Source organism: Streptomyces sp. GC420 (assembly GCF_009916105.1).
In the GTDB taxonomy this organism is placed as follows: domain Bacteria; phylum Actinomycetota; class Actinomycetes; order Streptomycetales; family Streptomycetaceae; genus Streptomyces.
This window is the reverse complement of the sequence record NZ_JAAAXQ010000002.1, coordinates 1-56,314: the sequence shown is the minus strand read 5'-3', so window position 1 is coordinate 56,314 and position 56,314 is coordinate 1. Positions and strand designations below refer to the sequence as shown.

At 68.4% G+C, this 56,314-nt stretch carries 55 protein-coding genes and 3 pseudogenes (1 of these 58 cut by a window edge); 25 read left to right on the top strand and 33 right to left on the bottom strand.

Annotation, left to right across the window (positions count from 1 at the left end; all coding sequences use genetic code 11):
* The 10 genes from GUY61_RS00665 to GUY61_RS00620 form a co-directional block, all read right to left on the bottom strand.
* A protein-coding gene (locus GUY61_RS00665; RefSeq protein WP_166628038.1) for an AAA family ATPase crosses the window boundary here: on the bottom strand, positions 1–1,033 show its beginning. Its footprint begins 3,707 nt before the window's first position; 1,033 of the gene's 4,740 nt are visible here — the first part of the coding sequence; its start codon is at positions 1,031–1,033; its stop codon lies beyond the left edge, outside the window.
* A 166-nt stretch (positions 1,034–1,199) separates the two neighbouring features.
* Positions 1,200–1,547 (bottom strand): transposase, encoded by a 348-nt coding sequence (locus GUY61_RS00660; protein WP_166628037.1) that lies wholly within the window; start codon positions 1,545–1,547, stop codon positions 1,200–1,202.
* Positions 1,548–1,603: 56 nt separating this feature from the next.
* Entirely contained in the window at positions 1,604–2,479 is an 876-nt protein-coding gene (bphC, locus tag GUY61_RS00655) for a biphenyl-2,3-diol 1,2-dioxygenase (RefSeq protein ID WP_166628036.1), read from the bottom strand.
* Entirely contained in the window at positions 2,476–3,318 is an 843-nt protein-coding gene (bphB, locus tag GUY61_RS00650) for a cis-2,3-dihydrobiphenyl-2,3-diol dehydrogenase (protein WP_166628035.1), read from the bottom strand. Before bphB ends, bphC begins: the two co-directional genes overlap by 4 nt.
* Entirely contained in the window at positions 3,315–4,577 is a 1,263-nt protein-coding gene (locus GUY61_RS00645) for an NAD(P)/FAD-dependent oxidoreductase (protein ID WP_166628034.1), read from the bottom strand. The genes bphB and GUY61_RS00645 overlap by 4 nt, the downstream gene beginning before the upstream one ends.
* Positions 4,574–4,900, bottom strand: coding sequence for a bifunctional 3-phenylpropionate/cinnamic acid dioxygenase ferredoxin subunit (locus tag GUY61_RS00640; protein WP_166628033.1), 327 nt, complete (start codon positions 4,898–4,900; stop codon positions 4,574–4,576). The genes GUY61_RS00645 and GUY61_RS00640 overlap by 4 nt, the downstream gene beginning before the upstream one ends.
* 12 nt (positions 4,901–4,912) lie before the next feature.
* Positions 4,913–5,482 (bottom strand): aromatic-ring-hydroxylating dioxygenase subunit beta, encoded by a 570-nt coding sequence (locus tag GUY61_RS00635; RefSeq protein WP_279576737.1) that lies wholly within the window; start codon positions 5,480–5,482, stop codon positions 4,913–4,915.
* A gap of 37 nt (positions 5,483–5,519) precedes the next feature.
* On the bottom strand, positions 5,520–6,905 hold the full coding sequence (locus GUY61_RS00630) for an aromatic ring-hydroxylating dioxygenase subunit alpha (RefSeq protein ID WP_166628032.1): 1,386 nt from the start codon (positions 6,903–6,905) through the stop codon (positions 5,520–5,522).
* A 330-nt stretch (positions 6,906–7,235) separates the two neighbouring features.
* A complete protein-coding gene (locus GUY61_RS00625) occupies positions 7,236–8,060 on the bottom strand; it encodes an alpha/beta fold hydrolase (RefSeq protein ID WP_166628031.1) in 825 nt (274 codons plus the stop codon).
* Positions 8,057–8,524 carry an enoyl-CoA hydratase/isomerase family protein gene (locus GUY61_RS00620; RefSeq protein ID WP_166628030.1) on the bottom strand — a complete coding sequence of 156 codons (468 nt, stop codon included), beginning with the start codon at positions 8,522–8,524 and terminating at the stop codon, positions 8,057–8,059. The genes GUY61_RS00625 and GUY61_RS00620 overlap by 4 nt, the downstream gene beginning before the upstream one ends.
* 330 nt (positions 8,525–8,854) lie before the next feature.
* Between GUY61_RS00620 and GUY61_RS00615 the strand changes: the two genes are divergently transcribed.
* Together GUY61_RS00615 and GUY61_RS00610 are read left to right on the top strand one after the other, a co-directional pair.
* Entirely contained in the window at positions 8,855–10,393 is a 1,539-nt protein-coding gene (locus GUY61_RS00615) for an AMP-binding protein (protein ID WP_166628029.1), read from the top strand.
* A gap of 51 nt (positions 10,394–10,444) precedes the next feature.
* Entirely contained in the window at positions 10,445–10,675 is a 231-nt protein-coding gene (locus GUY61_RS00610; protein WP_166628028.1) for an enoyl-CoA hydratase/isomerase family protein, read from the top strand.
* Positions 10,676–10,803: 128 nt separating this feature from the next.
* On the opposite strand, the gene GUY61_RS00605 is transcribed toward GUY61_RS00610, so the two are convergent.
* The 4 genes from GUY61_RS00605 to GUY61_RS00590 all read right to left on the bottom strand — a co-directional run bounded on the left by GUY61_RS00605 (position 10,804) and on the right by GUY61_RS00590 (position 14,006).
* Positions 10,804–12,003, bottom strand: coding sequence for a transposase (locus tag GUY61_RS00605; protein ID WP_166628027.1), 1,200 nt, complete (start codon positions 12,001–12,003; stop codon positions 10,804–10,806).
* Positions 12,004–12,086: 83 nt separating this feature from the next.
* On the bottom strand, positions 12,087–12,296 hold the full coding sequence (locus GUY61_RS00600; RefSeq protein ID WP_208105384.1) for a helix-turn-helix domain-containing protein: 210 nt from the start codon (positions 12,294–12,296) through the stop codon (positions 12,087–12,089).
* Positions 12,297–12,463: 167 nt separating this feature from the next.
* Entirely contained in the window at positions 12,464–12,982 is a 519-nt protein-coding gene (locus tag GUY61_RS41415; RefSeq protein WP_166628025.1) for a lysophospholipid acyltransferase family protein, read from the bottom strand.
* A gap of 184 nt (positions 12,983–13,166) precedes the next feature.
* On the bottom strand, positions 13,167–14,006 hold the full coding sequence (locus tag GUY61_RS00590) for a patatin-like phospholipase family protein (RefSeq protein WP_279576741.1): 840 nt from the start codon (positions 14,004–14,006) through the stop codon (positions 13,167–13,169).
* 249 nt (positions 14,007–14,255) lie between these two features.
* Between GUY61_RS00590 and GUY61_RS00585 the strand changes: the two genes are divergently transcribed.
* On the top strand, positions 14,256–14,936 hold the full coding sequence (locus GUY61_RS00585) for a hypothetical protein (protein WP_166628023.1): 681 nt from the start codon (positions 14,256–14,258) through the stop codon (positions 14,934–14,936).
* A gap of 36 nt (positions 14,937–14,972) precedes the next feature.
* On the opposite strand, the gene GUY61_RS00580 is transcribed toward GUY61_RS00585, so the two are convergent.
* Positions 14,973–15,572: a hypothetical protein gene (locus GUY61_RS00580; RefSeq protein WP_166628022.1), complete on the bottom strand. Its 600-nt coding sequence runs from the start codon at positions 15,570–15,572 to the stop codon at positions 14,973–14,975.
* On the opposite strand from GUY61_RS00580, the gene GUY61_RS00575 reads away from it, so the two are divergent.
* From GUY61_RS00575 to GUY61_RS00565, 3 genes are all read left to right on the top strand, one after another.
* On the top strand, positions 15,541–15,801 hold the full coding sequence (locus GUY61_RS00575; protein ID WP_166628021.1) for a hypothetical protein: 261 nt from the start codon (positions 15,541–15,543) through the stop codon (positions 15,799–15,801). The genes GUY61_RS00580 and GUY61_RS00575 overlap by 32 nt on opposite strands.
* Entirely contained in the window at positions 15,780–15,998 is a 219-nt protein-coding gene (locus tag GUY61_RS00570) for a hypothetical protein (RefSeq protein ID WP_166628020.1), read from the top strand. Before GUY61_RS00575 ends, GUY61_RS00570 begins: the two co-directional genes overlap by 22 nt.
* A gap of 321 nt (positions 15,999–16,319) precedes the next feature.
* Positions 16,320–18,689, top strand: a complete 2,370-nt coding sequence (locus GUY61_RS00565; RefSeq protein WP_166628019.1) for a SpoIIE family protein phosphatase — start codon at positions 16,320–16,322, stop codon at positions 18,687–18,689.
* A 162-nt stretch (positions 18,690–18,851) separates the two neighbouring features.
* On the opposite strand, the pseudogene GUY61_RS00560 reads toward GUY61_RS00565, so the two are convergent.
* Together GUY61_RS00560 and GUY61_RS00555 are read right to left on the bottom strand one after the other, a co-directional pair.
* Positions 18,852–19,154: pseudogene (locus tag GUY61_RS00560) on the bottom strand (transposase); the annotation flags it as partial.
* Positions 19,144–20,127 carry a LysR substrate-binding domain-containing protein gene (locus tag GUY61_RS00555; protein ID WP_166628018.1) on the bottom strand — a complete coding sequence of 328 codons (984 nt, stop codon included), beginning with the start codon at positions 20,125–20,127 and terminating at the stop codon, positions 19,144–19,146. The pseudogene GUY61_RS00560 and the gene GUY61_RS00555, both read right to left, overlap by 11 nt.
* 630 nt (positions 20,128–20,757) lie before the next feature.
* On the opposite strand from GUY61_RS00555, the gene GUY61_RS00550 reads away from it, so the two are divergent.
* From GUY61_RS00550 to GUY61_RS00540, 3 genes are all read left to right on the top strand, one after another.
* Positions 20,758–21,924, top strand: a complete 1,167-nt coding sequence (locus GUY61_RS00550; protein ID WP_166628017.1) for an acyl-CoA dehydrogenase family protein — start codon at positions 20,758–20,760, stop codon at positions 21,922–21,924.
* The gene (locus GUY61_RS00545; protein ID WP_166628016.1) at positions 21,921–22,703 is read left to right on the top strand and encodes an electron transfer flavoprotein subunit beta/FixA family protein; all 783 of its coding nucleotides are present in this window, start codon (positions 21,921–21,923) and stop codon (positions 22,701–22,703) included. Before GUY61_RS00550 ends, GUY61_RS00545 begins: the two co-directional genes overlap by 4 nt.
* Before the next feature lie 62 nt (positions 22,704–22,765).
* Positions 22,766–23,746, top strand: a complete 981-nt coding sequence (locus GUY61_RS00540) for an electron transfer flavoprotein subunit alpha/FixB family protein (protein ID WP_166628015.1) — start codon at positions 22,766–22,768, stop codon at positions 23,744–23,746.
* A 138-nt stretch (positions 23,747–23,884) separates the two neighbouring features.
* On the opposite strand, the gene GUY61_RS00535 is transcribed toward GUY61_RS00540, so the two are convergent.
* The 4 genes from GUY61_RS00535 to GUY61_RS00520 form a co-directional block, all read right to left on the bottom strand.
* Positions 23,885–24,637 (bottom strand): glucose 1-dehydrogenase, encoded by a 753-nt coding sequence (locus GUY61_RS00535; protein WP_166628014.1) that lies wholly within the window; start codon positions 24,635–24,637, stop codon positions 23,885–23,887.
* Between the two features lie 102 nt (positions 24,638–24,739).
* Positions 24,740–26,215: an aldehyde dehydrogenase family protein gene (locus GUY61_RS00530; RefSeq protein WP_166628013.1), complete on the bottom strand. Its 1,476-nt coding sequence runs from the start codon at positions 26,213–26,215 to the stop codon at positions 24,740–24,742.
* Between the two features lie 84 nt (positions 26,216–26,299).
* On the bottom strand, positions 26,300–27,889 hold the full coding sequence (locus GUY61_RS00525) for an NAD(P)/FAD-dependent oxidoreductase (protein ID WP_166628012.1): 1,590 nt from the start codon (positions 27,887–27,889) through the stop codon (positions 26,300–26,302).
* Positions 27,890–27,939: 50 nt separating this feature from the next.
* Entirely contained in the window at positions 27,940–28,839 is a 900-nt protein-coding gene (locus GUY61_RS00520; RefSeq protein WP_166628011.1) for an alpha/beta hydrolase, read from the bottom strand.
* Positions 28,840–29,149: 310 nt separating this feature from the next.
* On the opposite strand from GUY61_RS00520, the gene GUY61_RS00515 reads away from it, so the two are divergent.
* Positions 29,150–30,226 carry an alcohol dehydrogenase gene (locus tag GUY61_RS00515; protein WP_166628010.1) on the top strand — a complete coding sequence of 359 codons (1,077 nt, stop codon included), beginning with the start codon at positions 29,150–29,152 and terminating at the stop codon, positions 30,224–30,226.
* A gap of 21 nt (positions 30,227–30,247) precedes the next feature.
* On the top strand, positions 30,248–32,062 hold the full coding sequence (locus GUY61_RS00510) for a sigma-54-dependent Fis family transcriptional regulator (RefSeq protein ID WP_166628009.1): 1,815 nt from the start codon (positions 30,248–30,250) through the stop codon (positions 32,060–32,062).
* A 452-nt stretch (positions 32,063–32,514) separates the two neighbouring features.
* On the opposite strand, the gene GUY61_RS41055 is transcribed toward GUY61_RS00510, so the two are convergent.
* A complete protein-coding gene (locus GUY61_RS41055; RefSeq protein ID WP_166628008.1) occupies positions 32,515–33,663 on the bottom strand; it encodes an acyl-CoA dehydrogenase family protein in 1,149 nt (382 codons plus the stop codon).
* Between the two features lie 25 nt (positions 33,664–33,688).
* Complete coding sequence (locus tag GUY61_RS00500; RefSeq protein ID WP_166628007.1) at positions 33,689–34,909, bottom strand: CaiB/BaiF CoA-transferase family protein; 1,221 nt, start codon at positions 34,907–34,909, stop codon at positions 33,689–33,691.
* Positions 34,910–34,995: 86 nt separating this feature from the next.
* On the opposite strand from GUY61_RS00500, the gene GUY61_RS00495 reads away from it, so the two are divergent.
* The 6 genes from GUY61_RS00495 (at position 34,996) to GUY61_RS00470 (ending at position 41,504) form a co-directional block, all read left to right on the top strand.
* Positions 34,996–35,910, top strand: coding sequence for a LysR family transcriptional regulator (locus GUY61_RS00495; RefSeq protein WP_166628006.1), 915 nt, complete (start codon positions 34,996–34,998; stop codon positions 35,908–35,910).
* Positions 35,911–36,585: 675 nt separating this feature from the next.
* A complete protein-coding gene (locus tag GUY61_RS00490; protein ID WP_166628005.1) occupies positions 36,586–37,908 on the top strand; it encodes a CoA transferase in 1,323 nt (440 codons plus the stop codon).
* Between the two features lie 279 nt (positions 37,909–38,187).
* Positions 38,188–38,910: a 3-oxoacyl-ACP reductase FabG gene (gene fabG / locus GUY61_RS00485; protein WP_243766056.1), complete on the top strand. Its 723-nt coding sequence runs from the start codon at positions 38,188–38,190 to the stop codon at positions 38,908–38,910.
* 59 nt (positions 38,911–38,969) lie between these two features.
* A complete protein-coding gene (locus tag GUY61_RS00480) occupies positions 38,970–39,842 on the top strand; it encodes a hypothetical protein (RefSeq protein ID WP_166628004.1) in 873 nt (290 codons plus the stop codon).
* Positions 39,835–41,046: an acetyl-CoA C-acetyltransferase gene (locus GUY61_RS00475; RefSeq protein ID WP_166628003.1), complete on the top strand. Its 1,212-nt coding sequence runs from the start codon at positions 39,835–39,837 to the stop codon at positions 41,044–41,046. The genes GUY61_RS00480 and GUY61_RS00475 overlap by 8 nt, the downstream gene beginning before the upstream one ends.
* Positions 41,043–41,504, top strand: a complete 462-nt coding sequence (locus tag GUY61_RS00470; RefSeq protein ID WP_166628065.1) for a MaoC family dehydratase — start codon at positions 41,043–41,045, stop codon at positions 41,502–41,504. The genes GUY61_RS00475 and GUY61_RS00470 overlap by 4 nt, the downstream gene beginning before the upstream one ends.
* A 105-nt stretch (positions 41,505–41,609) precedes the next feature.
* Here GUY61_RS00470 and GUY61_RS00465 read toward each other — a convergent pair whose 3' ends face one another.
* The 6 genes and pseudogenes from GUY61_RS00465 to GUY61_RS00440 all read right to left on the bottom strand — a co-directional run bounded on the left by GUY61_RS00465 (position 41,610) and on the right by GUY61_RS00440 (position 44,398).
* Entirely contained in the window at positions 41,610–41,882 is a 273-nt protein-coding gene (locus tag GUY61_RS00465) for a DUF4242 domain-containing protein (RefSeq protein ID WP_166628002.1), read from the bottom strand.
* A gap of 169 nt (positions 41,883–42,051) precedes the next feature.
* Positions 42,052–42,705 (bottom strand): FAD-binding oxidoreductase, encoded by a 654-nt coding sequence (locus GUY61_RS00455; protein WP_208105380.1) that lies wholly within the window; start codon positions 42,703–42,705, stop codon positions 42,052–42,054.
* Positions 42,705–42,941: pseudogene (locus tag GUY61_RS41730) on the bottom strand (2Fe-2S iron-sulfur cluster-binding protein); the annotation flags it as partial. The pseudogene GUY61_RS41730 and the gene GUY61_RS00455, both read right to left, overlap by 1 nt.
* 154 nt (positions 42,942–43,095) lie before the next feature.
* Positions 43,096–43,317, bottom strand: coding sequence for a hypothetical protein (locus tag GUY61_RS39510; RefSeq protein WP_166627989.1), 222 nt, complete (start codon positions 43,315–43,317; stop codon positions 43,096–43,098).
* A 75-nt stretch (positions 43,318–43,392) separates the two neighbouring features.
* Positions 43,393–43,686: pseudogene (locus tag GUY61_RS41725) on the bottom strand (MmoB/DmpM family protein); the annotation flags it as partial.
* A 76-nt stretch (positions 43,687–43,762) separates the two neighbouring features.
* Positions 43,763–44,398: a TetR/AcrR family transcriptional regulator gene (locus tag GUY61_RS00440; RefSeq protein ID WP_166628000.1), complete on the bottom strand. Its 636-nt coding sequence runs from the start codon at positions 44,396–44,398 to the stop codon at positions 43,763–43,765.
* A gap of 154 nt (positions 44,399–44,552) precedes the next feature.
* On the opposite strand from GUY61_RS00440, the gene GUY61_RS00435 reads away from it, so the two are divergent.
* Genes GUY61_RS00435 through GUY61_RS00410 form a run of 6 tightly spaced genes read left to right on the top strand, consistent with a single transcriptional unit; the run spans position 44,553 to position 50,752 of the window.
* Complete coding sequence (locus GUY61_RS00435; protein WP_166627999.1) at positions 44,553–45,689, top strand: alkane 1-monooxygenase; 1,137 nt, start codon at positions 44,553–44,555, stop codon at positions 45,687–45,689.
* Positions 45,686–45,853, top strand: a complete 168-nt coding sequence (locus tag GUY61_RS00430) for a rubredoxin (protein WP_166627998.1) — start codon at positions 45,686–45,688, stop codon at positions 45,851–45,853. The genes GUY61_RS00435 and GUY61_RS00430 overlap by 4 nt, the downstream gene beginning before the upstream one ends.
* On the top strand, positions 45,850–46,023 hold the full coding sequence (locus GUY61_RS00425; RefSeq protein ID WP_166627997.1) for a rubredoxin: 174 nt from the start codon (positions 45,850–45,852) through the stop codon (positions 46,021–46,023). The genes GUY61_RS00430 and GUY61_RS00425 overlap by 4 nt, the downstream gene beginning before the upstream one ends.
* Complete coding sequence (locus GUY61_RS00420) at positions 46,016–47,230, top strand: FAD-dependent oxidoreductase (RefSeq protein ID WP_166627996.1); 1,215 nt, start codon at positions 46,016–46,018, stop codon at positions 47,228–47,230. The genes GUY61_RS00425 and GUY61_RS00420 overlap by 8 nt, the downstream gene beginning before the upstream one ends.
* Entirely contained in the window at positions 47,230–48,858 is a 1,629-nt protein-coding gene (locus GUY61_RS00415; RefSeq protein WP_166627995.1) for a succinic semialdehyde dehydrogenase, read from the top strand. The genes GUY61_RS00420 and GUY61_RS00415 overlap by 1 nt, the downstream gene beginning before the upstream one ends.
* Positions 48,859–48,904: 46 nt before the next feature.
* Positions 48,905–50,752: a GMC oxidoreductase gene (locus GUY61_RS00410; protein ID WP_166627994.1), complete on the top strand. Its 1,848-nt coding sequence runs from the start codon at positions 48,905–48,907 to the stop codon at positions 50,750–50,752.
* Positions 50,753–51,013: 261 nt separating this feature from the next.
* On the opposite strand, the gene GUY61_RS00405 is transcribed toward GUY61_RS00410, so the two are convergent.
* From GUY61_RS00405 to GUY61_RS38950, 3 genes are all read right to left on the bottom strand, one after another.
* Entirely contained in the window at positions 51,014–51,652 is a 639-nt protein-coding gene (locus tag GUY61_RS00405) for an asparagine synthase-related protein (RefSeq protein ID WP_166627993.1), read from the bottom strand.
* Between the two features lie 339 nt (positions 51,653–51,991).
* Positions 51,992–52,123, bottom strand: coding sequence for a hypothetical protein (locus GUY61_RS41045; protein ID WP_279576736.1), 132 nt, complete (start codon positions 52,121–52,123; stop codon positions 51,992–51,994).
* Positions 52,124–52,591: 468 nt separating this feature from the next.
* Positions 52,592–53,110, bottom strand: coding sequence for a hypothetical protein (locus tag GUY61_RS38950; protein ID WP_208105377.1), 519 nt, complete (start codon positions 53,108–53,110; stop codon positions 52,592–52,594).
* A gap of 190 nt (positions 53,111–53,300) precedes the next feature.
* Between GUY61_RS38950 and GUY61_RS38945 the strand changes: the two genes are divergently transcribed.
* Both GUY61_RS38945 and GUY61_RS00395 read left to right on the top strand, forming a co-directional pair.
* The gene (locus GUY61_RS38945; protein ID WP_208105376.1) at positions 53,301–53,777 is read left to right on the top strand and encodes a hypothetical protein; all 477 of its coding nucleotides are present in this window, start codon (positions 53,301–53,303) and stop codon (positions 53,775–53,777) included.
* A gap of 76 nt (positions 53,778–53,853) precedes the next feature.
* Complete coding sequence (locus GUY61_RS00395; protein ID WP_166627992.1) at positions 53,854–54,237, top strand: hypothetical protein; 384 nt, start codon at positions 53,854–53,856, stop codon at positions 54,235–54,237.
* A gap of 22 nt (positions 54,238–54,259) precedes the next feature.
* Here GUY61_RS00395 and GUY61_RS39505 read toward each other — a convergent pair.
* On the bottom strand, positions 54,260–56,314 hold a 2,055-nt coding region (locus GUY61_RS39505; protein WP_166627991.1), incomplete at its 5' end, for a hypothetical protein.

Below are 56,314 nucleotides of genomic sequence, written 5' to 3'. Positions count from 1 at the left end.
AGGCGCCGGTGCGCAACACGGTCGTTCCCCGCCCCGCCGCGTGCTCGGTCACAGCGTCCAGCAGGTGGGTCTTGCCGAGGCCCGATTCTCCGCTCAGGCAGATGGTCGATCCAGACCCATGCTCGGCCCCTTCCGCGCCGCTGATGAGTGCGGCGAGCTCGTGGTACCGGCCCACCGGCGGCGGCGCGGGCGCAGACGTCGACGCGCCGGACCCCTGCGGTACGCCGGCGCCGGGCTCCAGCTTGGTGCTCGTTGCGAGCAGCGCTTCGAGCTCGCCGAGCACCTCCTCGGCGGTCTGGAAACGCATCGCCGGAACGGGGTCGAGCAGTCTCGCGAAGACGGGCCGCAACGGACTCGGCACCCTCACGAGATCGAGGAGCTGCGCCGGATCTCCGAGGCCTTCCGCGGACGGGTGCATGCGCCGCAGCACACTCGCCGTGCGATTCACCTGAGCGACTGACTCCAACAGCACGAGGCCAGCAGCGAAAAGGTCGGCGGTGAAGCCCACGTCCAGGTGCTGATGCGGCTGGTCGCTTCGCTGATTGTCCACGTCCGCGCGATCCGTCCAGCCGTCCCGCGCAGCAAGCTGCGCACGCGACACCCCCACGTCGAGCAGGACCAGGTCGCCACGCCCGGTCAGCACGATGTTCGCCGGCGTCACACCTCCATGGGCGATGCCCAGGCTGTGCAGGCGCGCCAGCGGGTAGAACAGCGTGCTCATCACCCTGAGCTGCTCGACGAGCGAGGGGGGCGGCTGCCGGGCGAACCACTCCCGAATGTCCAGCCCTTCGACGAAGGGACGGACCAGGTCGAGGTGATCCAGTCCCCGATCCGCGATCGTGACCGCCACGACATGGGGAAGTCGCGTCCTTCGGATGGTCTCGACCTCGCCCTCGAGCCACCGCCGGCTCCACGGCCGAGTCCTCGAGAGATCCAGACGTCGCACCACGAGCTCGCGGTCATCCGCCGAGACCGCGAGCGTCGTCGTGATGCCGGGACTCTCCCGCAGCACCTTCACCGTGTTGAACTGCATGCCCTCACCAAGCCCGACGGACCATTCTGGAGAATAGATGGGGCCTTCCCCTGCGAAAGTGGACACACCCGACCCGGGCAACCGTCAGCCACTACACCCGGCGCGGCGACCCCCTGCCCGCCCGCCTCCGCCCCTGGCGAGCATCACCCGACCACAGCCGATCACATCACGAAGATCTGAGGCTGTAGTACTCGGCCACCCGGGCCTCCAGCTGCCGGATCCGTTCGTCCGGGTCGGCGGACGGTGCCAGCTGTCCTGCCCGGGCCGGCGCTGCCCTGCCTGACCGAGCGGCCGCCGGGGCGACGCCGCGACGTTCCCGGTCCCGCAGCACCCACTCACGCAGCGTCTCCCTGTTGATGCCCAGGTCAGCGGCGATACTCTTGTAGGTCGCCCCGGGCGTGGACTCGTACAGGGCCACGGTATCGGCCTTGAACTCGTCCGAGTAGTCCTTCATCGCCATCGGCGGTGTTCTCGCTTCCTCCGGATCAAGCAGATCCAGTATCAGCGTGTCCACCACTCAGGGGGAGGCCCCCGTGTGTCCAGCAGGCCCGGCGGTGACGGCAGGTGCGTTCAGGGTCGGGCGACGAACTTGTGCCCCCACGTGCTGATGCTGTCGTAGCGCACCACGGACCAACCCGGCTGGACCACACGAGCGCCCCAGCCGAACTCGACCGCGAATCCCGAGGGCGTTCCGCCGTAGAACGACACCATGTGGTCGTTGGTGTGGCGGCCGAGGGTCATGACCACGGCCTCGTCCTCCACGCACCGGTCGTAGGCGAGGCCGACGTCGTCCAGGCTGATCGTCTCGAGCATGAAGTGGTGCAGCTTCTTGCCGCCGGGCAGGCTCGCCAGGGCGAGCGTGTGGTGACGGCCGTTGCAGTGCAGGAAGTACACGCGCGCCGCCACCTCGGGGTTGACCTGCCAGTCGATGATGTCCGACAGGTGGAATCCGAGACCCTGGATGTAGAAGTCGAGCGCCTCGCCCACATCCGGCACCGCGAGGACGTAGTGCCCCATGCCCTGGTCCTCCGTGCGGAAGCCGGAGACACCGGTCGGTGAGGCGAACGGCTTCTCGAACAGCTCCGTGCCGCCGTAGTAGATCTCGACGCGTGTGTCGGTCGGGTCGGTGCACGAGATGAGACCCAGGACGCCGCGCTCGGCGGCGAGCTCCGCGCTCTCAGTCGTCACCTTGACGCCGAAGTCCTTCAGCCGCTGCTTGATCGCCAGCAGCTCGTTCTCGGTGTCGACCTCGTATCCGGCGAAGGCGATGTCGTCGGAGGTCCCCGGAGCGACCTGGAAGCGCCACGCACGCGAGTCCAGCCGGAACCGAGCGGTTCCGGCAGAGGCGCTGGCCTCCATCGCACCCAGGCGGGTGGTGGCGTAGCTGCGCCACGCGTCGACGTCGGAGGCCTCGATACCGAAGTAGCCCAGTCGCTGAACGCTCATGCCGTTGCTCCCATCTTGAAGTGCTGATCGAGAAGGTCACCGCGGTTGGCCTCGGTGAAGCCGCGGACTCCCATCCCGCCGTCGTAGTTCAGGACGCTGCCGGTGAGCGGCTGGATCTCGGCGCGAGTCGCGAAGAAGACGTAGGCGCCGGTGTACTCCTCGGCCGTGGCCATCCGCCCGGTGGGGAGGATGTCCGTGAGCATCTCGCCGAGGGGAACGGTCGAGATGGAGGTGTCGGCCAGGCCGAGCGTCCTGAGCCCGCGCAGGTCGCTGCCGCCGATACCGCCAGGGGCGATGCCGTTGACCCGGATGTGCGGCCCGAGCTCATAGGCCAGCTGCTTGATCATGCCGACCACGGCGTGCTTGGCACCCGTGTACAGCGCGCCGCCTCCCGCCGTGTAGAAGCCGGCGTTGGACACCGTGAAGATGACATTGCCCTTGCTGGCGTACAGGGCCTCGAGGCCGGCCTTGACGCCGAGCAGGTAGCCCTTCACGTTGATCGAGAACATCTCGTCGAACGCTTCGACGATCCGGTCCTCGGGGATGTCGACGAGCGCGGTCGAGTAGTCCCAGACGCCGGCGTTGCCCACCAGGGTGTCGAGCTTCCCGAAGGTCTCGACGCACTGGGCGACGGCTTCCTTGTGGCTCTCGAGCTCCCGCACATCCCCCTCGACGCCGACGATCGAGTCGCCGTGCGCCTCACGGAGGGCGTCGAGTCCGGCCGCGGAGCGGTCCAGTACGGCGACCCTGGCTCCCTCGGCGACGAACCGATCGACGATCGCGCGGCCCATGCCGGCAGCGCCGCCAGTGACGAGCGCTACCTCACCATTCAGTCTCACTTGGTTGGTTTCTCCATTTCTTTCATCTCGCGGAGGCCCGCGGGCTGCACCTTGAGCAGCTCGCGGAGGGGGATCGTGCTCTCGCCGAGCGCGTCCGGAGACACGACGGCCCGAGATTCGACCAACCTTGTAGCCGTGGCGAAGTCGCGGGGTGAATCGACGGCCACGGCCGCGATCGCCTCGCCCTCCACCACCCTGAAGAAGATCGCGGGGTCATCTCCGATCCGACCGCGCGAGACGAGCTCACCAGGTTTTTCGAAGTCACCGATCATCTGGAGGCGGTGCCCGGCGATCTCGGTCCATGAAAGCGGGACCTGCGGGGCCGGAACGGAGCGATCCAGCATTGCTGCCGCCGCGGCCGCGGCCTGCTTCTGGCTGTTGAGGTACGTCTCGAGCGAGCGACGACCACCGGCCCGTAGGGGCCACGACGCGGCGTCCCCCGCAGCGAAGACCCCCGGGCTGGACGTGCGGCCGGACTCATCGACGACGATGCCCCTGTCGCAGCTCACACCCATTGACTCGGCAAGCGTCGTCTCCGGCTCGGCTCCCACGCAGACCAGTGCGGACTCGGCTTCCAGCCGGGTACCGTCGTTGCTGACCACCGCGGCCAGGCGTTCACGGCCGACGAACTCCGCGACTGCCGTGTTCAGGCGTACGTCCACCCCGAGTTGCTCGAGCTGCTCACGACACCAGGATCCGATCCTCCGGCCGAGCACCCGGATGAGCAGCTCGTCGGCGGCCTCCAGGATCGTGACCTCGAGCCCGAGCTTGCGGGCCGTGGTCGCGACCTCACAACCGATCAGGCCACCACCGACGACCACCACGTGGGCACCGGGCTGCCAGCCCTCACGCAGGGCCTGTACGTCGTCGGCCTTGCGCAAGGTGCCCACACCCGGCAACGCGAACCCCGGAATCTGCGGAACCCTTGCGCGAGCGCCGGTCGCGAGCAGGACCCGGTCCGCGGCGAGGGTTCCACCGTCGGCGAAGTGCAGCAGCCGGGCAGGGGTGTCGACCCGCGTGACCGCACGGCCAGCGACGCTTTCGACGTCGAGCAGCTCGAATCGATCTGCGGGCAACAGCACCGGGGGTTCAGACAGTTCTCCGGCCAGCACGGCCTTCGACAACGCGGTTCGGTCGTAGGGCGGTTGTTCCTCATCTCCGATGAGGAACAACCGCCCGTCGTAGCCCTCAGCGCGCAGGGTCTGGACGGCCGCGACCCCGGCCACGCCGTTGCCCACCACGGCGATCGCGTTCGTCATGCCGACGCGGCCTCGCATTCGAGGTCCACCATGACGTCGCCGTCCTCGACCATGACGACGTACGTGCGCAGCGGCGTGGATGCCGGCAACGCCTTGACCGCTCCTGTACGGACACAAAACCGCGCCCAGTGCAGGGTGCACTCGACGATGCCGTCCTCCAGGTATCCCTCGGAGAGCGACCAGTCATCATGAGTACAGGTGTCCTGCGTGACGAAGTACTCGCCGTCGACATTGCTGAGAAGGAGTGGCCCTTCGTCGCTGTCGAACCGGAGCATTTCGCCCGGAGGAACATCCGCAGCTGCACAGATCCGCGTCAAACCCATCTGAACTACCCCCTAGAAGAAGAAGCTGAGGTTGTTCGACAGGATCGTGCTCTGGTCGATCAGGATCGTCCGCGACGCAATCTCGAAGCCAGCATCGATATCGGTCCGCCGCAGGACGTCACGACGCTCGCCAGTGAAGATGTCCACCTGGCGCTCGAGTCGACTCCGGTACACCACGAAGACACTCGAGACCTCGAGCTCGTCGGTCCGATCACCGTCAAGGATCATGACGTTCGTGATCGCGTGGCGGGTGCGCGAGGCCGGGTTCTCCGACCAGCTCACGTCGGAGGTGATCTTCCTGATCCGCCCGGCCATCATCTCGTGGTTGTCGTCGAAGTGGGCGTAGTCGCCCACGGCGCCCCACTCCAGGCTCGCCTCGCGCATCATCCGAGTCGAACGGATCGGCATGAGGTACCGGACGTCCTGCGCCAGCAGCTTGAACCAGTCCACGAAGCGCCGGTCGTTGAGAAGCTTGGCCTCCCAGTAGTAGAACTGCTCGACCTCGTGCTGCAGGACGGGATCGACCGGCCCGGGCTTCATGCTCACAAGAGCGTTCGCAGGCGCTTCCATGTTGATCGTCATCGGAATTCCCTTCCGCGAATTCAAGAGGGAGTCGGGCTCAGACCGACGTCGGGATCGCCGGAGCCGGACGGGTCGCGTTGAGCGCCGCCCAGTCGGGGGACGTCATCATCCGGCGCCACTGGGCGTAGAAACCGCGAGCAGCCTCCTCGCTGTAGACGTGGGAGGTGGTTCCGGGCCAGTCCGGGTCGTTGGAGTGCGTCGCACCCAGGCCCATCTCGGCGTTGAACGCACGGCTCCGGGCCTTGTGCCCACGCAGTACCGACTGGATCTCGACCCAGTTCTCACCGTCGTCCTGCTCGAAGACGCCACCGGCAGAGAACGTGCGGAGCGTCTGGAGGCGGTACTCCTCCTTGATGTCCTCGGGGGCATCGGCGTCGACGACCGTGAACGCCCAGACCTCGATCTCGTGCGGGCCGCGCGGGTGCCAGGACCGGATGGTGTTGATGCCCGGCAGGAACGAACAGGTCGGGAAGACCGTCATGTGCTGGGCGCAGATCTGGGTGCCGCGCACCTCGCTATTGAGGCGCTCGGCTGCCTTCTCGGCCATCGGGCCTGTCGTGCAGTACTCGAGGATCTTCGGACCCATGATCGCCAGGAGAAGTCCCGGGTCGTTGATGTAGAAGCCACTGCCGTGACCACCCCACGGCGCCCGGTACTGGACGCCGTTCATCGGCGGCTGGAGCTGCGTGACGTCGACGCCCTCCGGCAGGCCGGCCAGGATCCCGGACAGGTGCGACGTGGTGCCCGCGTGGTACATGTCGGAGCAGAACTGCTCCGCGGCGAACTTCCAGTTGCAGGGGATGACCCACTTCTGGATCCCCGGGAGCGCGACCGTGCCCGCCTCGGTGCGGTCCAGCATGTGGTCCATGTAGAACTTCGCCTCGCCCAGGTAGGTGTCGAGGTCGGGCGCATCGGCGTCCCAGTTCGCGAAGATCAGTCCCTTGTAGGTCTCCACGCGCGCCTGCAGCGGACCCCACTCCTCCTTCTTGAGGTTCGGGAAGGCCTCCTTCTGCATCGGAACGCTCACCAGGTTGCCCGCGGTGTCGTAGGCCCAGCCGTGGTAGCTGCACGTGAAGGACTTCGCGTTGCCCGAGTCCGCCCGGCAGATCCGCATGCCGCGGTGGCGGCACTGGTTGAGGAAGACCCGGATCGAGCCGTCACGCTGACGCGACACGATCACCGGGTCCTCGCCCATGTACTGGGTCATGAAGTCGCCCGGCTTGGGGATCTGGGTCTCGTGGCCCATGAGCAGCCAGGTGCGGCCGAAGATCAGCTCGAGCTCCTGCTGGTACAGCGCGTCGTCGGTGTAGATCCGCGGGTCGATCCTGCCGTTGTCCTCGTCGAACAGCGCCAGGATGTCGGCGTCTGCCCAACGCGGCGGCTTCTTGGCGCCAGTTGTGGGCTCAGACAACTGATCGGTCATCAGAACTGCCTCTCTCTCGCGTGGTCCGCATCGGTGCGGGTTGTGACGGCGATTCACGCTCTATCGCCCAAGGGCGGTGGAGCCGGTGGCCCCATACATTCGGGGAAAGTACGGAAGTTGTTCCAGGTCAGGTAGCGCGGTGAGCACAGGGCAAGGGCAGCGCGACGCGCGCTGTCCGACGCCGCATTCCAAGGCGTTCTGCGGCCTTGTCGCGGCGCCACAGAGGCCCGCCGGGACACGGGCATCGAGACGACGCCGTACGCCGCCCCACGTGCGCCGGCCGGCCCGGGAGCGCCGTTGTCGCGGGCCCACCACTGCTCCTGGCTGCGGTCAGCTGCTGAGGAACTGCTCGACGACCGCGTTGAAGTCGTCGGCCCGCTCGAGCTGGGTCCAGTGACCGCAATTGCCGAAGACGTGCATGTCCGCGTTGCGCAGCGCCTGGGCCATGTTGATCCCCACCTGGAGGGGAACGACGCGGTCCTCCCGCCCGTGGACGACGAGGGTCGGCGTCTCGATCGCGCTGACGACCTCGGGCGTGATGCCGAGATCGTTCCCGGCGTGCTTCTCGTCGAAGAACATGGAGCGGTAGGCCTCGTGAGCGCCGGGGGCGATGCTCGCCTCGTACCGGTCCAGGACGAGGTCAGGCGTGATGATGACCGGATCGCACACGAAGACGTTGACGAGGAGATCCTCCATCGCGTCATACGACGGCTCGTAGGAGCGAAGCGCCTTCAGCGCCTCGGTCGGGACCATCCCCAGACCCGGCGAGCCCATCAGGACCATGCGCTGCACCCGCTCCGGGTGACGACTCGCCAGCTCCAGGGCGATCCGGCCGCCGAGGGAGTTCCCGACGAACGAGGCCTCGTCGACCTCGAGCGCGTCCATCAGGCCGAGCACTTGGTCGGTCCACGTCTCGAGCGAGTACCAGACGTCGTCGGGGCGCTCGGTCGTGCCCCACCCGACGAGGTCGAGGGCGATGACGCGGAAGTTCTCCGAGAGCGGTCCGATCATCTTCCGCCAGTTGGCCCAAGCGGACGCTCCCGGACCCGATCCGTGGATGAGGATGACGGGCTCGCCCACGCCTGAGTCGAAGTAGGTGGTGTCAACGCCACCCGCCTTGATCCTGCGGCTTTCGGTCGTCGAGGTCACGGTCATGTGAGGTTCCTTCTCCGGTGCTGAGTGTGTGGGTGGTCAAGGGATGTGGCCAGTTCCGCCGCGCGTCGGTGCAGCGAGGCGAGCGGTACGACGTCGTCAGCCAGGCCCGACCTGAGGGCGTGCTCGGCGGTGATGGGTGCAGGCGCAGTGCCGGTCGAACCACGGGTAGTCAGCCGCGGGCCGACCAGGTCAGGTGCAGCTGCCAGGAACCGGGCGTGGGCGGAGGCAACGACGACGTCCGCTTGTTCGACCAGCTGCAACGCCTCCCGGCAGGCGACCCCATTCACCGCGACGACCAGACGCTTGTCGACGCCGCACTCGCGCGGCGTGACCGGGACGGACGGACGGTCGGCGCGGTCGAAGCCGACGGAGAAGGCTTCGGCTCCCGCACCGCTGAGCACGATCGCGTCGACCTCGGGGTCGTCGCGCACACTGCACCAGACGAAGTTCAGGCGGCGCGCCATCGCGGCGTCGTATGGCGTTCAGCGCCAGGACCCGGTTGAGGCTCACTCGCAGCACCCGGTCGACGCAGGTGACGACCACGCCGTCATCCCGCGGCTTGCTGGACCCACCGCGCCACCGCGATGACCCAGCGTCCCGCGGCACCGTCATCGCCCATCTCCTTCGTTCGACCGGCCCGCGCGGATCTGGCGCGGTGTGGCTTCGGTCTCAGTAGACGGGCCGATGTCGGTCGAAACATCCGGGTGAATTACGGAAGTCCGCGAGGTTTCCGGCTCAATACTGTGCCGCTTGGCGTGCCGTGTGGCACGACGGGCAGATTGCGGAGGTTACCCATGCACGTTCCGTTGACGGTCGCGGACTTCCTGGAGCGAGGCGTGACGGGGTTCGCCAACTCCCTCGCCATCGTCGACGAACCGGAGCAGCCAGCGATCTCCGTGGGATCGCTGACCTACGCCCAGCTCGCCGACAGGGTGCGCGCCTGGCAGGCAGGGTTCGACGCGTTCGGCATCGCGGTTGGCGAGCGGGTGGCCGTCGTCAGCCAGAACTCGGCTCGCCTCCTCGAGCTGCTGTACGCCGTACCGGCCAGCGGACGGATCTGCGTCCCGATCAACTTCCGCCTCTCGCCGGCCGAGATCGGCTACATCGTCGACCATTGCGGCGCGTCGGTGCTGCTCGTGGACCCCGAGCTCGATTCGGCCCTGTCCGGGATCGTGGTGCCGCACCGCTTCGTCCTCGGTGAAGAGACCGAGACCGGACTGATGCGGTTCGACACCGAACCGATCGCGTGGGCGAACCCGTCGGAGGAAGCGACCGCAACCATCAACTACACGTCCGGAACGACGTCCCGCCCGAAGGGCGTGCAGATCACCCACCGGAACCTGTGGATCAACGCCACCACGCTGGCCCTCCACACTCGCGCTTGGGAGCGTGACGTCTATCTGCACACGCTGCCGATGTTTCACTGCAACGGCTGGGGCATGCCGTTCGGGATGGCTGGCCTCGGAGCGACACAGGTCGTGCTGCGCAAGGTCGACGGTGCCGAGATCCTGCGGCGGGTCGAGGCGCACGGCGTGACGCTGATGTGCGGCGCTCCGGCCGTGTGGAACGCCGTGGTGGATGCGGCGCAGACGTGGGACGGTGAGATCCCGGGGCGCGATCGCGTGCGCCTCATCTGCGCCGGCGCACCGCCGCCGAGTAGGCTCATCGCCCGACTCGGCGACGAGCTCGGGTGGGAGATGTACCAGATCTACGGACTCACCGAGACCTCTCCCCTGCTGACGTTCAACCGATCTCTTCCTGTCGACGACGTGCTCAGCGCCGACGAGCGCGCCGGCCGGCTGTCGCGTGCCGGACTGCCGGCCCTCGGAGCGCGGATCCGCATCTCCGACTCCGGGGAGGTGCTGGCACGCTCCAACGTCGTCATGCAGGGGTACTGGAACGACCCCCAAGCCACCGAGTCGGCCCTGCGCGACGGCTGGTTCCACACCGGTGACGGCGGCACGCTGGACTCCGAAGGCCATCTGACGATCACCGACCGGAAGAAGGACGTGATCGTCACAGGAGGCGAGAACGTCTCCTCGATCGAGGTGGAGGACTGCATCTTCGGGCACCAGTCGGTAGCGCAGGTCGCGGTGATCGGGGTGCCGGACTCGCGATGGGGCGAGACCGTCAAGGCTCTCGTCGTGCTCGCGGAGGGCGCCAGCGTCACCGAGGCCGAGATCATTGCGCACTGCAAGGAGCGGCTCGCCGGGTACAAGGCACCGACCTCTGTCGAGTTCCGTGAATCGATTCCCGTCACGGCGACCGGCAAGATCCAGAAGTTCCTGCTGCGCGAGCCGTATTGGCAGGGCTTCGCACGCGCCGTGAACTGAGCCAGCAGAAAGCATCAGTCGCCCGACCGCGCCGGATCATCAGGAGAAGGTATGTACACCGAGACGGAGATGGACCGCGTCGTCCGCCATCACGCCGACGGCATCACGACGATCACCTTGAACCGTCCGGCGTCCGCCAACGCCATCGACCTCGCGACCGCGCGGGATCTGCGCGCCCTTGTCCGCGACATCAGCGCGGATACGCAGGTCGTCGCGTTGCTCGGCGCCGACGCCCGATTTTGGGGTCTGTACGGTGATCTCGACTTTCGACGTTCTGATTGATCGTCATGCCAGGTTTGTGCTGGCTGCGGCCCATGCCTCTTGCACGGCGCGGATTTCGGTATCTGTGGGCTGACCGGCGTCGATGGGCATAAATCGGGCCGCGATGATCGTTCGGCGGAGCTTGGCGGTCATGTCGGAGCGCCATCAGGGTGCGTCTTGGTGAGGTACCACGGGGCCCGTGCCCGGTGCTCGGCCGCGTCCTGGGGGTGGTGGCCGTGCAGCGCGTACCAGACCACGGTGATTGTGTAGCAGTACAGGCCGAACGGAACCCCTCGCTGGACCGCGCGCCGGGTCCGGTGGTGGGCCTGGCCGACGCCGAGGATGCTGCGGGCTTCGCCGAAGGTCACCTCGATCGACCATCGCGCGGCATACCGGGTCACCAGTTGCCCGGCCGACGCGGTCAGGTCGGTGGAGATCAACGCCAGGTCGTAGCCGGTGTCGATGGCATCCTCGCGGAGCAGCAACACCTTCACCGTTTGGGTGTGGAAGGAGCCGTACCACAGGCAGGTGGTCTCGGCGGTGAACACGGTCTCGGTGCGGCCATAGCGGGTCACGGCCTGCGGGGTGAACGCCAGCGTGGCGGCCAGCTCGGCCGGAGTGCCGAGCCTGTCGCCTTTCAGGCGGGGCCTACCGCGCCGTCCGGTCGGCGGTGGGGCATGGCGGTAGAGCACCGCGTGGGACGGCAGTCGGGTGGTGAAGGTGACAGATACGGGCAGGTCACGCAGCGCCTTGCCGTGGTAGGCGGCATCCGCGACCACATCGATACGTCGGCTCCAGTGGCAGGCGGCCAGGAATCGGATCATGGAAGCGGCCAGTTCGACCTTGGTCTGCTCGCCTTTCGGGCGGTGCAGCCGGGCGGCCTCCGGCAGGCACACCGGACGGGGCAGGCACGGCAGGTCCACGATCAGGCCGAGGACGACGAAGCAGGTGCCGTAGCCGATCCCGTCGCGGCCGGCGGCGGAGCCGTCGTGCTGCCAGGCGGCGCCGAAGACCTTCTTCCCACGCCGTTTGAACAGCGTGTCGTCCACCGCCACCGTCAGCGGGGTGCCGTCGGGTACCACAGAGCGCACCACAAGGTGGGACAGCGACGCGCCCAGCGTCTGCGGCTCCCAGCGGGCGCGGGCGAAGAAGGAGTGGGCCCGGTCATGGGACCAGTGACGCGTCAAGTTCGCGCCCAGCAGTATCCCGGTGACCGTGCCCCGACCGGTGTTCGCGATCAACCCAGTGACCAGCGCGGCGAACGTGGAGAAGGTCGGCGAGGTGAAACTGCCGCGCAAAGCGCCCAGCACAGCGAGCAGAGATGCGGGTACGGTCGGATCCGGAAGCATCGGCGGGTCCCTCACAGCAGGCGACATAAGCACCGCCGATGCTTCCTTGGCGTCTGCCTCCCGGCCGGGCCGATGGCCACAGGTCACCCGTGCGAGCTACCTACCTGACAGTTGGTCAGAACGACGAAAGTCGAGAGGGACTGCCGGTTCGGGAAATGCCGGTAGAGCGTGGCGATGCCCACGCCGGCCTCCTGGGCGATCCTGGTGAGCGGGCCTGCCCCCGCGCCTGTCGCAAAGACCCGACGTGCGGCCTCAAGGATCCTCCCGACACTGGTGACCGCGTCGGCGCGCATTGTCCGAGCGTCCACGTGCACCGTCCTTCCACGCGTCCCCCGGGCACCACTTGTGGCCTGGGGTCAGACTATCGCGTGGCGGCGCGAGGCTTCGTGGCGCTGGATGCCAAGGGGTGCGCCGAGCGCCGTCGCGCTCTGCCACACGTGCGCGGCACGGCCGGCACGGATCAGGCGTCGTCGATGAGTTCGGACATCGTCGCGCGGATGACAGTGGTGATCGAGCGGCCGCGCAGGCCCGGATCGAGGGGGACTCGGCGTGCGCGAACGGTGACGATCGGCCGGTCCAGCGTTTTCCACCGCGGCAGCGTGCGCTCGACCGGCCACACGTCGTCCGTTCCGGTCAGGGTGAGCACCACCATCTCGGAGGTGCGGTACGCGAGCCAGGCAGCCCCACCACGAAGCTCGCCGATGCCGTCGGGACGCTCGTGATCGGGGACGATACGCCCTTCCGCAGCGATCACCACGACCTGGCCCTGTGCGAGCAGACGCTCTGCTCGGCGCAGTCCGCCCAGGGCCGAGCGCCCTCGAAGGGCGGGGATCGCCCGGAGTACACGAAGGACCGTACGACTCAGGGGCTTGTCGAAGAAGTCCTCCCGGGCAAGCGTGTACGGCCAGACACCGTACCTGCGGCACAGCGTCACGACCACCAGCGGGTCGAAGAAGCTGCGGTGATTGATGACGATCACAGGGCCCTTCCCCAGATCACCGCACTCCTCGAGCCCGGAAGTCTCCAGCCGGGCGACTCCTCGCACACCAAGCGCGATCAGGGCACCGGCGCCGCGTCGCAGCACCCGGGCGGCAAGACACTCGAGCGGGTCGACGTCGCGCCGCGATCCTCCGTGAGGACGCCGCGCCTCCGGGAACCCCGTCTCAGCGCCGGACACCGGCGACCCGCATCGACGTGAGGTCCATCTCCTGGGCGCACGCGTGTAGTTGGCGAGAGGCCGCGTCGTACCCGAGGGCCATGAGCCGGGGCACATCCCGTGAGGACCAGGAGGAATGCCCGTCGGTGTCGATGACGATCTCGATATCCGGCTGTATGATCTCCGCCGGCGGAAGAACCGCTCGCTGAAGGGCCGAGCGGCCGCTCCGAGAGGTCGGTACCCGCAGCCGGACACCGATCGTCCGCGTGGCGCCGAGTCGGCGCGCGGCCCAGACAGGCAGCTGCGAGTTCAGCGCACCGTCGACAAGTACCCTGTCGCCGACGCGCACCGGAGGGAACATGCCGGGGACTGCGACCGACGCCTCGACCGCCGTGGCGGCGGAGCCCCGGTCCAGCAGGACTGCCCGGCGGGTGCGCACATCGGTCGCCACGGCCGCGAAGCGGCGTGGAAGGTCCTCGACGTGACGGCGCTGGAAGATCCAGTGCAAGTTTGCCCTCAGAGCGGTCGTCTCAATCAGTGCGATCCGCCGGCTCGGTCGGAGGCTCCCGAAGTCCGACCAGGTCACGGCTTCGATACGCTCGGCGATCTTCGCCGCTGACAGCCCCGCTGACCACGCACCGCCTATGAGCGCCCCCACGCTCGTCCCCACGACGATCTCGGTGTCGACCCCGTACTCAGCCAACGCCAGCAGAGCGCCGGCATGAGCAGCTCCTCGTGCCGCCCCACTCGAGAGCGCGAGGCCCCAGACCTCGGAGGCTCCTGGTCTTGGACTCGCAGCTTCGATCGTCTCCGTACGGGATGCGTCCACGGAATGCCCTCCCCTCATCCTCATGCGAGCGCTTCTCCGCTCGCCGACTCGACGGCAAACTGATAGCTCGCTATCGATGCGATAGTAGACTATCAGTTACTGTGGCGGGGGTGAGTCTCGGGCCTGCGTAGACCCTGAGTTCCGCAGTTCGTAGGCATATAACGGGTGCGTTGAGCAGTGTCTGCGCAGGTCACCGTTTTGCGGGTACGCGCGACCCGTGAAAGGTGTGGGCACACGTCTCTTCCGTGGCATATTGATCTTCCTGCTATGACCGTTGACGCTCTGGGCATGTACCTGCGGACCACTCGGCGGGAGAACAAGAGCGGCACGACGGTCCGCTGTGTCCAACTCGCGTACAAGCGGCGGGTCAACGGCACTACGCGGGCCGATATGGTGCACAACTTCGGCCGCGAGGACCACCCGGACACCGACGGTTTGCGTCGTCTGGTCGCCTCGGCCAACCGCTACCTCGGCGAGGACGGCGCTGACGCGACCACACCGGCTGCCGGAGGTGACCGGCTCGCGCCCGCTGGGAGCGGTCTGGCTTCTCAGGGCCTGTGGCGGCAGTTGGAGATCGACCAAGCGCTGAAGAAGATCCTCAGCATGCGCCGGTTCCGTACCGACGTCGAGCGGGTGCTGTTCACGCTGGTCGCCAACCGTGCCATCGCACCGGCCTCGAAGCTGTCGGCGGCCGAGTGGGCCGGCCGTGACGCGGTGATACCCGGTCTGGAGGCGATAGACGAGGACCAGGCATACCGAGCCATGGACCTGCCGGTGGAGGCCGACGCCCAGGCGGAAGTGCAAGAAGCGGTGTTCTTCGCGGTCGCCAACCTCCTCAACCTCGAGGTCGACCTGCTGTTCTTCCATACCATGAACACCTACTTCGAACGCGACGAGCCCGACGCGGGCGAGGCGCCGTTCCGCACGTGTGAGCGATCACAAAATTGACGTGATCGCTCACAGCACGTATGGCAAGAGCAAGGATCACCGCGACGACCTGCCGCAGATCACCATCGGGCTGGCCGTCACCAAGGAGGGTGTCCCGGTCCGGTGCTGGGTATGGCCGACGGGACCAGCGACCAGGCGATCCTGCCGCGGGCCAAGGACGACATTCGCGACTGGAGGCTCGACCTCGTGATCACCGTGGTCGACCGCCGTTTCTCCTCCGCGGACAACCTGGCCTGCCTCACCCGTGCCGGTGGCCACTACATCGCCGAGATGCACATGCGTACCGGCGGTGACCTGGTCGAGGCCGTACTCGCCCGGCAGGGCCGCTACCAGCAGATCCGCGGCAACCTGCGTGTCAAGGAGGTCAAGCTCGACCATGCCCCGAGACGGCGCTTCGTCATCTGCCACAACCCCGCCCAGGAAGAGCGCGACCGCCACCACCGCGACGAGGCCATCAAGCGGATCGAGGCTGAACTCGAGCGGATCCGGTCCCAGCGCGAGCGCGATGCCAAGCGCGCCACCACCGGAAACGCGAGAGCGGGCCGCGGCCGCCCACATGCGCGCCGAATGCGCGTTGATCGAACACCCCACCCTGAAGCGGTGGTTGAGGACATCGAAGAACGGACGGCTGGCCATCGACCGCACCAAGATCAAGGCGGAGGAACGGCTGGACGGCAAGTACCTGCTGACCAGCTCCGACCCGCACCTGAGTACCGAGGATATCGCGGTCGGCTACAAGGCGCTCCTGGAAGCCGAGCGCGGATTCTACGATCTGAAAACGGTGCTGGAACTACGACTGGTCTTCCACCGCCTCGAACACCGCATCCGCGCCTACGTACTGCCGTGCTGGCTCCCCCGCTGCTGATCCGCGTCGCCGAACGCCGCACCGGCCAGACCCGGAACCGGATCAGCACCCAGCTCGGCCGCGTCCACGAGTTCACCCTCGCCGGCGACGCCGGACAGATCACCCAGACCACCCCGCTGAACAGCGAGCAGGCCACCCCCTACCCCGACTGCGGCATCAAGCCGCCGCCCCGGATCACCGCCGCAGACCCCGCCTGAGCAGCCGCAACGCGACCGCGTGGGCACACGCCTCCGCAGCCGATCTCTCGACGTTTCCGCAGATCAACCGCCGTTTTCGACACATCCGCGCGCCCACCAACCGCGGAACTCAGGGAGGAGGCGGCCCCGACAAGACAAATAGGCCCTCCATCAAGTAGACATGAACCAGGACAGGGCCTGGGGAATTGCGTGACGCCGGGCCCGGGGATTGCGTCGTCCACACGACCTGTGACCATGTGCCACACCGCCAGGGGTCGGCAAGAGGAGGTGCGCGATGGCGCATCACAGCGCTACTCCCGGAAACCACCAGGATGGCTCTTGATGGCCATCCGCCTCCCCCACCCCGCCACGGCCACCCTCGATGCCCAGGGGATCGTGACTGGGTGGAGTGAAGGGGCACGGCAACTGCTCGGCTACCGGGCTGAGGAGATCATCGGACGGGACGCGGCAGCCCTGCTGCTCGCCGAGCGTGTCATCGAGCAGGTGAAGGGATCCCTGGGCTACCAGAACAGCTGGCGCGGACGTGTGGCAGTACGGCACCGGAACGGCCGCTGCATGGATCTGAGCGTGCAGGTTCTTCGGCGGACGGCAGACCGCGGGAAAGCGTCGGAGTGGCTGTTGGTTTCCCCCGGCGCAGGCAAGTCGCAGGCACCCCTGGCTGAGGCGATGGTGGAGCAGGGGTTCGTCCAGGCCCCGAGCATCCTGGCACTCTTCGACACGGATCTGCGGCTGGAGCGGGCGAACGCCGACACGGAGCAAGCAGTCGCCCTCACGACGGCCCAGATGCGCGGACTGCGGCTACCAGAGATCGTTCCGGATCCGGGTCTCGAGGAGGCCGAGCGGGTTATGCGCCGGGTGCTGGAGACCGGTGAGAGGCAGGAGCACCTGGAGTACTTTCTGCGCGTTCCGGGAGAGGCGTATGAGCACGCCTGGTCGGTCTCTCTGGCATTGCTGAGGGACCCGGCCGGCCAACCGATGGGTGTGGGGTTCGAGGCACGGGACACGACCGAGCAGTACCAGGCTCGTCAGCGGTTGCTGCTGCTCAATGAGGCCAGTACCCGAATCGGAAGCGCCCTGGACATCACACGCACCGCGCAGGAACTGACCGGCGTGGCTGTCCCTCGGCTCGCGGACTACGTATCCGTCGAGTTGTTCGCCTCCCTCGACCAGGGTGAGGAGCCGCCCGCCGGTAGGCAATCCAGCCCGATCGCCCTGCGCCACGCCGCCTGGCAGTGCGCCTTCGAGGGCCGCCCCGAGGCCGGGTCGGCGGCGCTGGAGGTCGTCCACCCGGTTTCCTCCCCTCCGGCCGAGTGTCTGGCCACGGGTCGGTCGGCCATCCATGCGCTGACCGATGCCGCCCTCGGCCAGTGGGGCTCCGCCCAGGCCGACTGGATGCGCAAGCACGGTTTCCATTCGTCCATGACCGTACCGATCCGGGCACGGAGTGCCACGCTCGGTGTCGCTCTGTTCTTTCGTAACCAGCGGCCGGAGCCCTTCGAAGGGGACGACCTGATGCTGGCCGAGGAGATCACCGCGCGGGCAGCCGTATGCATCGACAATGCCCGCCGCTACACCCGTGAGCGCATCACCGCCGAGGCCCTGCAGCAGAGCCTGCTGCCGCAGACACTCCCCGACGAAGGGGGCCTGGAGACCGCGTCCCGTTACCTGCCGGCCGGCTCCGGGACCGACGTCGGTGGCGACTGGTTCGATGTCATCCCGCTGTCCGGCACAAGGGTCGCCCTCGTGGTGGGGGACGTCGTCGGCCACGGCATCCAAGCCGCGGCCACCATGGGCCGGCTGCGCACTGCGGTGCATACTCTCGCTGACCTCGACCTTCCCCCGGACGAATTGCTCACTCACCTGGATGACCTGGTCATACGCCTGTCCGTCGAGGCCGCCTCTGAACGCGGTGGAGACATCGGCGCAACCTGCCTGTATGCGGTCTACGACCCCGTCTCCCGTCGCTGCGCCTTCGCCAGCGCCGGCCACCCGCAGCCTGCCCTGGTCACGCCCGACGGCGACGTCGGCCTGGTCGAGATGCCCGTCGGCCCGCCGCTCGGCCTGGGTGGCCTGCCCTTCGAGACCGCTGTGGTCAGTCTGCCTCAGGGCAGCTTGTTGGCTCTGTACACGGATGGACTGGTCACGACCCGTGACCGCGACTTCGATGAGGGCGTCGACCTGCTGTGCCACGCACTGGTCCGGGCCACTGGGTCACTGGACGCCATCGGCGACACCGTGCTGCAGGCGCTGCTTCCCACCCGCGCCGACGATGACGCCGCGCTGCTACTGGTACGCACCTTCGCCTTGGACCCGTCCCAGGTTGCGGCCTTGGACATCCCCGCCGACCCCGCCGCCGTCGCTCGGACTCGGGCATGGGCATCCACCCAGTTGGGGAAATGGGGACTGGATGAGGAAACCTACGTCACCGAACTTGTGGTCAGCGAGCTCGTCACCAACGCCATCCGCCACGGTCGGCCGCCCATCAGGCTGAGGCTCATACGTAACCGCACCCTGATATGCGAGGTGACCGACGCCAGCAGTACGACGCCTCACATGCGGCGGGCCCGGACCTTCGACGAGAACGGCCGCGGCCTTCTGCTGGTCGCCCAGCTCACACAGCGATGGGGTACCCGTCACGCCCGACAGGGCAAGACCATCTGGGCCGAACAGCCCCTCCCTGCCCGGGCCTGAAACCGACGACCAGCGTTGGCATCAGGTTCTCCGACGACCGTGGAGATCCACATGCCGAAGTGCACGGGACTGCCAACCGAACGGCCCCGTCTCACACGCGACGGTAGCGGAGGGTGACGCTATCCGAGGGGAATTCGGTGACGAAGCAGGGTGAAGCCTGCTCTCCACCGGCCCGGCCTCCGTCAGAACGGTCATCGCACGGGTGCCGTTGCGGAAGTTGCCGCCGTTCTTCCCGGCCGGGTCGTGCTTGTCATGGCCCGAGATGGTCGGTGATCTTGCCCTCCAGGGCGGACTGCAGCAGCCGCTTGGTCATCTGTGCAGCAGCCCGCCCTCGCCGGTCAGCTGAAGGCCCTCGTCCTGGGCGCGGGAGACCAGCTCATCGGCCGGCCGGTCGTCCACCGCCTTCGACGGATTCGCTTCGGACTGCTCGGCGGTCTCAGCCTCGGTCACGTTCTCACTGGTCATCAGTGCATCCTCCCTGATCGGGAGTTACACCGAACGAACGATTTGCAGTCCCGAACTCCGCTGAGAGCCACCTGCCCTGATCCACCGCTGAGACGGCCTGGCGGGCCAACTCGCCAGCGACCACCTCCACGGCGGGTGGTGTGCGCACGAACCTCGGTGCGACAAGGACGATCGATCGCCATACGTCGGGTTCGCTGATCGGCGCGGCGCTCACGGAGCCCCGCGCGACACTTTCGGCGACGCCCGAGCCGGGCAGAATCGTCCATCCGTGCTCCGCCAGGACCAGCTGCTTCTGTACGCGCATCGAGTTGGTCTGTACCGCGACGGACAGGTCGGCTTCCGCCCGGATCGCTTCCGCATCGATGAGACTTCGCAGTGCGTGGCCCGGGGCGGGCATGATCAGCGGGTGCTTCGCCACTTCCGCGAACGACACCGGGTGGTCGGCTCGGAGTCCGGTTGAGGGGGGAGCTACGGCCCAGAGGCGCTCTCGGACCAGCGGTCTGGCGTTGAACGAGGGCGTGCTGTCCAGGTTGTACAGCAGGGTGAGGTCCAGATCCCCGGCGTCGAGCCACTGCTGCAGATGACCCGAGTAGGCGGTCATCAGGCGCAGTTCTACGGTGGGGTGGTTACGGGCGACGGCCGTCACGAGCGGCTCGGCCAGCAGATCGCTGGTGCTTTCCAGCAGGCCGACCGTCACGATGCCGGACACGACCCCGGGGGTCGGCTGAACCTCTGCACGGGCCCGCTCCAACTCGTTGAGCGCGCGCCGAGCGCGGTCGACCATGATCCCTCCAGCCTCGGTGGGACGCATGCCTTGGCTTGTGCGCTCAAAGAGAGGGATGCCGAGTTCCCGTTCCAGGTTGCGGATCTGGCGGGTGACCGCGGGCTGCACCAGGTGCAGGCATTCCGCGGCCCGCGTCACGCTTCCCACCTCCGCCACGGCCACGATCGCCTTGAGCTGCTTGAGGTCCACAGCACCCCGCCTTTCGATGCATTCGCACAGCGGCATACGCCCCATAGCAAATTGCTATTTCTCGCGACGATACATGATGTCTCATCATGGCTGTGCGGGTGCAGGATCGCACCCCTGGAGGTCAGTCATGGGTGAGCACCTTGAGGAGCTGGCAGCCACCGGTCGCACCGCCACAGGTGTCGGGCGGCAGGCTGCCGCCCCTTTGTCACGTGGCAGCCAGCCGACCTGGACGTTCGAGCGGTCGAAAGCTGGGCGCTGGTGCGACATCCAGTACGCCGGTGATCGATCGCATCGGGCGGCAGCTCACGATCCGGGCCGAGCGCGCAGGGATCGTGCCGCACCCGCCGCTCCTTCCAGCGTCCGAGCTCCTCGAGGGCAGGCTTCCTGCCCGTGTTCGACTGCGATCCGCTCCGCCTGGAGCCGCAGCGGTCGTGGGCGCTCGCTTCGGCGAGACCGACGTCGCCGTGCTCGGCCGCTTCGTCCCTCCTCGGTCGGGTCCCTGCCCCGGACGAGCCTGCGGGGATTCACCGGGCCGGACCGGAATGCCGGCGCGGCCGGGTCCGCGCGCCGAGGACTTGACCGAATCACCCGCCTGCGCCAATACCAGGACACTGCGAGGAGCGTCGCGCCATGAGCACTCTCGACATACTTTCCGAGGACGAGCAGCTGATTGTCAGGACGGTGCACGACTTCGTGGACAAGGAGGTGAAGCCGGTCGTCCGGGAGATGGAGCACGCGGACGTCTACCCCGAGGCACTCATCGAGCAGATGAAGCAGCTCGGCGTGTTCGGTCTCGCGGTCCCCGGGGAATACGGCGGCACCCGCGTCTCGACCCCTTGTTACGTGCTGATCACCGAGGAGCTGGCACGCGGCTGGATGAGCCTGGCCGGAGCAATGGGTGGCCACACGGTCGTCGCCAAACTGCTGCTGCACTTCGGCACCGAGAAGCAGAGGAGGCACTACCTGCCGAAGATGGCCACCGGCGAGATCCGCGCGACGATGGCCCTGACCGAGCCGGGAGGCGGATCCGATCTGCAAGCCATGCGCACGGTGGCCCGTAGAGACGCCGACGGTTATGTCATCAACGGTGCGAAGACCTGGATCACCAACTCCCGTCGCTCACAGCTGATCGCACTGCTGTGCAAGACGGATCCGGAGGCGAGTCCCGCGCACAAGGGCATGTCGATCCTCCTCGTCGAGCACGGCACCGGCCTGACCGTCTCCCGCGACCTGCCCAAGCTCGGCTACAAGGGCGTGGAGAGCTGCGAGCTGTCCTTCGAGGACTACCAGGCTACGGCGGATGCCGTGCTCGGCGGAGCCGTGGGCAGGGGGTTCGCGCAGATGATGAAGGGCCTGGAGACCGGGCGGCTGCAGGTCGCCGCCCGTGCCCTCGGCGTCGGCCGGGCGGCGCTGGAGGACGCGCTCGCCTACGCTCGGGAGCGCGAGTCGTTCGGAAAGCCGATCTGGCAGCACCAGTCCATCGGCAACTACCTGGCAGACATGGCGACTTCCCTGACTGCGGCCCGGCAGCTGACCCTGCACGCGGCCCGGGAAGCGGACGCGGGGCGCCGGGTGGACATGGAGGCCGGAATGGCGAAGCTCTTCGCCTCCGAGACAGCAATGCACATAGCCCTCAACGCCGTGCGCATCCACGGCGGTTACGGATACTCGACCGAGTTCGACGTCGAGCGCTACTTCCGCGACGCGCCGCTGATGATCGTCGGCGAGGGCACCAACGAGATTCAACGGAACGTGATCGCGAGCCAACTGGTCGGGCGAGGAGGACTCGACGCATGAAGATCGTGGTGTGCGTGAAGTACGTGCCCGACGCCACTGGCGACCGGCACTTCGCCGATGACCTGACCGTCGACCGGGACGACGTGGACGGTCTGCTCTCCGAGCTGGACGAGTACGCGGTCGAACAGGCGCTGCAGATCTCCGAGAACTCCGACGACGACGTAGAGGTCACCGTCCTCACGGTCGGCCCCGAGGACGCCAGGGACGCCCTGCGCAAGGCGCTGTCCATGGGCGCCGACAGGGCGATCCACGTCGAGGACGACGACCTGCACGGCACCGACGCCATCGGCACCTCCCTGGTCCTGGCCAAGGCCATCGAGAAGGCCGGCTTCGACCTGGTCGTCTCCGGCATGGCCTCCACCGACGGCACCGGCGGCATCGTCCCGGCCCTGCTGGCCGAGCGCCTGGGCGTCCCGCAGGTCACCCTGCTGTCCGAGGTGTCCGTCGAGGACGGCGTCGTCAAGGGCCGCCGCGACGGCGACGCGGCCTCCGAGCAGTTGGAGGCACGGCTCCCGGCGGTCGTGTCGGTCACCGACCAGTCGGGCGAGGCGCGTTACCCGTCCTTCAAGGGCATCATGGCGGCGAAGAAGAAGCCGGTGGAGTCCTGGGACCTGTCCGACCTGGACATCGAGGCCGAGGAGGTCGGCCTCGACGGCGCGTACACCAAGGTCGTGACCGCGGCCCAACGCCCGGCGCGCACGGCCGGCACGATCGTCAACGACGAGGGCGAGGGCGGCAAGCAGCTCGCCGAGTTCCTCGCGAGCCAGAAGTTCATCTGAGGTCTCGCCTGCCCCCTGGCTGACCGCCCCTCAACTTCGTTACGCAGGAGAGAAGAAGTCCCATGGCTGAAGTCCTCGTCTACGTCGACCACGCGGACGGCGTGGTCCGCAAACCGACCCTGGAACTGCTGACCCTGGCCCGCCGCCTGGGCGAGCCGGTCGCCGTCGCGCTGGGCACCGGCGCCGCCGACACCGCCGCCGCGCTGGCCGAGCACGGCGCGACCCCCGTCCTCACCCACGAGGCCGCCGAGTACGCCGACTACCTCGTCGTGCCGAAGGTGGACGCGCTGCAGGCCGCCGTCGAGGCGGTCTCCCCGGCCGCGGTCCTGGTCCCGTCCTCCGCGGAGGGCAAGGAGATCGCCGCGCGTCTGGCGCTGCGCATCGGCTCCGGCATCATCACCGACGCCGTCGACCTGGAGGCCGGCGACGAGGGCCCGGTGGCCACCCAGTCGGTGTTCGCCGCGTCGTTCACCACCACCTCGCGTGTCGTCAAGGGCACCCCGGTCATCACGGTCAAGCCGAACTCGGCCGCCGTCGAGGCCGCTCCGGCCGCCGGTGCGGTGGAGGCGCTGTCGGTGACGTTCTCCGCCAGGGCGACCGACACCAGGGTCACGGGCCGTACGCCGCGTGAGTCGACGGGCCGCCCCGAGCTGACCGAGGCCGCGATCGTGGTCTCCGGCGGCCGTGGTGTGGGCGGCGCGCAGAACTTCGCGATCATCGAGGCGCTGGCCGACTCGCTGGGTGCGGCCGTCGGCGCCTCGCGCGCCGCGGTGGACGCGGGCTGGTACCCGCACACCAACCAGGTCGGCCAGACCGGCAAGTCCGTCTCGCCGCAGCTCTACATCGCCAACGGCATCTCCGGCGCCATCCAGCACCGTGCCGGCATGCAGACCTCGAAGACCATCGTGGCCGTCAACAAGGACCCCGAGGCCCCGATCTTCGACCTGGTCGACTACGGCATCGTCGGCGACCTCTTCGACGTCGTCCCGCAGCTCACCGAGGAGATCAAGGACCCGCGAGAAATGAGTGGCTCGCAGCGCTGAGGCGGCAGTCCCCGGCACCCTGCCTCGATCGCCCGCGGTGGTGTTCAGGCTGCCTCCGGCCGACTCCGTCAGCCGGGACACAGCGCAAGGGCCGGCCGGCGGCCTGGCCGCATCCGTGGCGGCCGGCCGCCCAGCGGGTCACTGGCTCGTGTAGCCGCCGTCCAGGACCAGTTCGGATCCTGTCGCGAACGATGACTCCTCGGAGGCGAGGAAGAGCGCGCCGTACGCGATCTCTTCGGGCTTGCCCATGCGGCCGAGCGGTGTGGCGGTGACCAGTGCCGGCCGGAAGGCGGCCGGCACCTCTTCCTCGACCATGCCTGTGTCGATGACACCCGGGTGGAGGGAGTTGATGCGGATGCCTTCGGGTGCGTACTGGATCGCGGCTGTCTTGGTGAGGAGACGGACCGCCCCCTTGGTGGCCTGATAGGCCGCGGCCGCTCCACTGCCGATCAGGCCGTAGATGGAGGAGACGTTGACGATGGACCCTCCGCCGGAGCGGCGCATGGCCGGCACGGCGTACTTCATGCCCAGCCAGACTCCCGTCTGGTTGACGGCCACGATCCGGTCCCACTGCTCGCGCGAGGTCTCCTCGACCCCGGCCATGCTCAGGATCCCGGCGTTGTTGACGAGGATGTCGACGCGGCCGAACTCCTGGATCGCACGGTTGACGGTATCGCCCCACGCCGCCTCGTCGGTGACGTCGTGCGGCACAGCCACGACCGCGGCACCAGTGTCCTGGAGCTCCTTCTCTACGGCGCGCAGTGCGTCTTCGCGTATGTCGGTGATGACGAGCGACGCCCCCTCGGCGGCGAACAGACGTGCCTCCGCCGCGCCTTGTCCGCGCGCGGCACCAGTGATGATCGCGACCTTGCCATCCAGTCGATGCGCCATGATTCGTCCTTCGAAAGTGTGAGGTGGATCAGCGGACAGCGCTCCGGCTCGTGCGAAGCCCCTAGCAACCGGTCGTCACCCGGTCCGTCCGGGGCCCGTCACTCAGCCGGTGGTGAGCGCGATGTACTTGGTCTCCATGAATTCATCAAGGGCGTGGTGGCCACCCTCTCGACCGAGACCGGAGGACTTGACGCCGCCGAACGGTGCGGCCGGGTCGGCCATGAGGCCACGGTTGACACCGACCATGCCCACGTCGAGCCTTTCACTGATGGTCACGGCACGTGAGACGTCAGTGGTGAACAGGTAGCCGGCCAGTCCGTAGTCGGTGTCGTTGGCGAAGGCGACGGCCTCGTCGACCGAATCGACGGTGAACAGGGGCGCGACCGGGGCGAAGAGTTCCTGACAGGAGAAGTCCGGCGCGGTGTCGTGCATCTGGAGGACGGTGGGTTCGAAGAAGTATCCGTCGCCGCCGATGGGTTTTCCCCCGAGCAGTACCTCGGCGTGGTCGCCGACAATCGCTTGGATGGTGCCGGCGATGGCTTCCCGCTGGGTCTGGGAGATCATCGGCCCGACGTCGACGCCCGGCCGGTGGCCGGGGCCGACCACGAGCGCGCGCGTGCGGTCGACGAACCGCTCGGTGAACTCCGCGGCGATGGCCCGGTGCAGGATGATCCGGTTCGCGGCGACGCATGCCTGCCCGGCGTTGCGGAACTTGGCCGCGATCGCCTGTGCCACGGCGTTCTCGATGTCGGCGTCCTCCAGGACGATGAAGGGGCCATTCCCTCCGAGCTCGAGCTGAACGCTCATGATCTCCCGTGATGCCTGCCGCATCATCAGGGAGCCTACGCCGACAGATCCGGTGAAGCTGACCTTGCGCAGCCGCCGGTCCTGCATCAACCGCTCGGACAGCTCGGCCGCCCGGGTCGTGGGGACGAGGTTCATCACCCCGGCCGGCAGGCCCGCGTCGATGAGCGTCTGCATGAGCAGCGCCGACGTCAGCGGCGTCTGTGCTGCAGGCTTCATGATCGCGGTGCAGCCGGCCGCCAGCGCTGCGGCCGCCTTGCGCGCCGGGATCAGGACAGGGAAGTTCCACGGCGAGACGAGGAGGCTGGGACCCACCGGCTGCAACGTGGTGATGATCCGGAAGTCGCCGCGGGAGGCCCGGGAGAAGGAACCGTGCACATGGGCCGCTTTCTCCGCGAGCCACCTGACGAAGTCAAGAGCGAGCACCATCTCGCCCTCGGCATCCGCCCGGGGCTTGCCGGACTCCAGCACCATGACGTCGCTGAAGGCGTCGGCACGCTCCGCCAGCAACTGGTGGAATGCGTGCAGGATGTCGGCACGGGCCCTGGGCGCGATCTCGCCCCAGGATGCCTGGGCGGCACTCGCCGCGTCCAGGGCGGCCTGCGCATGGGCCGCGGTGCCGTCCGACACGGAGGCGAACGCAACTCCGGTCGCCGGGTCGACCACGTCGAACGTCGCCGGGAGGTCGATCCATTCGCCGTTGACATGGATGCCGGTGTGGACCGTATGGCGGCGTTCGGTGCCGGGGAACTGAACGGTGATCGTGTGGGACACGAGAACCTGCCTCTCACATGCGACGGGGGGGGAGAAGGACTGGCGACGCAGGCCGGTGGGGCCCCGGCCTGCGAACAAGCCTGGTCAGGCGAACTGGAATCCCTTGTAGCTGGCGTCCTGGCAGTCGGAGAGAACCTTGCGGTAGGCGCCGAGACCGGCCAGGTAGAAGTAGACGGTGTTCTTCTTGCCGGGGATGTTGGCGCCGAAGATCCACGACTGCGCCTTGGGGAACAGGGTCGCGTTGGCGATCGCCTGACAGGTGTCGGTCCACTGCTGTTCCGCGTCGGCGGTGGCCTCCACCGTTGACAGCCCGGTGTCCTCTGCGTGCTTCACCAGGTCGGTGAACCATTCGACCTGCGCCTCGATCGAGGGCGGCAGGTTCGTGAAGGGACCGTTGGGCCCGAGCACCATGAACAGGTTCGGGAAGTTGGCGACGGTCACCCCCAGGTAGCTCGACGGGCCGTCGCGCCAGTAGTCCTTCATCGCCAGACCGTCGCGCCCGCGAAGGTCGAACCGCTTGTAGTTGCCGTCCACCGCGTCGAAGCCGGTCGCGAAGATCAGCGTGTCGAGTTCGTGCTCCACCCCGTCCGAGGTCCTGACACCCTTGGCCGTGATCTCCGCGATCGGGTTCTCCTTGACGTCGACCAGCTCCACGTTGTCCCGGTTGAAGGTGGCGTAGTAGCCGCTGTCGCACAGAGGCCGCTTGGCATAGAAGTCCCTCGGCGTCAGCTTGCGTGCCGTCTCGGGGTCCTTCACGATCTGGGCGATCTTGGCCTTGATGAAGTCCTGGGCGCCCTTGTTCGCTTCTTCGTCGGTGGCGATGTCGGCGAACGTCTCGAACATGAAGCGGAAGCCGCCCCCCTTCTGCCAGGCCCGCTCGAAGATCGCCTGCCGCGTCTCGGGGGAGACCGAAGCGTAGGGGACGTCGCTTTCCTCGAAGCCGAACGCGACCGCCGATTCGCGTACCTGTGCCCAGATGGCGTCGTAGTCCTTCTTGACCTGGGCCACATACTCCTTCGAGACCGGGCCGTTGCCCACCGGCACGGTGTACTGCGCGGAGCGCTGGAAGACGGTGAGGTGGTCCACCTCGGGCGCGATCGCGGTGATGACCTGCGTGCCGGTGGATCCCGTGCCCACGATCCCGACGCGCTTCCCGGCGAGCTCGAGGTCGTCCGGCCAGGCCCCGGTGTGCACGAGGTCGCCCTGGAAGGTCTCGATGCCCTTGATGTTGGGCAGGTTGGTCGCCGAGAGCAGCCCGAGGGCGGTCACCAGGTACTTGGCGGTGTGGCGCTCGCCGTTGTCGGTCTGCACGTGCCAGAGGTTGTCCGCCTCGTTGAAGTGCGCGGCGGCGATGCCGGTGTTGAGCTGGATGTCGGGTCGCAGCTTCCAGCGGTCCGCGACGTGCTCGAGGTACCGCAGAATCTGCGGCTGGTTGAGATAGCGCGTGTCGAAGTCCCATTCCTGCAGAAGGTCCCTGTCGCAGGAGTAGCAGTAGACGAACGACTCGGTGTCCGACAGAGCACCGGGGTACCGGTTCCAGTACCAGGTACCCCCTACGCCGCCCGCCTTGTCGAACACGCGTACGTTGAGGCCCAGATCATCGCGGAACTTCTTCAGCGCGTACATTCCGCCGAAGCCGGCGCCGATCACGATGACATCGTGGTGTGTGGCCATGGAAGTTGTCTCCTCTGCTCTTGTCGTTTCTCGTGCGGGTCGGCGGCCGGTCATCGGCGGAACCAGTCGCTGATACGGGCGATCTCCGCGTCGGCTTCCGGGGCGCGGCCGGCGAGGAAGGGGAACACGTGCTGCATGCCGTCGACGACCGACAGAGTCACGTCGACACCGGCCGCGGCCGCGCGGTCGGCCAGCCGCGTCGCGTTGTCCAGCAACGTCTCCACCGACCCGGCGGTGACGTACAGACGGGGGAAGCCGCTGTAGTCGGCGTACAGCGGATTGGCCAGCGGATCGTTGGGCTTGCCACTCTCGCCGAGGAACATCGCCGACATTCCTTCGAGGATCTCGCGGCTGACCAGCCCATCGGTCGCCGCGTTGCTGACCAGGGTGTCCCCGGTGTGCTCCATGTCGAGCCACGGCGAGAACGCGATGACCGCACCCGGCAGCGGGACACCGTCGTCCCGCAGCCTGAGCACGACGGAGATCGCCAGGTTGCCGCCGGCCGAGTCACCGGCCGTCAGGACGTTCCGGGAAGCGAACCCCTGGTCCAGGAGTGCACGGTAGACCGCAGCGGCGTCCTCGATCTGTGCGGGGAAGGGGTGCTCGGGGGCGCGCCGGTAATCGACGACGAAGGCTGTCGTGTTCAGGGCCTTGGCCAGATGCCCGGCGAGCTTGCGGTGGCTGGCGGCGGACCCGACCGAGAATCCCCCGCCGTGGGTGTACATGATCACTTTCGACGCGTCCGCGTCGACGGGGAGCGCCCAGATACCCTCGACGCCGGCAACGGCGCCGGACCGGTAGGTCACTCCTTCGGGTTCGAGGGTGGGCTGGTGCCACTCGTCGAAGAGACTGCGCAGCATGGCGATGGACATCTGCGGGTCCGCGGCCATGCGGTCCGTCCAATCGCGGTACAGGGCCTCCAGGTAGCCGGCTTCGGCAGAGATGGGCATCGGATCGCCTTTCACACGACGGAACCCAGATGACATCTGGGTGACTGGCAAGCGTCAGCGTGCGGCAGCCCCGCTACGGCGGGTTGTTCCGATCTGAAACACTTGGACAATCGTCCGGACATCGGGGCGCAACACCGAATTCACGAGAGCCCCTGGCAGCTGCGGCTCGGTCGGGACTCCCTCAACCAGCCGATTATTGCGATCACGTCATCAATAGTCTGCTGACTATGTATTGGACTTCCTGAATCGCCAGCTGTGATCGTGGGCACACTGCCCCACAGCGGGGCGCACCGCACGGAGGGTCGAAACCATGAAGGCGTACGCAGTGCTCGAGGGCACAAAGGAGATCACCGAGATCACGCTCCCGACTCCTGCGCCGGTGGGTGCGGAGGTCGTCCTGCGCGTCCTGTACTCCGGCGTCTGTCATTCCGACACCCACCTGCTCGAGGGCGGCTACGATCTTGGGACCCGCGGCATGATGCTGCTCAAGGACCGGGGTGTTCCTTATCCCCTGGTCCTCGGCCATGAGGTCGTCGGAGTGGTCGAGAGCGTGGGCCCCGAAGCATCTGCCGACCTGGTCGGGAAGATGCTGCTCGTCTTCCCCTGGATAGGATGCGGGGAGTGCTCGACATGCCGCAGCGGTCGCGACAACGCCTGCACCAAGGGACGGATGCTGGGCGTGCAGCGCCATGGCGGCTATGCGGAGTACATCTCGGTCCCGCACGAGAAGTACCTGATCGACATCGGTGGGCTCGATCCCGCGTGGGCGGCCACCCTCGCCTGCTCCGGGCTGACGTCGTACAGCGCTGTGAACAAGGTGCGCCATGTGGACCCCGAGGAGCCGGTCGTCGTCATCGGCGCCGGCGGGCTCGGACTGACCGCCGTCGCCATGCTCCAGGCGAGGGGGCATCGGCACACCATTGCCGTGGACCTCTCCGAGCGGAACCTCAAGCTGGCGCTGGAGATGGGTGCCGGCAAGACCGTGCTCGCCGACCCCGCCTCGCTCGCCGCCGACATCGTCGCAGCCGCGGGTGAACCAGTCGCAGCCGTCATCGACTTCGTCAACGGGACATCGACAGCCATCCATGCCTTCGACGCACTCCGGAAGGGTGGCCTCCTGGTCCACGTCGGACTCTTCGGCGGAGAGATGACGATCCCCACCGCTCTGCTGCCGGTGAAGATGCTCACGCTCCAGGGCAGCTACGTGGGCACCCTGGCCGAGCTCCAGGAGCTGGTCGGCATGGCCAAAACGAACAATCTACCACGTATCCCGCTCATTCGCGGTACGCTGAACGCAGCCGGCGTCGCGGACTCGCTGGCCCAACTCGTCCAGCGAAAGGTCGCCGGGCGGATCGTGTTGTCTGCGGACCGGACAGTCGCCGGGTGAACTGAGCCGTCGGAGGAAGCGATGGAGCACCTCCCCACGACCAATCTGGAAGAGCTGCGCGAAGCGCGCGACAGGTTGCTGCGTCAGGGCGTGCAGAACCATGAGGATGCCACCGGGTCGGTTCGAAGCGTCATCCTGCGCAGTTGGCGCCGGTCTGCCAGCGAAGCGGTGCCCACCGACCGTGTCGCCTTCCGCTACCTCGACCCCCAAGGGCGCTCCGAGCTGCTGTGCCGCTCGAGCGGTCCTGTGCTCGACCGGCTCAGCTCGGACCTTGACGGACTCGGGGTCGCGGTCTTCCTCAGCGACCATCAGGGCCGGATCCTGTCACGGCGAGCGGGCAGCGTCACGCAGCGCAGCAAGCTCGACAACGCCTGTGCGGCCGAGGGCTTCGACTTCTCCGAGCGCGCCGTGGGTACGAACGCCATCGGTACCGTGCTGGAGGACAAGTCCGCGCTCCTGGTGCGCGGCGGTGAGCACTACAACGACCTGCTCGGGCCCCTGACCTGCGCGGGGGCACCCATCCGGATGCCAGGCACCGGTCGCGTGGTCGGCTCCATCGCGCTGACCTGCCCGGTCAGGGCCACCAACCCGCTGTTGTTGACCCTCGCGACGAATGCCGCCCGGCAGGCCGAACAGGTCATGACCGACCTGGACGGCGGGCGCAACCGGGCACTGCTCGCTGCCCTGACCCCCCGGTCAGGCCCGGCGCGCCGGGCGCCAGTGGTGGTCCTGACCTCCGACGCGGTGCTGGCCAACCCCGCCGGGCTGCGATTCGTCACGCCGGAACACCATCCGCTGCTGTGGGCGACCGTGACCGGCCGGTCCTGGGACACGGACCCGCAGACCATCGAACTCGATCTGACGGACGGGCGCGTTCTCGCCGTGGCGCACCGCATCACCGACCCCGTCGGTGATGCCTTCCGGCTCGAGTTCCGCCCCGACGTACGCCTCGGAAGGGGGGCCCCACGCCGGGGCACGGATGCGGCCGAATCGCTCCACCCCGTGCCTGCGGTCAACGAGCATCTCCGGTACGCCCTCGACGCCTCACGGACGATCGCCATCGGCGGCGCACCGGGCACCGGCAAGTTCCGTCTGTCCCAAGGGATCGCCGCCCTCGGCCCTCAGCATCCTGTGACGGTCGTCGACCTCTGCGCCGCCGCCGAACGCACCCCCCGGTGGTTCGCCGATGCCGTGCAAACCCTGTCCAGCGGGGGCCATCTCGTCCTCCGTCATCTGGAGGATCTCGACGCCGGCTCCGTCGACCAGGTCAAGGCCCTGACCGACCTCGCCGGCAACACCGCGGATCCTCGAGACCCGGCACCCGGCCGACTGATCCTCACGGTCAACCTCAAGCGGACGCCACAGCACGTCGCGGACCTGCTGAAGCAAACGGCGATCACGGTGGCCATACCCGAGCTCTACCACATGAAGGAGCACATTCCCGACGTTGCCCAGGCCATCCTGTCCGGCCTGGCAGGCATCAAGGCGGGCACCACGCTGTCGTCTGCCGTACGAGCGGCGCTCATGGCATACCCCTGGCCCGGCAACATCCGGGAGCTGCGCCTGGCCATGGCCGATGTCGCGGCCGCGAGGCCCGGCTGGCTGATCCAGCTGGAACACCTCCCGCTGTGGCTCCGCGATGCCGCCCAGGGTCGGCAGCTCACCGGATACGAAAAGGCCGAACGCGAGGCCATCCTGGCCGCTCTCCAGGAAGCCGACGGCAACCGCTCCAAGGCGGCGGTACTGCTCGGAATAGGGCGGACCACGCTGTACCGCAAGATCAAGGCTCTTCACCTCGACTGCCACGATCAGATGCCCTTGATCACCGGCGGCTGACCGGTCGAGCGGGGCGGCAACCGGCCGACACCCGGGGGAGATGGGCGCGGCGTCGTGGGACCCTGGCAGGGGCTCGTCACCGCTCCTGACGAGACGGGCCGCCGACGACGGCAGTCGGGCAGCCGTCCCGACGGCGGCAATGCCGTCCACGGTGGTCCGCCCTCGCACCCGGCCCGGCTCCGCCTCGACGAAGGACGACGGCAGTCAGTGGCGGCCTCGGCCTCCCCGTCCCGCTCGCAGCGGGAGGGTGGCCGGAGGCGGAGTCCGGAGTGGCTCCGTGATCGGGGCGAGGCACCCTTGACGCCGGATCCGCTGGCAGCTAGATCTCGCGCACCCACAGCAGAGTTTCGGGGGTCGGTCGGCTCAGCAAGGCAGCAGGGCCTGACCGACATCAGGCCGGGTTCGCGGGCGCGCCGAGCCGGTGATCGGCGGCCGCCCGACCCTTCACATGCTTACACCGGGAAGTTCCTCGCCATCTGCTTGGCGATGATCAGCCGCTGGATCTCGCTGGTGCCCTCGTAGAGCCGGAACAGCCGGGCGTCGCGGTAGAACCGCTCGACGGGCACCCCACGCATGTAACCCAGACCGCCGTGGATCTGGACGGCGCGGTCCGCGATACGACCGACGGCCTCGGTGCAGAAGAGCTTGCACAACGAGGGCGCCAGTCGCCGGTCGCTGCCGTCGTCCCAGCTGCACGCGGCCTGAAGCACCATGGCGCGCCCGGCATATGCCTCGGTCTGGCTGTCGGCGAGCATGGCCTGGACAAGCTGGAACGTGGTGAGCTTGTGGCCACCCTGGCTGCTGGTGGTGGCGTGGCGCAGGCTCTCGTCGATGAGGCGGTCCGCCAGTCCGACCGTGAGCGCGGCGATGTGCAGTCGGCCCTTGGCCAGGGAGCGCATCGCGGCTCGAAACCCCTCCCCCTCGACCTCTCCGACGAGGTTCTCGGCCGGTACGCGGGCCTCTTCGAAGTAGATCTCCGAGGTCGCGGCGCCACGTTGCCCCATCTTGGCGTTCTTGGGGCCAATGGTGACGCCAGGGGTGTCGGTGGGCACGATGAGGACCGAGATGCCGTCCATCCCCCGGGCCGCGTCACCGGTCCGGGCGAAGACCATGAGAAGATCCGCTTCAAGCGCGTTGGTGATGAACTGCTTCTGCCCGGAGATGACGTAGTGGTCCCCATGGCGGACCGCACGGGTCCGCAGGCCGCTGGGGTCAGAGCCGGCCTCGGGCTCGGTGAGGGCGAAAGAGGCCATGAGGTCACCGCCGGCGAGACCGGGCAGGTACTTCTTCTTCTGCGTCTCGGTGCCGCAGTTGACAAGCACCTGGCCGGCGATGCCGTTGTTGGTGCCGAACATCGACCGGAAGGCAGGGCTGGTCCATCCCAGCTCCATCACGAGCCGGACCTCCTCCGACATCGAGAAGCCGAGCCCGCCGTATTCCTCAGGGATGGCGAAGCCGAACAGCCCCATGGCGGCCGCCTTCTCCCGGATCCGGCCGGGGATACGGTCCTCTTCCTCGATCTCTTCCTCCGCCGCGACCACGTCCCTGCGGACGAAGGTACGGACGGCATCGAGGACGGAGGTGAACTCTTCGGGTTCCACGCTGCGGTTCCTTCCAGTCTGTGGTTCATTCGGCGGTGGCGGGCACCCGCGCGGGACGACCCGCGACACCGGCGGCGGCCAGGCGGTCGATACGTGCCGCGTCCACGCCCAACTCGGCGAGCACCGCGTCGGTGTGAGCGCCGAGAGCGGGGACAGGGCCCATCGGCAGTTCGACGTCGCGGAAGGACACGGGTGGCAGAACTCCCGCTATGGGTCCGGCCGGCGTGTCGACCTGCCGCCAGCGATCCCGAGCCGACAGCTGAGGATGGGCCACCAGCCCGGCCATGTCGTTGACCTGGGCCGCGGGCACACCGGCAGCCGCCAGCCGGGCCTCGAGTTCGGCGGTGCCGAAGCGGCGGGTCTGCTCCGCGACCACGCGGTCGCACTCCTCGCGGTGAGCCACCCGGAGCGGGTTGGTCGCCAGATGCGGGTGGTCGGCCAGGTCCGGCCGCCCGAACACGTCCCCGACCAGGCTCTGCCAGCCTCGGTCGTTCTGCACACCGATGAGGATCTGGCCGTCGGCGGTCGGATATGCGTCGTACGGCGCGATCGAGGCGTGGCTCAGCCCCATCCGCGGGATCTGCCGGCCGCCGTACAGCTGGATGTACATCGGGTGGCCGAGCCATTCCACGGTGGCGTCGAACATCGAGATGTCGACCACCCCGCCTCGCCCGGTCCGCTCCCGACGCAACAGCGCGGCCAGGACCGCCTGGCACGCGTAGAGCCCTGCGGCGATGTCGGCACTGGGGATCCCGGTCTTGGTGGCGGTCTCCGGGGTGCCCGTGACCGAGATCAGGCCCGTCTCCGCCTGGATCAGCATGTCGTAGGCCTTGCGGTCGCGCAGCGGGCCGCCCGTGCCGTATCCGGAGATCCCGGCGACCACCAGCCGCGGGTGCCGTGCGACCAGCTCCTCACCCCCGAGGCCCAGCCGTTCGGCCGCCCCAGGAGCGGCGTTCTGGACGAATACGTCGGCCCGAGCGACGAGGCGGCGGACGAGTTCGGAACCCTCGGGCGACTTGAGGTCGAGCGCCACCGATTCCTTGCCGCGGTTGAGCCACACGAAGTGTGAGGCCAATCCGTGGACCTCATGGTCGTAGTTGCGAGCGAAGTCACCCTCTCCGACCCGCTCGACCTTGATCACCCGGGCTCCGAGGTCGGCAAGGTGACGGGTCGCGAGGGGCGCGGCCACTGCCTGTTCCAGCGTGACCACGGTGATGCCGTCAAGGGGAAGGAGCGCGTTGGTCATGGCTGCAAGGATTGCGAACCGTCTATTGCGCGTCCAATACTTAATGCGCCGATGATTATTAACAAGATTGCGATGAGTGAGATCTCGTGGAACTGCACCAGCTTGAGGCGTTCCTGGCCGTCGCCGAGGAGCTTCACTTCGGTCGCGCCGCCGATCGGCTCCATATCGCCCAGCCGGCACTGAGTCGCACCATCAAGCAGCTGGAGCGCGAGCTGGGAGCACCCCTCTTCGCGCGGACCACCCGCAGTGTGCACCTCACCGGTGCAGGCGAGGCCCTTCTCGACCCGGCCCGGCAGGTACTCGAGGGCTGTCTGATCGCACGCCGCGCGGTGCGGGCGGCCGGCCGCGGAGAAACCGGCCGGGTGCGCATGGGGTTTGCCGGCCCTTCGTCGCACCTGTTGGTGGGCCGGCTCGGGCGGCTCGTCCGAGAGCGCCACCCGGGTATCGAACTGAGTCTGCGCAGCACTACCTATGCTCACGAGGGACTGCGTATGGTCATCGACGGCACGCTCGATCTCGCCATCGTACGCTGGACCGTGGAGCCGGCGGGAATCGCCCACCGGATCGTCACCGTCGAGCACTACGTACTGGTCGTCCCCAACGGACACCGCCTCGCGGGGCGGGAGCCGGTGAGTCTGGCCGACTGCCGCGACGAACAGTTCGTCGCGTTGCCCGCGGATCCGGGTTCCAGTGTGCGCGACGCGTTCATCCGCGCCGCCCACGACGCGGACTTCACCCCGGACATCGTCCAGACCGCGCCGGACTCGTGGACCGCGATGGCGCTCGTGGCGGCCGGGGTCGGGATCACCTTCTCGGTCGACGTCGCGGTCGGAAACGTCGTCCAGGCCGGCATCACCGTGGTCCCGCTGGAGGAAGGCCGTACCCCCACGTACTCCCGGCTCGCCTGGCGCAAGGGCGACCCCAACCCGGCCCTGCGGGCAGTGCTGCGCGCATCCGAGGAGGCGCTCCCCACGCCCTTCCTCCCGGAAGGCGCGCGCTGATCCTGCGTCGTCCCGACATCCGCACGTTGACGCCTTTAACGTCGCGGAAGATATCTGTCATCGATTATTAATGCTCCTGGCGCATCAGTGTGCCGTCAAAGAAGTATTGGAGATGCGGCGCCCCCAGCATGCAGGCTGAAGGTGTGATCAACCCAGCCCCAGCAAGGGAGCCCGCATGACCAGGGCCTGCTGCGAGCGTCCTGCCTGTCGCGTGACGCCCGGTAGACACTTCACCTCCTTCGGCTTCACTCAGGCCGAGGGAGGACCTGGCATCGGGGTCCCCCCCGTGCAGCCAGTACAAGGGCAGTCATCCGCCTTGCGGTCGCGCGCGTCGGACGCCGCCAGACCCGGCCTGCGAGCAGGCGGCGGGACTGTCGCCACCGGGCCTGACTCCGGCACCGACCACGGATCGGTGGCCGGTCCCTGTGCCGCCGGGGGCACGGGTCACCACTGTCCCGCCGGTGCAGCACGTCGGCTGTACCTCCCGCTGCGCTGCCACACCGGTGGCGACCTGCCCGGACTCAGCCGGCCCATCCGAAGGACCGGCACCCCCCGCGGTGGGACAGACCTGCGTACCTCAGCCGCCGACCGTGCCTGTGGGACTCCCCGTCGGACCGACGAGGAGCTGCCTCGGGTTCTGGGTGAGGGCATCGACACAGTGAGGCTCTGGTCGCGATGACGGACGCCCGCCACACAACGGTCTCCCGTGCCGACGCTCTGCACGGCTCCTCGGCGAGTGCCGGTGATCGGTACGAGGCACACCGGCCCGGGCCCTTGTCGGGCCTGCGCGTCGTGGAGGTCTCGAGCTTCGTCGCCACGCCTCTCTGCGGTCTCACGCTGGCTCAACTCGGCGCGGATGTGATCCGCGTCGAGCCCTTGGGGGGCGGACCGGACCGTACTCGCTGGCCCCTCACAGCCGATGGGGCCAGCCTGTACTGGAACGGGCTCAACCCCGGAAAGCGCGCCGTGGAGGTCGACCTGGCCGACCCACGCGGCAGGCGGCTGGTTGCCGAGCTCGTCGTCGGCGGAGGCCCCGCCGGCGGCATACTCGTCACCAACGTCGGGCGATGGGACGAACTGACCTACCGCTCCCTGAGCAGCCGCCGCGCCGACGTGATCCGCGTACAGCTCATGGGGCGGTACGACGGCGGCACCGCCGTCGACTACACCGTCCAGGCCGGCACCGGGTTCCCGTTGATCACCGGGCCGGAGGGGCACGGTGCCCCTGTCAACCATGTGCTCCCGGCCTGGGACCTGGCTGCCGGACTCTATCTGGCCACCGGGCTCCTCGCTGCGGAGCTGAGGCGGCGCGCAACCGGGCGTGGCGCGGAGGTTCGGGTGGCGCTCGAGGACGTCGCCCTGGCCACCGCCGGTCAGCTCGGTCACCTCGCCCAGGCGCAGCTCCGGCCCGAGGAAGAGCGCAGGGCCGACGGCAACTTCGTCTACGGAACCTTCGGCACCGACTTCGTCACGGCCGACGGGCAACGGTTCATGCTGGTGGCGCTGACGCCGCGGCAGTGGGCCGATCTCCTCCAGGTCACAGGGCTGAGCGCGACCGTGGACGCGCTCGGGAAGGCGCTGGGCGCGGACTTCGCCGACGAGGGCGACCGCTACCGGCACCGGCGGGTGCTGGCCGGTCTCGTCGCCGAGTGGTTCGCCCGGCATGACGCCGACCAGGTGCGGGAGGTGCTGGCGACGACCCGGTTGCTCTGGTCGCCGTACCGCGGCTTTGCCGACCTCGTCGCCGACGACGCCAGCCTGCTGCGCGAACACCCGCTCTTCGAGACCGCGGACCAGCCCGGTATCGGTCCACTGCTTGTCCCCGGATCACCCGTCACCCTGGACGGCCGTCGCGGCAGAGCGGCCCCGGCGCCTGCCGTCGGCCAGCACACACGACAGGTCCTGACCGAGGAAGGGGGCTTGTCCACCGCCGAGTTCGACGAGTTGGTCGCCCTGGGCGTGGTACGCCGCCCCGCTCCTCGTGAGGCAGCCGGATGAGGCGTGGGACGACCTGCGGCACAGCGTGCGCGAGACCAAGGGGCTGGCGGACATCTCACCGGGGTGCGCTGCCTCCACGAGGAGCGTCGCCTCGGACGCCGCCCGGGTTCCCGGAGGTCCGACGGCTTCCGGCGGGACGAAGCCGAGCCGAGCCCTACCGTCACTACGTTCCACGGGATCTCGCCGGCGAGGGCACCGGAGCATGGCGGCGCACGGTGATCGCGGCGCCCGACTCGTGACACATGACAGGAACAGGAGCATCTGATGGGCCTTCTTGAGATGAAGACCGCGGTCATCACCGGTGGCGCGCAGGGCATCGGCCTCGCAATCGCGAAGGCGTTCGTGACGGAGGGGGCACGCGTAGTGATCGCGGACCTCGACGGTGCGGCGGCCGACGCGGCGGCGAAGGACATCGGGCCCGATGCGGCAGTCGGGGTCGCCTGCGACGTTGCGAAGGCCGATGACGTCCGGCGAGTGATCGAGACCGCTGTGACGTCCTTCGGATCGCTGGATGTGGTGGTCAACAACGCCGGCATCACACGGGACGCGACCATGCGGACGATGACCGAGGAAGAGTTCGACCAGGTGATCGCCGTGCATCTCAAGGGGTGCTGGAACGGCACGCGGCTCGCGGCGCTGCGCATGCGCGAGCAGAAGTCCGGCGCGATCGTGAACATCTCCTCCTTGTCCGGCAAGGTGGGCATGGCAGGCCAGACCAACTACTCCGCCGCGAAGGCAGGCATCGTCGGCCTCACCAAGGCCGCCGCCAAGGAGTTGGCTCACCACGGAGTGCGGGTCAACGCGATCCAGCCCGGACTGATCCGCACGGCGATGACCGAGGCGATGCCGCAGACGGCCTGGGACCAGAAGATGGCCGAGATTCCGATGGGCCGGGCCGGTGAGCCCTCCGAAGTCGCTTCCGTGGCGCTCTTCTACGCCTCCGGGCTGTCGTCCTACATGACCGGCACGGTCGCGGAGGTCACCGGGGGGCGGTTCATGTGAACCGTCAGGCCAGTGGGACGGCCAGGCGGTCAGAGACCGGCGCGTGGATGCCGCGGCCCATGACCTCCGTCGAGACCCTGGATCCGGCGCCCGTGACCGCCCTGCAGGCGCTACTGGACACCGGCGCACCCACCGTCGCCACCGGCGACCCACTCCCGCCGATGTGGCAGTGGGTGGCCTTGCCCCGCTGGCCCGCGTCCTCGGTGCTGGGTCCGGACGGGCATCCGCGCCCCGGCGACTTCCTCCCCCGGCTGAACGGCCTGCCCCGACGGATGTTCGCCGGGGGCGAGACCCTCTTCTACGGCACCCTTCGTGTCGGAGCCGACGTGGTGCGGGAGTCGGTGGTGGACTCCGTCGAGGAGAAGGTCGGACGCAGCGGCCGGTTCGCCATCGTCCGCGTCTCCACCACGCTCAGCGAGCCTCGCGGGCCGGTACTCCTCAGAGAGCGGCAGGACATCCTCTACCGGCCCCCCGCCACGGTCCCGGACCCAGCGACACTGCCCGATCCCGTGCCTCCGGCCGCCAGGCCACTGGTCGGCCCCCCGCTCGTACGCAAGGGGGAAGGTTGGACATTCGTGACCGACCCCACATTGCTGATGCGGTTCAGCGCGGCCACCGCAAACGCCCACCGCATCCACTACGACTGGCCCTATGCCACCAGGGTGGAGGGATACCCCGGCCTCGTGGTGCACGGCCCCCTGTCGACCCTGGTGCTCGCCGAAGCCCTCCGCCTCACCGCACCCGACCGTACGGCCGCCAGCCTCCGCCACCGCAACAACGCCCCGCTGTTCTGCGGCAGTGAGGGGCACGTCTCCGTCACAATCGCCTCCGACTCGGCCGAGGCCACCCTGCGGGGTGGCGACGGCACCCTGCTGACGCACTTGTCCGTCGGCTTCGTACCTCGTCTCCCGAAAGGCGCAGCCCATGCGTGATGTCGTCGTCTGCGAACCTGTCCGCACCCCCATCGGCCGCTACGGCGGCGCGTTCAAGGACATCAGCGCCGTCGACCTCGGCGTCGCCGCCCTGCGCGGCCTGCTGGAGAGGACCGGTGTCGACCCCGACCGGATCGGCGACGTGATCCTCGGCCACTGCAACGCGACCAGTGAGGCACCTGCGATCGGACGCGTCGTCGCCCTGGACTCCGCACTGCCGGTCACCGTTGCGGGCCAGCACGTCGACCGTCGCTGTGGTTCCGGCCTGCAGGCCGTCATCAACGCCGTGATGCAAGTGCAGACCGGCGCCCACGATGTCGTCGTGGCCGGCGGCACCGAGAGCATGAGCAACGCCGCCTTCTACTCCACTGACATCCGCTGGGGTGGAGCCCGCACCGGCGTGAGGATGCACGACGCGCTGATCAGGGCACGCACCACCGCCGGGGGCCGCAACCACCCGCTGCGGGGTGGCATGCTCGAAACCGCGGAGAACCTCCGGCGGGACTACGCCATCTCACGCGAGGAACAGGACCGCCTCGCCGTGAACTCACACCACCGCGCCGTCGCAGCGCAGCGGGCGGGCCTCTTCGCCGAGGAGATCATCCCCGTCACCGTGCCCGGCCGGAAGGGCGACACGGTGGTCGACATCGATGAGCACCCACGGCCGGACACCTCGATGGAGACGATGGCCGCTCTCCGCCCGATTCTGGCCTCCTCCGACCCGGACGCCACGGTGACCGCCGGCAACGCCAGCGGCCAGAACGACGCCGCTGCGATGTGCCTGGTCACTACCCGGCAGGTGGCCGAGGAGCACGGCCTGCGCCCACTGGTCCGGCTGGTGAGCTGGGCGGTTGCCGGCGTCCCCCCCGAGGTGATGGGCATCGGCCCGGTGCCGGCCACACGGACCGCCCTCCAGCGCGCCGGGTTGCGGCTCGCCGACATCGACGTGATCGAACTCAACGAGGCGTTCGCGGTCCAGGCGCTGGCGGTGATGCGCGAGTGGAAGTTCACCGAAGAGGACCATCAGCGCACCAACGTGCATGGCTCCGGCATTTCCCTGGGCCATCCCGTCGGCGCCACCGGAGTGCGCATGCTGGGGGCGCTCGCGCGGGAGCTGCACCGTCGCGAGGCCCGCTACGGCCTTGAAACCATGTGCATCGGCGGAGGCCAGGGCCTCGCGGCTGTCTTCGAGCGAGTCGTCTGATGTCGCAGCGGGTGTTCACCTGCGTCCAGGATCTGAAGGCTGCGGTCGGTGAGCAGTTCGGTCCCACCGACTGGGTGGAGATCAGTCAGCAGACCGTCGACAGGTTCGCCGACGTGACCGGAGACCACCAGTGGATCCACGTCGACCCCGAACGCGCAGCCGCTTCGTCCCTCGGCGGCACGATCGTCCACGGCCACCTGACACTGTCCATGCTTCCCGGCTTCGCCTCCCGCCTCTACGCGATCCGGACCGGTGCGGCGCGACTGAACTACGGGTTGAACAAGGTCCGCTTTCCCGCCCCGGTCCGGGTGGGGACGAAGGTGCGGGCCACGGCAACCATCAAGAGCCTGCACGATGTGCCGGCCGGCGTTCGGATCGTCTTCGGCTGGACGGTCGAGGCACAGGACACCGACCGCCCCGTCTGCACGGCAGAGACGATCACACTGGTCGTGAGCTGATCGGCAGGCCTGCCGGACAGCGCACCCCGTCAAGGGACCATCCCTCGGTCAACGTGGCACGTGGCGGCGGAACGCCTGCGCAGGGCACGCCGGTGGACTGCCGGATCAGCGTCCGCCGCCGGTCGGGTCGATCACACGGCGGACCTCCCAGACACTGTCCGCGGGGCACCCGCCGCGGCGGGCGTGCTCGCGTACGCTCTCCGCGTCAGGGGCCACGTAGACGCAGTAGAGCTTGTCGTCGGACACGTAGCTCTCCTGCCACCGCACGTCGGGCATCCCGTCGAGGACCTCGTTGGACTTGGCGCTGACTTCCGCCACGTCGGTCTCGGACCACTTGCCCGCGCCCGGAATGCCGCGCTCCATGCCGAACTTCGGCACGACCTCACCCTCCTCTATAGGTTCGCCGCTCCGTACTCGCCACGGAGCGGCACTCGGTGTCACGCCCCGGCGGGCGCGGTGTGGACGATCACTCCCCGCCCGGCACGCAGATCCTCGACGAGCGGCTTGTCGTACCAGCCCAGTGTGCGGACCTTCATCAGCCGCTCACTCAGCAGCATCTCGGCCCGGACGTAGTCGTTGGTCTGTGACCGGCGGAGCCATCGTTCTCCCTCTCGCTCGGTACGAAGTCCTCGTGGTGCATCTGCTCGCGCGGCACGCCCAGCCTCTCCAGCAGCCGGGTGGTGGCCCCGATCATGGCCGGCGGGCCGCAGTAGTACTCGAACCGCCCGGGCTGTTCGAGGACCCGCTCGGCGACGTCGGTCACCAGCCCGACCTCCCCGGTCCACGCGGGGTCGGGGTGGACGACCGTGCTGTACACGCTCAGTGCGGGCAGCCGCTTCTGGAGCTCCTTCAGTTCCTCGCCCGGGTAGGCATGGCTGCCGATGTGTCCGGAGAACTTCCCGTCGGGGTAGACGCGGATGAAGAACTCCAGCGGACGGTTCTCGCCCGGCAGGTCGGCCATGGAGAAATCACGGCTGACCCCGTTGCCCAGGTCCAGCCGCACGAACTGACCGGGCAGGTAGCCGAACGGTTCCCGGTCCCTGCCGTCCACCAGGCGGACCACCAGCCGGGCCACCGTGTCGGAAACCATCGCGGCGTCCTCGACGACGCCCCGGCGCTCGGACTCCTCGAACTGGTGGACATGGAAAAGGGATAGTCCAGCTCGATCTCCATGTCGCTGCGCGGCTGCAGCCCGCAGCACAGCACGTAGCCGTCCTCCTGCTCACCGGGGGAGAGAGCATAGACGGAGTACGGCAGCAGTTCGTCGTACTCGCCGTCCGCCAGGAAGGACTTGCACGTCGAGCACGCCCCCTCGCGGCACTCGCTCATCAGGATGAGCCCCTGGCGCAGGGCCGAGGTGATGATGTCCTCGTCAGGCCGGCACGAGATCGTCACTTCGTGATCGTCCTCGAACAGGAGCTTCACGGTGTAGCTCATCCGATCCCCTTGTCGGTGTCGGGAGTCGCCTTCGGGCCGACTCAATCCCTTCAGCGGGCATCCTGGTTCCTTCCGGCTTCCGGTACCCTGCGGAACGCCCCCCGGGGCGGAACAGGACCGGACGCGCTCGTCGCTCCAGGGCCCCGCGGTGCGCTCACCGGCCGCGCAGGTACGCGGCCACCGTCAGGGCGGCGTCACGGGCGGATCGTTCGCTGATGGACACGCCCTCCTGGACCATCCGGCCGGCGCGGAAGATCAGCCAGCGCCAGAACGGTGTGACCTCCTCCACGCGGACCAGGAACTCGTCGTCCCGGTAGATCACGTTGCCCGTCTCTTCCTCTTCCAGAGGGCCGCCCGCCGCGTCCGAGTCAGTCACCGTTCGCCCCTCTCGTCTCCGGGACGGCGGCGGTGTGCCGGCCTCCGCCCCGACGCTCACCGCTCGGAACTTGTTGCCGTCATTGCAGGCCCGGCCGATCGTGGTCGTCACGTTCACCATGAAGTCGAACACGTCGCAGCGATGGCCGATCAGCGGCTCGATCTCGTCGAGGCCGATCTCGAAGCCGCCCTCGTTCTCCAGCCGGTAGTAAGGGGCCCGCCGAGATACGGCCGGAAGGGAAGGCAGGGGAGGTTGTCCGCGGAGGAGGGATCGTGGCCGACCGCGGTGATCATACGTCCGGGCTTGCAGCCGCGTATGTCGTCCTTGACCTGCGGCAGGACCGCCTGGTCGTTGATGCCACCGGGCCATGCCCAGCACCCCGTTCTGTCGCTGCGGCTACTGAGAGCGAGGGACCGGCGCGAACCGGCCGATGCTGTGCTCTCGTTCAGCTTCCGGTGGGCTTCGGACCGCGGTCCGGCTGGCGCGGCGCCGGGAGGCAGGGGCGTGCGGTCCGTGTGACGATGTCGGCGATGCGCTGAGCCGTTTCGTCGTGGGGCGAAGTGGGCTGGACCATGTGACTGACGGTGAGCCGCACCACGGCTTCTACTGCCAGGTTCCGCGATTCCGGATCGATGTCGGGCCAGGCATCCGCCACGTAGGCGTCGAGCATCGCGATGGCGGTGTTGAAGACGGGTTCGGGGCGGGTGGTCAGGTAGGCGAGGAGGGTGTCCTCGCCGCCGCGGGAAGCGGTGAGGATGGCCTTGATCAGCGGATTGTCGGCAGCCTCCCGGAGGGTGAAGTCGACCCCAGCAGCAATGGCTCTGTCCAGATCGTCGCGGTGCGCGTCGAGCTGTTCCTGTATGCCGACGAGGAAGCGCTCGGCCTCCCGTTCGACCAGGGCGAGGCCGATCGCATCCTTGGATCCGAACTCGTTGTAGACCGCTTGCCGGCTGACTCCCGCGTTGCGGGCGATCACCGCCAGCCGGATCTTGTCCCAACCGAAGGCGGCGACCTGTTCGTATGCCGCGTCGAGCACCTGCTCACGGAGCAGAGAGCGGACGGCCGCGCGAAATGTCTTCATGACACCTCCACCTTACCCGTGAAGGCCGCTTTGCCCAATCCGTTGACACACTGGCAACAGAATGTCTTACTGATGGACACTTCACCGGCGAACGTCGGTGCGAGAACCCGAAGGGTGATGTTCGATGGCAGTGGATGCGGGAAGCGTTTCCGAAATGACCTGGAGGGACCCGAAGCGGTACCTATGGCTGCTGGGTCTGCTGGTGCCCCTCTTCCCCTTTGTCGCGTGGGGTCTGGTAGCAGCCACGGGGCTGGGTGTGTTCTGGTGGACCGGGCCGATCGTGCTGTACGGGATCATCCCGATCGTGGATCTGACAGCAGGCAAGGACTCGGCCAACCCGCCCCTGAGTGCGGTGGCCTGGCTGGAGCAGGACCGCTACTACCGCTGGTGCACGTTCTTGTATCTGCCGCTGCAGTACGCCGGCCTGGTCACCGGGAGCTGGCTCCTCGCCCACGGGGGCCTGTCAGTGGTGGACAAGCTGGGGCTGACCTTCTCCATCGGCGTGGTGGCTGGCATCGCCATCAACACCGCGCACGAACTGGGCCACAAGAAGGAGTCGGTGGAGCGCTGGCTGTCCAAGATCGCGCTGGCCCAGACCCTCTATGGGCACTTCTTCATCGAGCACAACCGAGGTCACCATGTGCGGGTCGCTACCCCTGAGGATCCCGCCAGCGCACGCCTGGGCGAGAGTTTCTACCGGTTCCTGCCCCGTACAGTCCTCGGCAGCCTGCAGTCCGGATGGGAGCTGGAGAAGACCCGCCTGCGACGGGGGAACAAGCGGGTGTGGTCCCTACGCAACGATGTGATCAACGCCTGGGTGATGTCTCTGGTGCTGTTCGGCGCGCTGGTGGCCGCTTTCGGCCCGGGTGTTCTGCCCTACCTGCTCCTGCAGGCCGTCTTCGGCTTCTGCCTCCTGGAGGTGGTCAACTACATCGAGCATTACGGCCTGCTGCGGCAGCGCACGGCCAGTGGCCGCTATGAGCGGTGCGAGCCCCGGCACAGCTGGAACAGCGACAATGTCACCTCCAATGTGCTCCTCTACCACCTGCAGCGGCATAGCGATCACCACGCCAACCCTACCCGCCGCTACCAGGCACTGCGCCACTTCGACCAGGCCCCGGAGATGCCCACCGGCTACGCCGGCATGATCATCCTCGCCTATGTGCCGCCCCTGTGGCGGCGCGTCATGGACGACCGCCTCCTCTCCCACTACGGCGGCGACGTCACCATGGCCAACATCCAGCCCGCCAAGCGCTCCACGGTCCTGGCCCGGTATGGGGCCGCTGCATGAGCCGGTACCGGTGCCCGGTCTGCTCCTACGTCTTCGACGAGCGTACCGGGGAGCCCCGCGAAGGCTTCCCGGTAGGCACCGACTGGAGCCAGGTTCCCGACGACTGGTGCTGCCCCGACTGCGGGGTGCGCGAAAAGATCGACTTCGAGGAGAGCGCGGCATGAAGAAGTGGCAGTGTCTTGTATGCGGCTTCACCTACGACGAGGAACAGGGCTGGCCGGATGAGGGGATCGCGCCCGGCACCCGTTGGGGGGACATCCCCGACGACTGGTCCTGCCCCGATTGCGGGGCGGCAAAGACCGACTTCCAGATGGTCGAGGTCAGCCGTGTCTGAGATTCTGCCCCGGACCATCGCCATCGTCGGCACCGGAGTGGCCGGTACCACCGCCGCGCTCACGCTCCGCAAGGAAGGCTTCGGCGGCCGGATCGTTCTGATTGGTGATGAGCCCGAGGAGCCCTACCAGCGTCCTCCGCTGTCCAAGAACATGCTCCGGCACTCGGCGCGTCCAGAAGCTGCCCGGCTCAAGCCGACATCCACGTGGGCCGAGCAGGACATTGAACTGCTCACCGGTACGAAGGTCACCGGCCTGGACGCTGACGCCTTGCGGCTGGCTGACGGCTCCCAGCTCCCCTATGACCGACTGCTTCTGGCCACTGGCGGCCGTGCCCGCACCCTGCCCCAAGCAGTGGGCCTCGACCATGTGCACACGCTGCGGACCCTGGGCGACGTCGCCGCCCTGCGTGCGGACCTTCAGCCCGGCGGCCCGCTGCTCGTCGTCGGCGCGGGGCTGGTGGGACTGGAGGTGGCGGCCACGGCACGGGCGATGGGCTGTCAGGTCACAGTCCTGGAGAGCTCCCTCCAGCCCCTGGGGCGGGTGCTGCCCGCCCGCCTGCGGCAGGAGGTGATGGAGCTGCATCGAGCCCATGGCGTCCGCATCCACACTGATGTGAGGCTCGAGCGCCTCGACCGGCATGGGGACACGCTCGTGGCGACCGACCACGAGGGCACCCTCTGGGAAGCCCAGACGGTTCTGGTCGCCGTGGGTATGACCCCGGAGACCACCCTCGCCCGGCAAGCCGGCCTCGACTTGGCGGACGGAATCGTCGTCGACGCGTACGGCACCACGAGCGCACCGCACATCTACGCGGCCGGCGACGTTGCCTGCCATCCCGATGCCATCCTCCGGCAGCGGGTGCGGATCGAGCAGTGGAACCACGCCCAAGAACACGGCGCGGCCGTCGCCGTGAACATGCTCCCCGGCAACCACAGGCCCTACGATGCCGTGCCCTGGGGCTGGACCAACCAGTACGGAGTCAACCTGCAGATCTGCGGGCATCCCGCGCAGGCTGACGAGCTGATCGTGCAAGGTGGCCTCACCGATTTCGACTTCGCCGCCGCGGCATACCGAAGCGGACGGCTGATCGGCGGTATCGCCGCAGGCAGGCCCGTTGACTTCCGCGCACTGCGCAGGCTGGTCGCCGAACACAGCCGTGATGACGGCCTGCTCACGGCCGAAACCGACCGAGGAGCCTGCCCCTGATGGACGGATCCACCACAGCGCAGATGCAGCCCTCACCCAGCGGTGGGAACCCGGCTGCCCCGGACGTCTGCCGTCCCCTTGCCTCCACGGCCATCCCCTCCGTCGTGTCCCGCCTGGCCGCGTCCGTCACGGCCCGCGGCGATGCCGGACTCGCCCACTCCATCACGCCACTGAGCGGGGAACGTCTGGCGAGGCTGCCGCAGTCCAGCCCCGCCGACGTGGAGAGCGCCTACAGCAGCGCCCGCAGCGCCCAGCAGGCATGGGCTTCGGTTCCTGTCCGCCACCGCGCAGCCGTCCTGCTGCGCTTCCACGACCTCCTGCTCAGCAGGCAGAGTGAGGTACTCGACCTGATCCAGGCGGAGACCGGGAAGGCCCGGCTGCATGCCTTCGAGGAGATTATGGCGGTGGCGTCCGCCGCCCGGTACTACGGTCGCACCGCCTCCTCCTACCTGCGTAACCGTCGGCGGGCGGGCGCGTTCCCGCTTCTGACCCACACGATCGAGGCTCGGCGCCCCAAGGGCGTGATCGGCCATATCTCGCCGTGGAACTATCCACTGGAGCTTGCGGTTGGTGATGCTCTGCCCGCCTTCGCAGCTGGCAACGCGATGGTCCACAAGCCCGACACACAGACCGCCCTGACCGCCCTGTGGGCCCGTGACGTGCTGGTGGAGGCGGGGATGCCCGCCGACCTGTGGCAGATCGTGGTCGGCGACGGCCCGATAATCGGCTCCGCTGTCATAGAGCACGCCGACTATGTCTCCTTCACCGGTTCCACCGGTACCGGCCGCCAGGTTGCGCGGCAGACCGCCGGGCGCCTGGTCGGCTCGAGCCTGGAACTCGGCGGAAAGAACGCCATGATCGTCCTGGCTGACGCAGCGCTCGACCGCGCTGTCGAGGGCGCCGTGCGGGCCTGCTTCTCCTCCGCTGGTCAACTGTGCATCTCCACCGAACGGCTCCTGGTCCAGCGACGCGTGGCAGACGCCTTCCTCACCCGGTTCATCGCCAGGACCAAGGAGTTGAGGCTCGGCGGCGGCCTCGCCTACGGGGCAGACATGGGGTCGCTGGTCTCCGAGCGCCAGCTGGAGACCGTCGCCCGGCACGTCAACGGCGCCGTGCAGACTGGCGCCAGGGTGCTCACCGGCGGCCGGGCACGCCCCGACATCGGTCCCTTCTTCTACGAACCGACAGTGCTCGACAGCGTCACCCCTGCCATGGCGGTGTACGCCGAGGAAACGTTCGGCCCGGTTGTCTGCGTGTACCGCTTCGACACCGAGGACGAGGCGGTCACTGCCGCCAACGCCACAGCCTACGGCCTCAATTCCAGTGTCTGGACACGGAACACCCGGCACGGCCGTGTTCTAGCCGCCCGGCTGCGGACAGGCACAGTCAACATCAACGACGCCTACGCGGCTGCCTACGGCTCCCTCGACTCCCCGATGGGCGGCATGGGGGACTCCGGTCTCGGCCGCCGACACGGCGCCGAGGGTCTGCTGCGCTTCACCGAGGCGCAGACTATCGCCACCCAGCGGCTACTGCCCATCGCGCCCCCGCACGGACTGGACGATGAGAAGTTCGCCGCCGTCCTCACCACCGGGCTCAAGACACTCAAGGCATTTCGGTTCCGGTAACCGACTTCGTTTTGCTCTCTCCACTCGTTTCAAGGAGCTGCCGCACATGGCGGACAACGACACATTCACCTATGACGTGCTGGTGGTCGGTTCGGGATTCGGCGGTTCAGTCGCCGCTCTGCGGCTAGCCGAGAAGGGCTACAGGGTGGGCGTGCTGGAAGCGGGCCGCCGCTACACCGCCGACCAGCTGCCCAAGAGCTCCTGGGACCTGCGCAGGTTTCTGTGGGCTCCGGCCCTGGGCCTGTACGGCATCCAGCGCATCCACCTGCTCAAGAACGTCCTGGTCCTGGCCGGCGCGGGAGTCGGCGGCGGCTCACTCAACTACGCCAATACCCTCTATATCCCCCCGAAAGCCTTCTTCGAAGACCGGCAGTGGGGGCACATCACCGACTGGCACACGGAGCTTGCCCCCTTCTACGACCAGGCCCGGCGCATGCTCGGCGTCCGGCTCAATCCCACTGTCACCCCTGCCGACACCCATCTCAAGGCCACAGCCGAGGCCATGGGGTGCGGCAATACCTTCCATCCCACCCCGGTCGGCGTCTTCTTCGGCGACGGCAGGGACGCCGACGGCACCACCAGGACCGCCCCCGGCACCCAGGTTCCCGACCCTTACTTCGGAGGCGCCGGTCCCTCCCGCCGAGCCTGTACCCAGTGCGGCGAATGCATGACCGGGTGCCGGCACGGCGCCAAGAACATGCTCACTGAAAACTACCTCTACCTCGCCGAACAAGCCGGCGCCGAAATACACCCCCTCACGACCGTCGTCGACCTCACCGAAGACGCCGACGGAGGCTTCGCGGTCACCACCGTGCCCACCGGCCGCACGCGCAGGCCCCCGCACACGGTCTGGCGTGCCCGCCAGGTAGTCCTTGCAGCCGGCACCTACGGCACCCAGACACTGCTGCACACCCTGCACGACACCGGCCGCCTCCCCCGCATCTCCCCGAAACTGGGCTCGCTGACCCGCACCAACTCCGAGGCACTGGTAGGAGCCACCACCATCGGCCGCCACTACCGCCGGCGCACGGGCCAGGCCCGCCCCGACTTCACCCAGGGCGTAGCGATCACGTCCTCGATCCACCCCAACAACTTCACCCACATCGAGCCAGTGCGGTACGGGAAGGGGTCCAACGCGATGGGCCTGCTGACCATCCTGCAGTTCCCGCGCCGCCGCTCGAACCTGCTCTCCTACCTCCGCACCGTCGTACGACACCCCACCCTGGCAATACGGAGCCTCTCCAAACGCCGCTGGTCCGAACGGACCATCATCGGCCTGGTGATGCAGTCACTGGACAACTCACTGATCACCTTCCGCAAGCCCAGCGGCCTCGGCAAGGGCAAGCTCACAGCCAAGCAGGGTCACGGCACCCCCAACCCCGAGCACATCCCCGAGGGAGACCAGGCCGCACGGATCCTCGCCGCCGAGATCGGCGGCTTCGCCGGCACCAATGCAGGCGACCTACTACGGATGCCGATGACCGCCCACTTCCTCGGAGGCTGCCCCATCGGCGATGACGCCGAGCACGGCGTCATCGACCCCTACCACCGCCTGTACGGCCACCCCGGCATCCACGTCGTGGACGGCTCAGCCATCTCAGCCAACCTCGGCGTCAACCCCTCACTGACAATCACCGCACAAGCCGAACGCGCTATGTCCATGTGGCCCAACAAGAACGACACCGACCCGCGTCCCGCCCAGGCAAAGGGATACCAACCGGTCCCCGCCATCGCGCCGCACCACCCCACCGTCCCCGCCAGCGCCTTCGGCGCACTGCGTTTTCCGCTCCCCGTCTCAAAGACACCCGCGCAGAAAGGAGAGGGAAGCCAAGCTCGTCGCATGGACGTGTCCAGTCAACAGGTCTGGCCCGCAGCCGGCGGTGACGCCGAGTAGCCGTCCGCGTCATGAGCGAACGGCGCCTCCTGGCCGCTGATGGCCAACAGCGTCACCCTGTAGGCGATCTACGGCGCGGTCTGCGCCGTCCTCCTCGCCAACCTGGCGGCGGACGTGGACCCCGGCTCCAAGTCAACCTCCCTGGGCATTATCAGCGGCATCGGCGCGTTCGGCGCCATGCCTGTGTGACCGCGGGCATCGCCGCAGTCGCCGGGTTCACCGACGCGCTCGGCCCCGGCTCCGCCCTCTTCGGTGTCCTGGTCATCGCGGGCACGGCCGCCACCGCCCCGCAGGACGGAGCCCTTCCCCTGGAAGACCTTCCTCGCCAGCTTCTGGGCCAGCCCGCGCCAATACCGGGACTTCGCCTGAGCGTTCGGCGTCGAAGTGCTGGACCGACGCGCGGCTGCCATGCACCCAGGCATGAGTTATGGCCGAGTTGCTGGCCGCGGTCCGCTCCGCGTACCGCATGTCGTCCTGCTCGCCCATGCGGTCATCGGTGTACGTGACGGCGAGCAGCGGCGCACGCGTGGCGGCGAGGCTGGTGATCACCGAGCTGTCGATTCCACCAGACAGATCCGCGGAGAGCCGGTCGGTGCCCACCGTGCGCCGGGTGACCCCCGAGGTCACCGTCTCGCGCACGAGCAGGGCGCTCGAAGGAACGCTCACGGGCCGGATGCGGAACGGGTTCGATGCGCGGGCCGGCTCCGGCTTCCAGGACGAGCGCGTGGTCGGGCGGGACGCGCCGCACCGTGCGGAAGTGGCTGGCCTCGGCGAGTTGACGCCCCGGAGGGTGAACGCGCTCAGCAAGGCCGCAGGATCGGGCTCAGCGCCTGCATAAGCGGCCAGCGGCGCGGCCGCGGTCGCCCACAGCACGCCGTCGTCGACCGGCAGCCAGTACACGGTGATAGCCCCGGCCCGGGTGCCGGTGATACGCCGCGCCGGGCCGGTCCGTACGACGCTCAGGTAGCTGCCCGGAAGCCGAGTCGCGGCCGCCCACTCGCCGTGCTCGACCCCGTCCCGGGCCGCGGACTGCCCGGCGGGGCTGCCAGCCGGGCAGTCCCTCATGGTCGGTGTGCGGGGTGAACCTTCCGGCCGCGAACCGCATGGTGCCCACCTCTGCCCCTTCGTCCGCCCGCTGATGATGGTGGCTTCACGGGGGAGCGCCCGGGACGCCAGCCGAAGGCCGAAAATGTCCCGGGCGTTCGCGCTCAGACGTACGCCCTGTTCAGGAGCGCGGTCCTACTGCCAGTACTCGGTGTCGTCCTCGTTGTCCTGGTTGGAGCTGCCGAGGGTGGCGCCGGTGACGGTGCCCAGGGTGCTCAGGACGGGCGCCGTGTAGACGACGGTCTCGAACTCGGTGCTGGTGTCCATGACGTTTCTCCACGAGTCGGTCGATCGGGGGAGCTCCCCTCGGCCGTACGGGGCGGTGCAGGCTCCCGTACGGCCTCTGAGCGGGGAGGTTCGGGCCTCCGGGCCGCGGTTCCGGTGGCTCTGCTTCCAGGAAACGGCCGAACAGCCATACGAGGAAGAGGGGTTGGTGCTGCCTCGGTGTTGCCTCCCCCGTGCCCTGCAGGTCGGCGGGGGCCCAACCCGGTGTTGGATCAGCTACGTTCAGTGCATCGATCGTGCTCGGCTCCATCCCACCCGGGGGTGCATCAGCCACATGCCGTGATCAACAAGCAGCCGAAACACCCGCTCGCCGCGGTGCGCGCCCACTGCGGCCACAGCCTCAGAACGTACGCCGAGGCCGTGGCCGAGCGCGCCGCCGCGCTCGGGCACGGGCACATGGCGTATCGCCGGGAGAAGGTCGCCCGGTGGGAGGCGGGCCTGGAGCCGGAATTACCCGCACAGTTGGCGAAGGCCGACCTTCACGGGGTCGACCCGGGCCTCGTTCGGGCGCGAGGATGGCCCGGTTGGCTTCTGCTCGCCCTGCCCGGACCCGACGTCCTGGCCCCCTTCACCCCGGAGGTCACGCTGTCCGCCCTCGACGACCTGGCCGCCGACCCCGCCCTCGCGAACGGCGCCGACATCCCGCTCCTGCCGACGCCGGTCCTCGAAGACCTCACCACCCAGTGGACCGAGCACGTCCAGAACTCCATCGCCCGTGGGATCGAGGGCGGCTACGTCGGCGTCGAAGTCTCCTCCGCGATCCACGCCCGGCTCACCGCCCTGTGGCACCTGGACGACTCGCTCGGCGGCACCGCCTGCACCACCAGCGCCCGTACCGACCTGAAGATGGTCACCAAGCTGCTGCGGCACGCCCGCCACACGGGACAGCTCACCACCGACCTCAACTTCCTCGCCGCCGAGTACGCACGCTTCCGTCTGGGCCGAATTCGACGCCGACAACACCGCCAAAGCCCAACGCGCCTGGCACGCAGCACTTCGCGCCTCCGCCGAGACCGCCGACCCCGCGCACAGCGCATACCTCCTCGCCGACCTGGCCCTGGCCTGCGTCTACGACGGCGACACCGCCGCCACCGGCGCCAAGTTCCTGGCCACCGCCCGCGACATCGCGGGGACGCGCACCACCCCGCTGGTCGCCGCGGTGATCGACACCTGGCGGGTCCGGGCGACGGCCGCCACCGGCGATGCCCGGCAGGCCGCCCGCCTCCTCGCCCAGGCCGAAACCGAGTACGAGCGTGCTCGTGCGGGGGACGACAACCCGGACTGGGTGTACTGGATGTGCAGGCCCTCGCATATGGCAGAGACGGGCCGGGCGTTCTTGGACCTCGGGGAGCCAGCCACCGCCGAGACCCTGCTCAGCGACGGCCTCGCCGCCCTGGAGCCCGGCGCGATGCGCGACAAGGTCCTCTACCTCACGTGGATCGCCACCGCCCAGGCCCGCCGCCGCGATCTCGACGCCGCAGCACACACCGCCACCGAGGCCCTGGACGTCGCGGCCATGGGCGAATCCGGCCGCTGCACCTCCTTGCTGACCGGCCTCGCCGCCGAACTCGAACTCCACCGGGCCGCCCGCCAGATCGGCCCGGTCATTGAACGCCTTGCCGGAACCGCGAGTTGACTCTGCTCGCCATTTCCATCGGTACCGCCCGCGGCGGCAGGATGCGGCCGACAGTCGGCGACGGAGGGGCAGCAAGATGGCGAAGCGGGATGTGTGGGTTCGGCTGTGGCCGCGCCTCGTACGCGCCGACCAGATTCAAGGCGTCGAGTTCTACAGGGGTGACCTCCTGGTGAAGATGACCGGGGAGAAGGACCCGATCGAGGTTTCCGTACGCCGCTACCCCCGGGAGAACGACTTCCTCGGCCTCGGCGGGCATGAGAAGTACGCGGCGGCCGTGCGGGAGTCGAACACGGCCCCGCAGCAGTGCGCCTTCGACTTGCTGGCTGGCATCAGCACCGCCGCCCGGCTCCCCGACGGCGCCGTCCTCGTCCTGGCGGACGACGAGGACGAGAACTCCTCCAGGTGGCAGGTGCTCACCCTTCCGGAGTTCGAGGAGCACGAACCCGAGGACGAGACCTGAGCCCCTTGCGCCGTTGCTCGCCTCATCGCGGGAGTTTCGCAGTGCGTTCGGGGTGGGCCGCAGTGATGTACCGCATCGCCGTGTGCGAGGAGATGCCGAACAGGCGCATCAGGTGCAGCGGATCGTCGACCTCGAACGCCTCGTCACGGATCCGGTCCTGCCGCAGCGTCGTCATCGTGAGTCCGGTGGGCCGGAAGAGGTTGCTGAACGTGGTGCCGATGGGCGAGTGCGTAGTGTCCACCGCAGTCCACCGGTTGATCAGCAGATGCGGGTTGCTCGTGACCGGCCAGCGGCGGTGGCGTTCACGAATCCATGCGGAGGCGCAGCGGTAGGTAAGTTCGTCCAGGTAGATGATGTGCCGCTTCCCGAGGCGCCGTACGACGAGCCGCTCGCGGGACAGGTCAAGGTCGGTGAGCAGCAGGCGGCGGATGTCAGTCCCGTTGAGCGCATGGACGCAGACCAGCACCATCACGAAGCGCTGGAAGTCGTCCCGCGCATGGCTGAGGACGCCAGCCAGCCGGTCCGAGGGCACGGAAGGCGGGGGCACGTTGATCCCGGCGAAGACGAGGCCACGGGTGGGATCGCGGAAGATCACGCGCTCCTGCCGAAGGGCCCGGAAGACGTTCCGCAGGACGATGTGGATCGAGCGGGCGGGCGTCCCCTTGCGGGTGGCGATGGCCTTCTTGACGTCGTCGCGGGTGATCTCACGGAGGCTCTCGACGCCGTCCGCCAGCCACATCGTGAGGATCGGGTCGAGGACATGCCAGTAGCGGAAGACGCTGCGGAAGGTACGGCCGCTGTGCTCCCACTTGCCCTCTCCGCGCACGACCTTGATCCAGACAGACAGCTCCTGCGCGATCGTGGCGGGCAGCGCGGCGAGCTCGGCCTCCAACCGCCTCTGATGCGCGTCTCGGCGGAACTCGGGATCCGGAACCAGCAGCCCTCGGGCTTCAAGGAACTGCGTGACCCGTCGCCCGCTGAACTTCAGCGGACGCTTGTCCACGAGGGCCCTGATGTCGGACTCCAGCAGCGGGGCATCGGCGCCAAGCCAGGACACCAAGACGAGCAACGTGCGCCGGGTCTTGGTGGCAGGGACTTTGGACCACATCTCCTGCTTCATCACGCTGTCGAGGTCAGCGAGCAGCCGTTGGGCCGAGTCCGTCAGCGTCGGCAGGGCCTGGCGCTCCAGCGTGGCCACCGGACGCCAGTCCCGCCGGAGCTCGAAGAGCCTCTCCTGCCCGGGGACGGCCAAGTACTCGGAGACAGGACGACGCGGGGCCGGCCGGGCAACGTCCGAGCCGCGCAGGCTCGTGGGCGCCGGGACCGGTGAACCGAACCACAGCTGCGTTCCGAACCGGGCGACGCCCCCCTGACCGTGGTTGGCCATGTGCCAGCGGCACCCGCGGCAGTGTCCGTCAGCCAGCGGCAGGTCTACACGGTGGCAGCGCTCGCACGTTCCCGTGGATACCGGGACCTTCCCTCTCTTCCGGAAGCTGAAGGAGGAGCACGGCTCGCAGATGACCCTCAGTTTCGTTGCGAACCAGCAGCCGCACTGCTGGCAGGACCTCGGAGTCATCGTGTGGCGCGGACGCGGACGGCGCACGGTCCGCAACTTCCGGGGCCGATGGGGGCGTTGAGGTTCGCGGGGTTCCTCCCAGACCCTGAGCATCCCCGCCCGCAGAAGGACCGCCCGGACAGACCGGATGTAGTTGGGGATGTCATCGAGGACCAGTTCGTCAACGAGGTCGTCGCCGTCGGCGTCGCGCACGGCGAGCGCGAGGCGCAGCATCTCGTGCAGCTTGCGCTGCATGGGTTTGCTGATGCCGGTCTCCGCCGCAAACGCCGCGGTGTGCTCGACGACGTCGGCGTAGCCGGTGAGCGGCCTCTGCAAAATGCGCCGGCAGACGTCGATGGACAGCATCCGGCGGACGGGGAAGAGCGGCAACTGCCCAGGGACGGTGGGCGGGAGGACCGCGGGGTCGTCCCGTGTCGGGGCCGCGGCCGCGCGTATGTGTTCTACCCAGTGCAGCCGTTCGCGCTGGTCGACGCCGGTACGGCCGGTGCGCCTGCCGTACTT

Bases quoted from the DNA above. Each gene is read 5' to 3' on its own strand.
- GUY61_RS00605 (WP_166628027.1), bottom strand. From the start codon at position 12,003: ATGCTTCCGGATCCGACCGTACCCGCATCTCTGCTCGCTGTGCTGGGC.
- GUY61_RS00425 (WP_166627997.1), top strand. From the start codon at position 45,850: ATGAAGAAGTGGCAGTGTCTTGTATGCGGCTTCACCTACGACGAGGAA.
- GUY61_RS00630 (WP_166628032.1), bottom strand. From the start codon at position 6,905: ATGACCGATCAGTTGTCTGAGCCCACAACTGGCGCCAAGAAGCCGCCG.
- GUY61_RS00580 (WP_166628022.1), bottom strand. From the start codon at position 15,572: ATGGCCAGCCGTCCGTTCTTCGATGTCCTCAACCACCGCTTCAGGGTG.
- GUY61_RS00480 (WP_166628004.1), top strand. From the start codon at position 38,970: ATGACCTCCGTCGAGACCCTGGATCCGGCGCCCGTGACCGCCCTGCAG.
- GUY61_RS00615 (WP_166628029.1), top strand. From the start codon at position 8,855: ATGCACGTTCCGTTGACGGTCGCGGACTTCCTGGAGCGAGGCGTGACG.
- bphC (WP_166628036.1), bottom strand. From the start codon at position 2,479: ATGAGCGTTCAGCGACTGGGCTACTTCGGTATCGAGGCCTCCGACGTC.
- GUY61_RS00645 (WP_166628034.1), bottom strand. From the start codon at position 4,577: ATGACGAACGCGATCGCCGTGGTGGGCAACGGCGTGGCCGGGGTCGCG.
- GUY61_RS00475 (WP_166628003.1), top strand. From the start codon at position 39,835: ATGCGTGATGTCGTCGTCTGCGAACCTGTCCGCACCCCCATCGGCCGC.
- GUY61_RS00540 (WP_166628015.1), top strand. From the start codon at position 22,766: ATGGCTGAAGTCCTCGTCTACGTCGACCACGCGGACGGCGTGGTCCGC.
- GUY61_RS00620 (WP_166628030.1), bottom strand. From the start codon at position 8,524: ATGGCGCGCCGCCTGAACTTCGTCTGGTGCAGTGTGCGCGACGACCCC.
- GUY61_RS00610 (WP_166628028.1), top strand. From the start codon at position 10,445: ATGTACACCGAGACGGAGATGGACCGCGTCGTCCGCCATCACGCCGAC.
- GUY61_RS00510 (WP_166628009.1), top strand. From the start codon at position 30,248: ATGGAGCACCTCCCCACGACCAATCTGGAAGAGCTGCGCGAAGCGCGC.
- GUY61_RS00565 (WP_166628019.1), top strand. From the start codon at position 16,320: ATGGCCATCCGCCTCCCCCACCCCGCCACGGCCACCCTCGATGCCCAG.
- GUY61_RS00520 (WP_166628011.1), bottom strand. From the start codon at position 28,839: ATGCCCATCTCTGCCGAAGCCGGCTACCTGGAGGCCCTGTACCGCGAT.
- GUY61_RS00430 (WP_166627998.1), top strand. From the start codon at position 45,686: ATGAGCCGGTACCGGTGCCCGGTCTGCTCCTACGTCTTCGACGAGCGT.
- fabG (WP_243766056.1), top strand. From the start codon at position 38,188: ATGAAGACCGCGGTCATCACCGGTGGCGCGCAGGGCATCGGCCTCGCA.
- GUY61_RS00585 (WP_166628023.1), top strand. From the start codon at position 14,256: ATGACCGTTGACGCTCTGGGCATGTACCTGCGGACCACTCGGCGGGAG.
- GUY61_RS00640 (WP_166628033.1), bottom strand. From the start codon at position 4,900: ATGGGTTTGACGCGGATCTGTGCAGCTGCGGATGTTCCTCCGGGCGAA.
- GUY61_RS00500 (WP_166628007.1), bottom strand. From the start codon at position 34,909: ATGACCAACGCGCTCCTTCCCCTTGACGGCATCACCGTGGTCACGCTG.
- GUY61_RS00415 (WP_166627995.1), top strand. From the start codon at position 47,230: ATGGACGGATCCACCACAGCGCAGATGCAGCCCTCACCCAGCGGTGGG.
- GUY61_RS00490 (WP_166628005.1), top strand. From the start codon at position 36,586: ATGACGGACGCCCGCCACACAACGGTCTCCCGTGCCGACGCTCTGCAC.
- GUY61_RS00550 (WP_166628017.1), top strand. From the start codon at position 20,758: ATGAGCACTCTCGACATACTTTCCGAGGACGAGCAGCTGATTGTCAGG.
- GUY61_RS00410 (WP_166627994.1), top strand. From the start codon at position 48,905: ATGGCGGACAACGACACATTCACCTATGACGTGCTGGTGGTCGGTTCG.
- GUY61_RS00395 (WP_166627992.1), top strand. From the start codon at position 53,854: ATGGCGAAGCGGGATGTGTGGGTTCGGCTGTGGCCGCGCCTCGTACGC.
- GUY61_RS00635 (WP_279576737.1), bottom strand. From the start codon at position 5,482: ATGACGATCAACATGGAAGCGCCTGCGAACGCTCTTGTGAGCATGAAG.
- GUY61_RS00435 (WP_166627999.1), top strand. From the start codon at position 44,553: ATGACCTGGAGGGACCCGAAGCGGTACCTATGGCTGCTGGGTCTGCTG.
- GUY61_RS41045 (WP_279576736.1), bottom strand. From the start codon at position 52,123: ATGGACACCAGCACCGAGTTCGAGACCGTCGTCTACACGGCGCCCGTC.
- GUY61_RS00525 (WP_166628012.1), bottom strand. From the start codon at position 27,889: ATGGCCACACACCACGATGTCATCGTGATCGGCGCCGGCTTCGGCGGA.
- GUY61_RS00535 (WP_166628014.1), bottom strand. From the start codon at position 24,637: ATGGCGCATCGACTGGATGGCAAGGTCGCGATCATCACTGGTGCCGCG.
- GUY61_RS00625 (WP_166628031.1), bottom strand. From the start codon at position 8,060: ATGACCGTGACCTCGACGACCGAAAGCCGCAGGATCAAGGCGGGTGGC.
- GUY61_RS00545 (WP_166628016.1), top strand. From the start codon at position 21,921: ATGAAGATCGTGGTGTGCGTGAAGTACGTGCCCGACGCCACTGGCGAC.
- GUY61_RS00600 (WP_208105384.1), bottom strand. From the start codon at position 12,296: ATGCGCGCCGACGCGGTCACCAGTGTCGGGAGGATCCTTGAGGCCGCA.
- GUY61_RS00440 (WP_166628000.1), bottom strand. From the start codon at position 44,398: ATGAAGACATTTCGCGCGGCCGTCCGCTCTCTGCTCCGTGAGCAGGTG.
- GUY61_RS00515 (WP_166628010.1), top strand. From the start codon at position 29,150: ATGAAGGCGTACGCAGTGCTCGAGGGCACAAAGGAGATCACCGAGATC.
- GUY61_RS00590 (WP_279576741.1), bottom strand. From the start codon at position 14,006: ATGAGGGGAGGGCATTCCGTGGACGCATCCCGTACGGAGACGATCGAA.